Origin of the sequence: Pseudochelatococcus lubricantis, from assembly GCF_011762225.1 — a bacterium.
Taxonomy (GTDB): Bacteria; Pseudomonadota; Alphaproteobacteria; order Rhizobiales; family Beijerinckiaceae; genus Pseudochelatococcus; species Pseudochelatococcus lubricantis.
Genome location: NZ_JAASQI010000002.1, coordinates 57,672 through 115,342 on the forward strand (window position 1 = coordinate 57,672; position 57,671 = coordinate 115,342).

General features: G+C 66.6%; 48 protein-coding genes and 1 other RNA gene (2 of these 49 cut by a window edge). 24 read left to right on the forward strand and 25 right to left on the reverse strand.

Annotation, left to right across the window (positions count from 1 at the left end; genetic code table 11):
- The 4 genes from lptB to FHS82_RS04065 all read right to left on the reverse strand — a co-directional run.
- On the reverse strand, positions 1-504 hold the 5' portion of the coding sequence (lptB, locus tag FHS82_RS04050; RefSeq protein WP_208394116.1) for an LPS export ABC transporter ATP-binding protein. The gene continues 270 nt to the left of window position 1, outside the view; only the first 504 of its 774 coding nucleotides appear in the window; its start codon is at positions 502-504; its stop codon lies off the left edge, out of view.
- 93 nt (positions 505-597) lie between these two features.
- On the reverse strand, positions 598-1,242 hold the full coding sequence (locus FHS82_RS04055) for an LptA/OstA family protein (protein WP_166949094.1): 645 nt from the start codon (positions 1,240-1,242) through the stop codon (positions 598-600).
- Positions 1,243-1,335: 93 nt separating this feature from the next.
- Positions 1,336-2,001 (reverse strand): LPS export ABC transporter periplasmic protein LptC, encoded by a 666-nt coding sequence (gene lptC, locus FHS82_RS04060; RefSeq protein ID WP_166949096.1) that lies wholly within the window; start codon positions 1,999-2,001, stop codon positions 1,336-1,338.
- Positions 2,002-2,235: 234 nt separating this feature from the next.
- Positions 2,236-2,850 (reverse strand): ribonuclease D, encoded by a 615-nt coding sequence (locus FHS82_RS04065; protein WP_166949098.1) that lies wholly within the window; start codon positions 2,848-2,850, stop codon positions 2,236-2,238.
- Between the two features lie 717 nt (positions 2,851-3,567).
- Between FHS82_RS04065 and FHS82_RS04070 the strand changes: the two genes are divergently transcribed.
- From FHS82_RS04070 to recR, 7 genes are all read left to right on the forward strand, one after another.
- Entirely contained in the window at positions 3,568-5,124 is a 1,557-nt protein-coding gene (locus FHS82_RS04070) for a methyltransferase domain-containing protein (protein ID WP_166949100.1), read from the forward strand.
- Complete coding sequence (locus tag FHS82_RS04075) at positions 5,121-6,146, forward strand: glycosyltransferase family 4 protein (protein WP_166949102.1); 1,026 nt, start codon at positions 5,121-5,123, stop codon at positions 6,144-6,146. The genes FHS82_RS04070 and FHS82_RS04075 overlap by 4 nt, the downstream gene beginning before the upstream one ends.
- Before the next feature lie 42 nt (positions 6,147-6,188).
- Complete coding sequence (locus FHS82_RS04080; RefSeq protein WP_166949104.1) at positions 6,189-8,564, forward strand: glycosyltransferase family 4 protein; 2,376 nt, start codon at positions 6,189-6,191, stop codon at positions 8,562-8,564.
- A 70-nt stretch (positions 8,565-8,634) separates the two neighbouring features.
- Positions 8,635-8,731, forward strand: an RNA gene (gene ffs, locus FHS82_RS04085) — signal recognition particle sRNA small type.
- A 90-nt stretch (positions 8,732-8,821) separates the two neighbouring features.
- Positions 8,822-10,663, forward strand: a complete 1,842-nt coding sequence (locus FHS82_RS04090; RefSeq protein WP_343042499.1) for a DNA polymerase III subunit gamma/tau — start codon at positions 8,822-8,824, stop codon at positions 10,661-10,663.
- 30 nt (positions 10,664-10,693) lie between these two features.
- Positions 10,694-11,014: a YbaB/EbfC family nucleoid-associated protein gene (locus tag FHS82_RS04095; RefSeq protein WP_166949106.1), complete on the forward strand. Its 321-nt coding sequence runs from the start codon at positions 10,694-10,696 to the stop codon at positions 11,012-11,014.
- Between the two features lie 12 nt (positions 11,015-11,026).
- Positions 11,027-11,629: a recombination mediator RecR gene (gene recR / locus FHS82_RS04100; protein ID WP_166949108.1), complete on the forward strand. Its 603-nt coding sequence runs from the start codon at positions 11,027-11,029 to the stop codon at positions 11,627-11,629.
- A gap of 42 nt (positions 11,630-11,671) precedes the next feature.
- Here recR and FHS82_RS04105 read toward each other — a convergent pair whose 3' ends face one another.
- Entirely contained in the window at positions 11,672-13,198 is a 1,527-nt protein-coding gene (locus FHS82_RS04105; protein ID WP_166949110.1) for a CYTH and CHAD domain-containing protein, read from the reverse strand.
- A gap of 508 nt (positions 13,199-13,706) precedes the next feature.
- On the opposite strand from FHS82_RS04105, the gene FHS82_RS04110 reads away from it, so the two are divergent.
- On the forward strand, positions 13,707-13,934 hold the full coding sequence (locus FHS82_RS04110; RefSeq protein ID WP_166949112.1) for a hypothetical protein: 228 nt from the start codon (positions 13,707-13,709) through the stop codon (positions 13,932-13,934).
- Positions 13,935-14,109: 175 nt separating this feature from the next.
- A complete protein-coding gene (locus FHS82_RS04115) occupies positions 14,110-14,511 on the forward strand; it encodes a Ros/MucR family transcriptional regulator (RefSeq protein ID WP_166949114.1) in 402 nt (133 codons plus the stop codon).
- A 328-nt stretch (positions 14,512-14,839) separates the two neighbouring features.
- On the opposite strand, the gene rpmF is transcribed toward FHS82_RS04115, so the two are convergent.
- Positions 14,840-15,025: a 50S ribosomal protein L32 gene (rpmF, locus tag FHS82_RS04120; RefSeq protein ID WP_166949116.1), complete on the reverse strand. Its 186-nt coding sequence runs from the start codon at positions 15,023-15,025 to the stop codon at positions 14,840-14,842.
- A 298-nt stretch (positions 15,026-15,323) separates the two neighbouring features.
- Positions 15,324-16,061 carry a monofunctional biosynthetic peptidoglycan transglycosylase gene (gene mtgA, locus FHS82_RS04125; RefSeq protein WP_166949118.1) on the reverse strand — a complete coding sequence of 246 codons (738 nt, stop codon included), beginning with the start codon at positions 16,059-16,061 and terminating at the stop codon, positions 15,324-15,326.
- 320 nt (positions 16,062-16,381) lie between these two features.
- Here mtgA and FHS82_RS04130 point away from each other — a divergent pair, with 320 nt between their 5' ends.
- Complete coding sequence (locus FHS82_RS04130; protein ID WP_166949120.1) at positions 16,382-17,341, forward strand: polyprenyl synthetase family protein; 960 nt, start codon at positions 16,382-16,384, stop codon at positions 17,339-17,341.
- 24 nt (positions 17,342-17,365) lie between these two features.
- Here FHS82_RS04130 and trmB read toward each other — a convergent pair whose 3' ends face one another.
- The 9 genes from trmB to FHS82_RS04175 form a co-directional block, all read right to left on the reverse strand.
- Entirely contained in the window at positions 17,366-18,091 is a 726-nt protein-coding gene (gene trmB / locus FHS82_RS04135) for a tRNA (guanine(46)-N(7))-methyltransferase TrmB (protein ID WP_166949123.1), read from the reverse strand.
- Positions 18,092-18,100: 9 nt separating this feature from the next.
- Positions 18,101-19,273, reverse strand: coding sequence for a methionine adenosyltransferase (gene metK, locus FHS82_RS04140; RefSeq protein WP_166949125.1), 1,173 nt, complete (start codon positions 19,271-19,273; stop codon positions 18,101-18,103).
- A gap of 212 nt (positions 19,274-19,485) precedes the next feature.
- Positions 19,486-19,938, reverse strand: coding sequence for a helix-turn-helix domain-containing protein (locus FHS82_RS04145; protein ID WP_166949127.1), 453 nt, complete (start codon positions 19,936-19,938; stop codon positions 19,486-19,488).
- Between the two features lie 259 nt (positions 19,939-20,197).
- A complete protein-coding gene (gene lnt, locus FHS82_RS04150) occupies positions 20,198-21,871 on the reverse strand; it encodes an apolipoprotein N-acyltransferase (protein ID WP_246225069.1) in 1,674 nt (557 codons plus the stop codon).
- 2 nt (positions 21,872-21,873) lie between these two features.
- On the reverse strand, positions 21,874-23,019 hold the full coding sequence (locus FHS82_RS04155; RefSeq protein WP_166949129.1) for a CBS domain-containing protein: 1,146 nt from the start codon (positions 23,017-23,019) through the stop codon (positions 21,874-21,876).
- 70 nt (positions 23,020-23,089) lie between these two features.
- Positions 23,090-23,605 carry an rRNA maturation RNase YbeY gene (gene ybeY / locus FHS82_RS04160; protein WP_166949131.1) on the reverse strand — a complete coding sequence of 172 codons (516 nt, stop codon included), beginning with the start codon at positions 23,603-23,605 and terminating at the stop codon, positions 23,090-23,092.
- Complete coding sequence (locus FHS82_RS04165; protein WP_166949133.1) at positions 23,599-24,654, reverse strand: PhoH family protein; 1,056 nt, start codon at positions 24,652-24,654, stop codon at positions 23,599-23,601. The genes ybeY and FHS82_RS04165 overlap by 7 nt, the downstream gene beginning before the upstream one ends.
- A gap of 167 nt (positions 24,655-24,821) precedes the next feature.
- On the reverse strand, positions 24,822-26,216 hold the full coding sequence (gene miaB, locus FHS82_RS04170) for a tRNA (N6-isopentenyl adenosine(37)-C2)-methylthiotransferase MiaB (RefSeq protein ID WP_343042501.1): 1,395 nt from the start codon (positions 26,214-26,216) through the stop codon (positions 24,822-24,824).
- 163 nt (positions 26,217-26,379) lie between these two features.
- The gene (locus FHS82_RS04175) at positions 26,380-28,323 is read right to left on the reverse strand and encodes a potassium transporter Kup (RefSeq protein ID WP_166949138.1); all 1,944 of its coding nucleotides are present in this window, start codon (positions 28,321-28,323) and stop codon (positions 26,380-26,382) included.
- A gap of 494 nt (positions 28,324-28,817) precedes the next feature.
- Here FHS82_RS04175 and zapE point away from each other — a divergent pair, with 494 nt between their 5' ends.
- From zapE to lpdA, 8 genes are all read left to right on the forward strand, one after another.
- Positions 28,818-30,032: a cell division protein ZapE gene (gene zapE / locus FHS82_RS04180; RefSeq protein WP_166949140.1), complete on the forward strand. Its 1,215-nt coding sequence runs from the start codon at positions 28,818-28,820 to the stop codon at positions 30,030-30,032.
- Complete coding sequence (locus FHS82_RS04185) at positions 30,029-30,652, forward strand: TetR/AcrR family transcriptional regulator (protein WP_246225070.1); 624 nt, start codon at positions 30,029-30,031, stop codon at positions 30,650-30,652. Before zapE ends, FHS82_RS04185 begins: the two co-directional genes overlap by 4 nt.
- A 273-nt stretch (positions 30,653-30,925) precedes the next feature.
- The gene (gene mdh / locus FHS82_RS04190) at positions 30,926-31,891 is read left to right on the forward strand and encodes a malate dehydrogenase (protein ID WP_166949142.1); all 966 of its coding nucleotides are present in this window, start codon (positions 30,926-30,928) and stop codon (positions 31,889-31,891) included.
- Between the two features lie 203 nt (positions 31,892-32,094).
- Complete coding sequence (gene sucC / locus FHS82_RS04195) at positions 32,095-33,294, forward strand: ADP-forming succinate--CoA ligase subunit beta (RefSeq protein WP_166949145.1); 1,200 nt, start codon at positions 32,095-32,097, stop codon at positions 33,292-33,294.
- Positions 33,294-34,178 carry a succinate--CoA ligase subunit alpha gene (gene sucD, locus FHS82_RS04200; RefSeq protein ID WP_166949147.1) on the forward strand — a complete coding sequence of 295 codons (885 nt, stop codon included), beginning with the start codon at positions 33,294-33,296 and terminating at the stop codon, positions 34,176-34,178. The genes sucC and sucD overlap by 1 nt, the downstream gene beginning before the upstream one ends.
- 175 nt (positions 34,179-34,353) lie before the next feature.
- Positions 34,354-37,314, forward strand: coding sequence for a 2-oxoglutarate dehydrogenase E1 component (locus FHS82_RS04205; protein ID WP_166949149.1), 2,961 nt, complete (start codon positions 34,354-34,356; stop codon positions 37,312-37,314).
- 80 nt (positions 37,315-37,394) lie between these two features.
- On the forward strand, positions 37,395-38,621 hold the full coding sequence (gene odhB, locus FHS82_RS04210) for a 2-oxoglutarate dehydrogenase complex dihydrolipoyllysine-residue succinyltransferase (RefSeq protein ID WP_166949151.1): 1,227 nt from the start codon (positions 37,395-37,397) through the stop codon (positions 38,619-38,621).
- Between the two features lie 113 nt (positions 38,622-38,734).
- A complete protein-coding gene (lpdA, locus tag FHS82_RS04215) occupies positions 38,735-40,135 on the forward strand; it encodes a dihydrolipoyl dehydrogenase (protein ID WP_166949153.1) in 1,401 nt (466 codons plus the stop codon).
- Between the two features lie 168 nt (positions 40,136-40,303).
- Here lpdA and FHS82_RS04220 read toward each other — a convergent pair whose 3' ends face one another.
- On the reverse strand, positions 40,304-41,191 hold the full coding sequence (locus FHS82_RS04220; RefSeq protein ID WP_246225072.1) for an HpcH/HpaI aldolase/citrate lyase family protein: 888 nt from the start codon (positions 41,189-41,191) through the stop codon (positions 40,304-40,306).
- A complete protein-coding gene (locus tag FHS82_RS04225; protein WP_166949157.1) occupies positions 41,188-41,973 on the reverse strand; it encodes a 3-hydroxybutyrate dehydrogenase in 786 nt (261 codons plus the stop codon). Before FHS82_RS04225 ends, FHS82_RS04220 begins: the two co-directional genes overlap by 4 nt.
- A 411-nt stretch (positions 41,974-42,384) precedes the next feature.
- Between FHS82_RS04225 and FHS82_RS04230 the strand changes: the two genes are divergently transcribed.
- Both FHS82_RS04230 and ispG read left to right on the forward strand, forming a co-directional pair.
- Complete coding sequence (locus FHS82_RS04230) at positions 42,385-43,008, forward strand: transcriptional repressor (RefSeq protein ID WP_343042502.1); 624 nt, start codon at positions 42,385-42,387, stop codon at positions 43,006-43,008.
- Between the two features lie 55 nt (positions 43,009-43,063).
- Positions 43,064-44,326, forward strand: coding sequence for a flavodoxin-dependent (E)-4-hydroxy-3-methylbut-2-enyl-diphosphate synthase (gene ispG / locus FHS82_RS04235; RefSeq protein ID WP_166949159.1), 1,263 nt, complete (start codon positions 43,064-43,066; stop codon positions 44,324-44,326).
- A gap of 92 nt (positions 44,327-44,418) precedes the next feature.
- On the opposite strand, the gene FHS82_RS04240 is transcribed toward ispG, so the two are convergent.
- The 4 genes from FHS82_RS04240 to FHS82_RS04255 form a co-directional block, all read right to left on the reverse strand.
- Complete coding sequence (locus tag FHS82_RS04240; RefSeq protein WP_166949161.1) at positions 44,419-45,009, reverse strand: BA14K family protein; 591 nt, start codon at positions 45,007-45,009, stop codon at positions 44,419-44,421.
- Between the two features lie 211 nt (positions 45,010-45,220).
- Positions 45,221-46,471, reverse strand: a complete 1,251-nt coding sequence (locus FHS82_RS04245) for a glycosyltransferase family 4 protein (protein WP_166949163.1) — start codon at positions 46,469-46,471, stop codon at positions 45,221-45,223.
- 123 nt (positions 46,472-46,594) lie between these two features.
- Complete coding sequence (locus FHS82_RS21405) at positions 46,595-47,155, reverse strand: helix-turn-helix domain-containing protein (RefSeq protein WP_166949165.1); 561 nt, start codon at positions 47,153-47,155, stop codon at positions 46,595-46,597.
- A 172-nt stretch (positions 47,156-47,327) separates the two neighbouring features.
- On the reverse strand, positions 47,328-47,738 hold the full coding sequence (locus FHS82_RS04255; RefSeq protein ID WP_166949167.1) for a hypothetical protein: 411 nt from the start codon (positions 47,736-47,738) through the stop codon (positions 47,328-47,330).
- Between the two features lie 585 nt (positions 47,739-48,323).
- On the opposite strand from FHS82_RS04255, the gene FHS82_RS04260 reads away from it, so the two are divergent.
- The 3 genes from FHS82_RS04260 (at position 48,324) to hmuQ (ending at position 51,988) form a co-directional block, all read left to right on the forward strand.
- Positions 48,324-50,234, forward strand: coding sequence for a type I secretion system permease/ATPase (locus FHS82_RS04260; RefSeq protein WP_166949169.1), 1,911 nt, complete (start codon positions 48,324-48,326; stop codon positions 50,232-50,234).
- An 81-nt stretch (positions 50,235-50,315) separates the two neighbouring features.
- On the forward strand, positions 50,316-51,623 hold the full coding sequence (locus FHS82_RS04265; protein ID WP_166949171.1) for an HlyD family type I secretion periplasmic adaptor subunit: 1,308 nt from the start codon (positions 50,316-50,318) through the stop codon (positions 51,621-51,623).
- An 8-nt stretch (positions 51,624-51,631) separates the two neighbouring features.
- Entirely contained in the window at positions 51,632-51,988 is a 357-nt protein-coding gene (hmuQ, locus tag FHS82_RS04270) for a heme-degrading protein HmuQ (protein ID WP_166949173.1), read from the forward strand.
- Here hmuQ and FHS82_RS04275 read toward each other — a convergent pair.
- The 3 genes from FHS82_RS04275 to FHS82_RS04285 are packed head-to-tail and all read right to left on the reverse strand — an operon-like array spanning position 51,973 to position 55,721.
- A complete protein-coding gene (locus tag FHS82_RS04275) occupies positions 51,973-52,257 on the reverse strand; it encodes a sulfurtransferase TusA family protein (RefSeq protein ID WP_166949175.1) in 285 nt (94 codons plus the stop codon). The genes hmuQ and FHS82_RS04275 overlap by 16 nt on opposite strands.
- An 8-nt stretch (positions 52,258-52,265) precedes the next feature.
- Positions 52,266-53,765, reverse strand: coding sequence for an anthranilate synthase component I (gene trpE, locus FHS82_RS04280; RefSeq protein WP_166950195.1), 1,500 nt, complete (start codon positions 53,763-53,765; stop codon positions 52,266-52,268).
- 18 nt (positions 53,766-53,783) lie between these two features.
- Positions 53,784-55,721 carry a peptidylprolyl isomerase gene (locus FHS82_RS04285; protein ID WP_166949177.1) on the reverse strand — a complete coding sequence of 646 codons (1,938 nt, stop codon included), beginning with the start codon at positions 55,719-55,721 and terminating at the stop codon, positions 53,784-53,786.
- An 836-nt stretch (positions 55,722-56,557) separates the two neighbouring features.
- Here FHS82_RS04285 and FHS82_RS04290 point away from each other — a divergent pair.
- Positions 56,558-57,671, forward strand: the start of a protein-coding gene (locus tag FHS82_RS04290) for an autotransporter domain-containing protein (protein ID WP_166949179.1). It continues 6,929 nt past the right edge of the window; the window shows 1,114 of its 8,043 coding nt (coding positions 1-1,114); it begins with the start codon at positions 56,558-56,560; its stop codon lies off the right edge, out of view.

A 57,671-nucleotide genomic window follows, 5' to 3' on the forward strand; every position in this document is an offset into this window, starting at 1 on the left:
GAGAGCGCGCGCGATCTCGCAGCGCCGGCGCTCGCCGCCGGAGAGTGCGATGGAGGGCGACTTGCGCAGCCGCGCGATGTCGAATTCTTCGAGCAGCGCGTCGAGCTTCTTCTCCCGCGCCTTGCGGTCCCGCTCCACCACCTCGAGCACGGCACGCAGGTTGTCCTCGACGCTGAGGCCGCGGAAGATCGAGGCTTCCTGCGGCAGATAACCGATGCCGAGCCGCGCGCGCCGGTACATCGGCAGGCGGGTGATGTCGTGCCCCTCAAGCGTGATGGAGCCGAGATCGGCCGCCACGAGGCCGGTGATCATGTAGAAGATCGTCGTCTTGCCGGCGCCGTTGGGGCCGAGCAGGCCGACAGCTTCGCCCTTGCGCACGTGGAGCGAGGCGCTCTGCACCACCGTGCGGCCGCGATAGCTCTTCCGCAGCCCGTCGATGGCAAGGACACCGTCGTGCGTCAGCGGAACGGCGCGGAACCCGCCGCCCGCGTCGTCCGCCGGCAATGCATGGTCCGGGAAGGTGCCGGCGGGGCTGGCGGTGTCGGGCGAAAGCGTCACGAAGATATCCCGGTTCGATGTGGTTGCGAGGAAAGGCCGTTACTTCGGCGGATTGCCGCTGCCGGGGACGAACACGCCCTGCACGCGGCCGCCCGGTTTGGCGACGCAATTGGCGATACTGGTGTCGAGGTTGTAGACGATCCGGTCGCACTGCTGGACGTTCTTGCCCTGGCTCAGCGCCACCTTGCCGGTCAGCACGACGGTGTTGGAATCCCGGTCGAACACGGCGTGCTGCCCTGTCGCCGTCTGGTCCTTGGAGACGACGGTGACCGGCCCCTCGCAATCGAGCTTGCGGATGTTGTTGTTGCCGCCGGGGCCACCAGGGCCGCCGGACGCGGGTGCCGGTGCGGCGCCGGCGGCGTTGCCCGTCGCGCTCTGCTCATAGAAGACGTTCAGCGACGAGCAGCGCATGGTGGTTTCACCCTGCACCGCGACGACATTGCCGGTGAAGGTGGCGCGCTTTTCCTTGTCGAAGATGTCGAGCCGGTCGGCGTCGATCTTGATCGGATCCTTGCCGGAGCCCAGGCCGCCGAGCGGCTGGCTGCCGGGGCGCTGCGCCTGTGCCTGTGCGTCGGCCGCGGCGATCGATAGCATCGGCGCGAGAAGGGCCGCCATCAGCAGCGCGCCGCGCGAAATCCGCCCGTGTTTCCCGACGAGCGGCATGTCTGTTCCCTGCTGTTCCATCGTCCGTTCCATCCTGTCCCGCAGCGCGCCAGCGGTCGCCTCTCGCCCGGCCGCCCTCCGGCCGGTGCCCCGCCGCCGGCCGTTTTTAGCAGATTATTTCCCGCCATCCAGAATCGCGTGTACGCGACCTTCGAAAACGATATGCTTGCCATTGTCCGAAATGTCGAGCCTGTCGGCGGAAATCGTGCCTTCGGTGATCGTGACGGTCACCGGCTCGCTGGAGACGACGCGCCCGCCCTTGAAGTCGACGGCGGCGGAGGAGAGCTTCGCCTCGTAGCCGGTGTCGGTGCGCACGCGGACATCGCCCGCGAGGTTCAGGGATTCCTTCTGCGAATCGTAGATGCCGCTGCGGGCGTTGATCTCGGCCTTGCCGCCGCCGTCGAGGCTGATCTGCCCGGTGATCTGCTGCAGTTCGACGACGGATGGGTTCTTCACGTCCTGCGTGGCGGAGGCCGCCGTCATCTCGTAGGGCTGCGTGCCCGCGCGGAAGCCGGAGAGCCTGGGGGCGTCCATGGTAATTTTCGAGCCGGACAGCGAGACCGGCCCGAGGCTCAGGCCGCCGATGCTGCGGAGCGGGTCCAGAATGCCGATCATGGCCACCGCCGCCACCGCCGCCAGGGCGGCGATGGGGATGAGCCGTTTCATGGCCCGCACGCGCGCCGAATGCCGGAGCGCCGCCTTGTAGGCGGCAGGCGTGATCCCGGCGGGCGGCGGATCGACCGGGGCGCGGCGGGCGCGCGGGGAAGAAGCGTCAGTCAAAAGGCGTCCGTCTTCGGTTGTGGCGCCGCGCGGCGGGGTGCCGGGCGGACGGAATACCTGTCATCAGGCAACCTGCGGTCAGGATACCTGAATTCGGATGACCGTTATATAGTACAGAGGGCGCGTCCCTTCCAAGGGCGGCGACGCGGCCGGAATATCGTCCCGGCCGATCCGTTCGTCCGGCCTGTCCATCCGGCCGTGCCCGATCCTGTCCGCCTCGGACCCGCCGGGCCGTCACATATGGGCGAAGATATCCGTCTCCGGCCAGCCGGCGAGGTCGAGCCGGGCGCGTGTCGGCAGGAAGGCGAAGCAGGCGCGGGCGATGTCGGTCCGCTTCTCCCGCGCCAGCATGGCGTCGAGCTTTTCCTTGAGAGCGTGCAGGTGGAGAACGTCGGAGGCGGCGTAGGTAAGCTGCGCGTCGCTCAGTGTCTCCGCCGCCCAGTCCGACGATTGCTGCTGCTTGGAAATCTCTACGCCGAGCAATTCCCGCAGGTTGTCCTTCAGGCCGTGGCGGTCCGTGTAGGTGCGCACGAGTTTCGAGGCGATCTTGGTGCAGTAGACCGGCTGTGGCATCACGCCGAAGGTGTGGAAAAGTACCGCGAGATCGAAGCGGGCGAAGTGGAAGATCTTGAGGACGTTCTCGTCGGCCAGCAGCCGGATCAGGTTCTCGGGGCGCGGGCCGTCGCGCCGGATCTGCACCACGTCGGCCGATCCGTCTCCGGCCGAAAGCTGCACCACGCAAAGCCGGTCCCGATGGGGATTGAGGCCGAGCGTTTCCGTGTCGACGGCGACCGAATCACCGAAGTCGATTCCGGCGGGCAGATCGCCCGAGTGGAGCCTGATGGTCATGGCAGGACCTCTTGTCTCAAGACATGCGGCAAGCGCGACATGCGGCAGGCGCGGCAGCGGGCCGGAACCGGCGGAACGCCACGCCCGGCTGTCGCGAGCGTCCCATGATACCCAAGTTTCCGACGTACCCAAGCTTCCGGTGCGCCTGCGGGCTTTAACACCCGCATGCCCGATCGACAAGGCCCCTGTTCATGCGGTCTGTATCCACAAGACCCGCCTGTGCGGCGCGGCTCCGTGCCGGAGGTTTTTGCCGGAACCGATTGAACAGCCTGCGGGGCGATGCTATCGATCGGCGCGGAAGACAGCCGGGATCGCCTTCCCGGGCAGGCTGCAACGGAGCCGTTTCGCTTTTCGCCGAAGCGTCCGAACGGCTCGCGGTCATAGCTCTGTCGCGCTTTCGGGCCGGAGAGGCGGCCTCCGCCCCTCCCGAAAGCGTTGTGGCATGCGGAGCGACGATAGCCATGGGTTCGCGTATCGATGGGGTGTATGCCGATTGGCCGAAGGCGCCGGTTCATGCAAACCGGGGCGAAACGGCTGCAGCGCCGCTGCATCGACCTTTCAAGTCGATCCACCGAACGCTCAAGCTGACGTTTTCATTGCCGCTCGTATGTGCGAATGTAATATAAAACGGGCCGGTCACCTGTTTAACCGAAGATAGATACTGGTCAGCGCGGCGATTGATCGATCCTTGCCTGATCTGCAGCGTGTGTGGGGAACATGTCCGATCAACCGTCCATCGAACAACTGCTCACCCGAATCCGCAAGGAAGCGCACGGCTTCGCGATCCCTTCGCAGGGAAATCCGGCCCGCCGCGCGTCGCTGACGCTCGCCACCGCGCCCGTCGACCTCATCGATATCGATGCGAGGCTGGAGGCCATCGAGCGGCGGCTTGAGCGGGATGCGGCCTCGCTGCCCCCGACGATCGCGGAACTGCGAACGGGCCTGCAGGCGCAGGCTTCCGCCATCGCCGCGCAGCGGGACCGCATGGCGGCCATCGACAGGGCAGAGAACGAAATCCGCATCCTGCGCGAGCGGCTGCGGGTTCTCAGCCTTGCGCCATCGGACCGCGACGGGTCCGATGCCCCCGCCGCGCGGGCGACGGAGGGCGAAGGGGCCGAGAGCACATGGGCGGAGGGCCGTTCGCCGCTCGCACCGCGCGACCGGCTGGACCTCTGGCCGCAACTGCTGCTGGAGGAAGGTGACGTCTTCCTTAACAACGCCTACCGGGTGCTGCTCGACCGGGATATCGATCTGCCGGGGCTCGACGGCTACAGACACAAGCTCGCGGAGGGGCGCGGGCGCCTTGAAATCCTGTGCGACATCTCGTCCTCGCCCGAGTTCGTCGCGCGCGGCAAGGATGACCCGACGTTGCGCCGCCAGAGGCGAATCTTTTCCTGGGCGCGGTGGGTAGATCGCGCGCCCTTCCGCTTCCTGTCCCGGCCGCTTTACCGGTTCCTGCGCAGCAACGAGAACGGCATTCTGGCCGTGCAGGCGGCGCGCGTCGCGCTGGCGGCCCGCGGCACCGTCGCGGCGCTGGGCGAGCGGCTTAACGCGGGGAACGGCGGCGGGGACAACGCGGTGGCGACCGATCCGCGCCTCGACGCCTATTACCTGGCATTCGAGAACGCCATGCGCGGGCCGGAGGACGTGATCCGGGCGCGCCACGGCTACTATCTCGACACGCTGGCGGCGGTGAAGTCCGTCTGCGACGGCCCGATTCTCGATCTCGGCTCCGGGCGCGGCGAGTGGCTCGGGCTGCTGCGCGACTGCGGCTACGAGGCGCGCGGCATTGACCTCAGCCCGGCGATGGTCAGCGTCTGCCGCGACAAGGGCCTCGACGTCACCCACAACGACGCGCTGTCGGCGCTGCGCGCCGTGCCGGACAGCAGCCTCTCGGTGGTGAGCGGCTTCCACATCATCGAGCACCTGCCGTTTCCCGTGCTGTTCTCGCTGTTCGAGGAGGCGTTCCGCGTACTGCAGCCGGGCGGACTCGTGCTCTTCGAGACGCCCAATCCCGAGAACGTGTTCGTCGGCAGCTATTCCTTCTATCACGATCCGACGCACCGCCACCCGCTGACGCCCGTCACCATGGGCTTTCTGGCGCGCTACCACGGTTTCGAGACGGTCGACATCGCCCGCCTGCATCCGCACGATCCGGAAACGGCGGTGCGGGAGGAAGGTCCGGTGGCGGATCGTTTCAACGCGCTGTTCTATGGCCCGCAGGACTATGCCATCCTCGCACACAAGCCGCGCGAGGAGTATCCGTCCGTATGAGGTTGATCGTCACCGTCAATGCCACGCCGTTCCTGACCGGTGGGGCCACCTATCATTTCGCGGGACTGGTGGATGCGCTGCAGGCGCGCGGCCATGAGGTGGAGACGCTGCGGTTTCCCTTCACGTTCCATCCCGAGGCCAGCATCGAACGGCTGATGAACTGGTGCGAGACGCTGGACCTGACGGCCCCCAACGGCCAGCATGTCGACAAGGTCATCAGCCTCCAGTTCCCCGGCTATGGCGTGCGGCATCCCCACCACGTCGTCTGGGTGATGCACCAGCACCGCGCGGTGTACGATCTCTACGCGGGGGAGGATGCGTCGCCGGAGGTGCAACGCCTGCACGACCTTATCCACGACTACGACAAGCGTGTGCTGGCGCGCGCGGAGCGGATATTCGCCAACTCGCGCAATGTCAGCACGCGCCTCCTGCGCTACAACGGCATCGCCGCCGAGCCGCTCTACCATCCGCCGCCGCTGGCGGAATTCTACCGCTGCGACGAGGCGCTGGACTACGTCTTCCTGCCGAGCCGCATGGAGGCACTGAAGCGCCAGGATCTGGTGCTGGAGGCGGCGAAGCTTTGGCGTTCGCCCGTCATCTGCGTGCTGGCGGGCCGGGGCGGTCTGCTGGAGCAGAACAGGCAGTTCGTGGCCGAGAACGATTTGGGCGGCAAGGTCGTCATTCTGGAGGATTGTCCGGATGCCGAGAAGCTCGCCCTCTACGCCAATTGCCTCGGGGTGATCTACCCGCCGCGCGACGAGGATTACGGCTATGTCACGCTTGAGGCGCAACTTGCCGCCAAGCCCGTCATCACCTGCGCCGATTCGGGTGGCCCGCTCGAGTTCGTCGCGGACGGGGAGGAGGGCTTCATCGTCGAGCCGACCGCGCAGGGCATCGCCGACGCGGTCGACCGGCTGTGGAGCGACCGCGCCAAGGCGCGGGACATGGGCAGGCTGGGGCTCGCCCGCTATCTGGAACGGGACATTTCCTGGGACACGGTCGTCGGCCGCCTGACCGAGTGACCGCGCAACCCGCAAGGACGCGCAACCTACGACGGATCGAAGATGAAAATCGCGGTGATCGCTCCAAGTCCCGTGCCATTCGCCTTTGGCGGCGCGGAGCGCGTCTGGCTCGGGCTGACGCAGTACTACGCCTATGAGACGAAGCATGTCTGCGAACTGATCAAGGTGCCGACGCTGGAGCGGAACTTCCGCGAGATCGTGAACGGCTACCGCCAGTTCTCCTGTCTGGACCTGTCGCACTTCGACCTCGTCATCTCGGGCAAGTATCCGGCGTGGATGGTTTCGCACCGCAACCACGCGGTGTACATGCTGCACCGGCTGCGCGGCCTCTACGACACCTGGCCGGGCGATCTCGACACCGCGCTGCCCGACGACGCACTGCTCGGCCCGCTGCGGCCGTTGCTCGAAGGCCCGTCGACCTGCCGCAGCCAGCTCTCCGAGATTTTCGGCGAGATCGACCGGCTGTTGGCCGCCGATCCGCCCGCGCACTGGCTGGCGCTGCCCGGGCCGCTCATCCGCGCCGTCGTCCACAAGCTCGACGATATCGGCCTGTCGACCGGCAGCATCAGCCGGCACGTCGCCATATCGCATAACGTGTGCCGGCGGGCGGGCTATTTTCCGCAGGACGCGGAGCCCGAGGTGGCCTACGTGCCGTCCGACCTCGGGCTCGCCATCCTGAAGGAAGACGACGCCGGCACGATCACGGGGCCTGACGGCGCCGCGCCGACATTCTTCACCGCGAGCCGACTCGATCACGCCAAGCGGATTTCGCTCATCATCGATGCGTTTCGCCGGGTGGAGGGGCCCGCGCGCCTCGTCATCGCCGGCGACGGGCCGCAGCGACAGGAACTGACCCTGCGGGCCAAGGGCGACGGCCGCATCAGCTTCGCGGGGCGGCTCTCGGAGCAGGAACTCGCGCGCCACTACCGCACGGCGCTCGCCGTTCCCTTCGTGCCCTACGACGAGGACTACGGCCTCATCACGCTGGAGGCGCTGGCGGCGGGCCGACCGGTCGTCACCGTCAGGGATGCCGGCGGCGTGCTGGAATTCGTCGAGGACGGCGTGACCGGCCTCGTCACCGACACCGACCCGGCGGCGCTCGCCGCCGCTTTCGAGTCGCTGCTCGCCGATCCGGAGCGGGCGCTGCGGATGGGTGCCGCGGGGCGCGAGCGGGTGCGGCCGATTACCTGGCAGAACCTCGGCACGGCGCTCGTGATCCCGTCGCGCAAGCGCCCACGCCGTCGCATCGTCATCGCCAACTCCTACCTGCTGTGGCCCGTGGATACGGGCGGCAAGCGGCGACTGTGGTCGCTGGCGCGGGAGTTCGCGCGCACGGCGGACGTGACGGTTGTCTCCCTCGGCCGCGACGACACGCCGGCAGAGGAGTTTTTCTTTTCGCCGCATTTCCGCGAAGTCCGCATTCCGATCTCGCCGGAACATATCGACGCGGAATGGGCGCTGACGAAAAAACTGGACGAGACGTCAGTCTCCGACATCTCGGCTGCGCTCTACGGCCACCTCACGCCCGCGCTGTCGCGGGAGCTGCGCGGCCGCCTCGCAGGCGCGGACCTCGCCATCGCCTGCCATCCCTATCTCTACCGCTTCATCCGCGAGGCCTGGGAAGGGCCGATCTGGTACGACGCCCACAATGTCGAGACCCTGCTCAAGGACGCCATGCTGCCGAAGACGCCGGCCGGCCGGGCGGTCCTCGCCGAGGTCGCGCAGCTCGAACGCGAATGCGTGGAGGGGGCGGAGCGCATCCTCACCGTCAGCGAGGACGAGAGGGCCGCCTTCCGGGACATGTTCGGCAAGCCGGAAGACCGGATCGTGCTGGCGCCCAACGGCACCGACATTCCGGCGGACCCGCTGCTGGAGCGCGGGCGGCGCGAGGCGCTGAAGGAGAAACTCGGCGTGCACGGGCCGCTGGCGCTCTATGTCGGGAGCTGGCACGCGCCAAATGTCGAGGGCGCGGTCGCGCTCGCCGGCATCGCCCGCGAACGTCCGGAATGGACGTTCTGGTTCGTGGGCAAGATGTGCGCGGCCCCCGAGCTGCGCGCCCGCGACCTGCCGCCGAATGTCGCGCTGCTCGGCCTCGTCGGGGAGGATGTGCTGCAGACGGTTTTCGCCGCCGCCGATGTCGGCATCAATCCGGTGATCGTGGGCGCCGGCACCAACTTCAAGGTCATCGACTACGCCGCCCGCGGCGCGCTCGTGCTCACCACGTCCATCGGCATCCGCGGGCTCGACATGAAGGATGGGGAACACGTGATCGTGGCGGAGCGCGAGCGCATGGCGGAGGCGCTGGCGCACATCGCCGGCCGTGGCATGGGCGCCCATGAAGGCATGATCGCTAACGCTTTCGGCCACGTGCGCGACCACTTCACGTGGGAGACGATCCTGCGCGACGTCGTTGCCTGATTACCGGCGCCTGCTGGGGAAATCGCACCCCCCTCTTGCGTTGGCGGGCGGTTTCCCCGATATAGGGAGCGGGAGGTTGGCGTTGGACGTTCCACTCGCCAACCGGGTCAGGTCCGGAAGGAAGCAGCCCTAACGAGACCGGGCGGGTCTTCGTCCAGCCTCCCACCGCAATTCGCCCGCCGGCTCCTGACTGATTTCGGCGGCGTGCGGCCGGGCCACGCTATGATGCCTGCCGTATTCCTCGCCCGGATGGTGCCGTGACCGCTTCGCCCAACGCCCCCTACCGCGTTCTCGCGCGCAAGTACCGTCCCCGCAGTTTCGGCGACCTGATCGGGCAGGACGCCATGGTCAGAACGCTCTCCAACGCCTTCGAGGCCGGGCGCATTCCGCAGGCGTGGATGCTGACGGGCGTGCGCGGGGTGGGCAAGACGACCACTGCCCGCATCCTGGCGCGCGCGCTCAACTTCGTCCGCGCGGACGGATCGGGCGGGCCGACCGTGCATCTCGACGAATCAGGCGTGCACTGCGACGCCATCATGGAATCGCGCCACGTCGATGTGATGGAAATGGACGCCGCCTCCCACACCGGCATCGACGATGTGCGCCAGATCATCGACGGCATCCGCTATGCGCCGGTCAGCGCGCGCTACAAGGTCTATATCATCGACGAGGTCCACATGCTCTCCGAGAAGGCGTTCAACGCCTTCCTGAAGACGCTGGAGGAACCGCCGCCCCACGCCAAGTTCGTGTTCGCCACCACGGAAATCCGCAAGGTGCCGGTGACCATCCTGTCGCGCTGCCAGCGGTTCGACCTGCGCCGCGTGGAGGCGGCGACGCTGCGGGCGCATCTCGCGCGCATCTGCGCGGCGGAGGACGTCGCTGCCGACGAGGAGGCGCTGGCGCTCATCGCCCGCGCGGCGGAGGGCTCGGTGCGCGATTCGCTCTCGCTGCTGGACCAGGCCATCGCCCACGGCGCGGGCCGCATCGATCTCGCCGAGGTGAAGGCCATGCTGGGCCTCGCCGATCGCGGGCGGGTGATCGATCTGTTCAAGGCGCTGATGCACGGCGATATCGCCACGGCCCTCGCCGAACTCGCCAGCCAGTACGATGCGGGCGCCGATCCGGCCGTGGTGCTCGCCGACCTGGCCGGCTTCACCCATCTTGTCACCCGCCTCAAGCTCGTGCCGGAGGCGGCGAACGACGCCGCGCTGACCGATGTGGAGCGCGTGCGCGGCGCCGACCTCGCCGGCAGGCTTTCGGTGCGGGTACTGTCGCGGACATGGCAGATACTGGTCCGGGGGCTGCCGGAGGTGCAGGCCGCGCCGCAAGCGCTGGCGGCGGCCGAGATGGTACTGGTGCGCCTCGCCTATGCCGCCGACCTGCCCTCGCCGGAGGAGGCGTTGCGCCTGCTGCGCGACAATGGCGCGGGAACCGGAGCGGGTGAACGGCCCGGCGCGGTTTCCGGCGCGGGCAGGGAGGGGGCGCCGTCAGGCGGCGGCCAGCGTCTGGCGCTCGCGACCGTGCGCGCGGAGCCGGTTGCGCTTGCGCGTCCCCAGACGTCTGCCCTGGCTGAAATGGCCGCCCGGCCTGAGGTATCCGCCCGGCCCGGGGAGGCCGCGCGCGAGGAAATCAGGCTCGCCCGCTTCGAGGACGTGGTGGCGCTCGCCGGCGAACATCGCGACGTCGGTCTCAAGGCGGCGCTGGAGCGCGACGTGCGGCTGGTGCGCTACGAGCAGGGCGTGATCGAGGTGGCGCTCGTCCCCGGCGCGAATCCGTCCGTCATCGCCGATCTCGGCAAGCGTCTGCTCGACTGGACGGGGCGGCGCTGGGTGGTGGCGCTCTCGTCGGCTGAAGGCGCGCCCACGCTCGCGGAAGTGGCGCGCGCCCGCGCTCAGGAGCGGCGTGAGGATGCGCGCGCCCATCCGCTGGTGCAGGCGGTGCTTGCCCGCTTTCCGGGCGCGACAATCGTCGGCGTGCGCGACATCGTGCAGGAAGCGGAGACCGACACCCACGCCGACGCGGTCGGGGAGGCGAACGCCGGTCTCGATGACGATGCCGGCCTCGCACCGGATGCGCCCGCGCCCTATATCGACGACTGAGTGACTGACGGACAGGGGAGCACCGTAAACATGCGCGACATCATGGGATTGATGAAACAGGCCCAGGGCCTGCAGCAGAAGATGGCCGACGTGCAGGCCGAGTTCGACGCGATCGAGGTCGAGGGCACTTCCGGCGGCGGCTCGGTCAAAGTCGTCGCCACCGCCAAGGGGCTGGTCAAGACGGTGACCATCGACCCCTCGCTCCTCAACCCCGACGACAAGGAGATCGTCGAGGATCTCGTCGTCGCCGCCCTCAACGACGCGCGGGCCAAGGGCGAGCGGGTGGTGCAGGACCGTATCGCCGATCTGACGAAGGGATTGCCGATCCCGCCCGGCCTGAAGCTGTTCTGAGGTTCGCGGCCGATGGCCTCGCCCGCCGGTCCTGAAATCGAGCGGCTGATCCAGTTGCTGGCGCGCCTGCCGGGGCTCGGCCCCCGCTCCGCGCGCCGGGCCGCGCTGCAACTCGTCAAGCGGCGGGAAACGCTGCTCGCGCCGCTGGCGGAAGCCATGCAGCAGGTCAGCGAGCGGGTGAGGGTGTGCTCGGTCTGCGGCAACGTCGATACGTCCGACCCCTGCGCCATCTGCCGGGACGAGACGCGCGACCCCTCGCTGCTGGTGGTGGTCGCCGACGTTTCCGACCTGTGGGCGCTGGAACGCGCGGGCGCCGTCCGCGCGCGCTATCACGTGCTGGGCGGCGTGATTTCGGCGCTCGACGGCGTGCGCCCGGACGACCTCAACCTCGCCACCCTCCACCAGCGGGCCGCTGATCCTGCAGTGCGGGAAGTTCTGCTGGCGCTCAACGCGACAGTCGACGGCCAGACGACAGCCCACTACATCACCGCGATCCTGGCCGATCTGCCGGTGCGCGTCACGCGGCTCGCCCACGGCGTGCCGATCGGCGGGGAACTGGACTATCTCGACGACGGTACGCTGGCCGCCGCCATCAGGCAGCGCGGGGCGTTCTGACGTCCCGGCACCGGTTCCCGACCGGTGCCGGCGGGGCGGCTCCTACTGCCCGTCGTGCCAGAACGGGGGCGTGTCGACGAAAGCCCTGTAGGTTTTTTCCGCTCTGGCGAGCAGTTCGCTCTCATGCGCCGCATGTTCCTCGCGCAGTTCCTGCTCGGCGTCGGACAGCGCCGCGCGCTCGCGGCTGACGGCGATGTCATTGAGTTCGCCCAGCAGGTCCTGCAGCGTCGACATGGCGGACACTGCCGCCTTGTAGCGCTTGCGCGTTTCCGGCTCGTGGAACAGGCCGGCGAAGAATTCCGCCGCATAGCGCAGCTTCTTCAGCTCGATGCGCACCTCGTGCCGCTCGGGCGGCGTGAGCGTCGCGAGTTCGGCCCCGGCGGCGATGATTTTCCGGCGGCGGCGGTCGAGCTGCTTGCTGGCGAATTTCCACACCGGCTGCTCGCGCCGTTTCCGTGCGGCCTTGTCGGGGCTGCGGGTCCAGGCGCCCGCCTCGACCCACGCCAGGGCGGCGATCACGGCCCGGGTGCAGCGGCGCGAGGCGATGGCCCGTTGGGCACTGTCATAGGCGTGCTCGCGCTGCTTGCCGTAGTTCACGAGCAACTCGGCGAAGGCAGGGGCGCCCGCGTGTTCGGCTTTCGCGGGTTCGAGCACGTTCTCGATATAGACGTCGAGATCGCGCGCCGCGCCGAGGCGGTTGGCGATCCAGCGCAATTCACCGCTGATGAAGATGCGCTGGCCGTCGTCAGCGACCTTGCGGAACACCGAGATCGCCGCCCGCAGCCGCCGCAACGCCACGCGCGCCTGATGCACCGCGCCGGAGACGGGCGCGCGCCGCAGCACCTCCTCGTTGGCGAGGAACTGCTTCAGGCAGGAGCGGGCGATGATCCTGAACGCCTCGCCGGTTGGCGTATCCGGCGCAAGGTCCAGCGACGGCGCCTTGGTGACCGCCGGCTCGCGGCCGGTGATGAGATCGTAGCCGCGGTCGGACTTGGCGATGTAGCCCGGGCGCACGGAGACGATGGCGGCGATTTCCTGCGCCAGCGCGTAGAGATCGGTCGCGTCGCCCCGCTTCAGCTCCAGCTCCACCTCGGCGAAGCGGCGCGCCCTGCGGCCCACCGACACCCGGCCGTGATCGAGCGCGACCTCGATCCCGGACGCGCGATAGTCCAGGGGAACGACCTCGCGGTCGACGTTGATGGTGAAGATCGGCCGGATGGCGGTGCGGCAGCGGTCGTCCGCGATCAGCGTCGCGAGTGCGGTGTCCGCGATGCATGAGAAATCGGGCGCGGTACCGACGACGGGGTGTTCCCATTCATTGCGGTCCATGACCAGCAGGCCGAAATCGCGGGCGCTCTTGACAGTCTGGATGGTCTGTTCGCCGTCGGCGCGCAGGCGCAGCGAGACGCCGGCTCGGTGCAGGTCGTGCTCGGGCGTGTCGAAATAGGTCGACCGCAGACGCTTGTGCACGCCGCGCACCGATTGCAGCCGCAGGAACGCCGGGTGGGTCGACAGCCGCTGCAGCGACGCAGGGCTCAATGCCAGCTTGAGTTCAATTTCCTCGGCCATCGTTCTCCTACCCCCACGACAAGTTCGGCCCTGCCCCGGATGCCGCTTCAACCGAAGTTCCGCTCCGGCTGAAGTCGTCACGCCGGGATACGGCGCGGTGTCCGGACGATCCTGCACGAACATGAAACGAATACAACGGTTCAGATGTTCTGGGCGACGCTCATCCTGAGCAATTACCACGACAGTTTGGTGATCGTGCGATGGACAGGAGTTGTGGCAAAAATGTCGCTTGACAAGCGACAGAATTGACGCAAATAGTGAAGCGTGATGAAAGATATACGTATGACAGTATCATGACATCTGGTTGCGGTTATCCGTTGTTGTACGTAGCCGGTCGTTGCTGCGCGTGAGACAAGCATGAGGAAGGGTATCGTCAAGTACCTGGGTTAGCACATGGGTGCCGGCGCCCGTCTTCCGTATGCACGCCACGGATACAGGGAATATCGCACAGGGCAGGAAACGGTTTGAGCGATTTTTTACACGCAATCAACCGGAGGTATTTATCTTGATGGCTGAACATGACGCTCAAAAAGACAGTTATGTCGCGGAATGGTCTGCGTCCGCAACAATTCCGTCGGTCGCGATGCAGGCCATCTCCGACGCCGCGATCGATATCGCGGACGGGCGTGGGACGAGCCGCTCGACGATCGGCTGGAACAGGCAGCGGGCGCTGGCCGAGCGGATACTGTCAAGAATCTACCTCACCGGCTGGAACGACGCACTGCGCTCGTCCTGAGCAACGGGCCGCGCGCTTTCAACCGGGAGAAACGCCGCCTTTCCGGTCAGCGGCACAGGTCGTCTTTGAAGGGCGGGCGCCAGCGGGGCCCGGCATCCGTCCGCAAGTTCAGAAAATGGAAAGGTCGCTCCCGCCGTCGCGGGGCCGGCACAAATCTCGTGATGGAGTGTTTGACATGAATACGGTGGAAAGTGCCGACCCGACCATAGCGGAAATTACCCGCTCGGTCGTCAAGTCCTATGTTTCGTTCAACAAATTATCTGCCGACGATCTGATCGACGTGGTGCAGGCCGTGCATACCACGCTCGACAGGCTGAGCCAGGGCGCTCCCAAGCCCGAACCCCGCCCCGAGCCCGCGGTTCCCGTCGAGATATCCATCACCGACGACTACATCATCTGTCTGGAAGACGGCAAGAAGTACAAGTCCCTGAAGCGCCATCTGGCAGCACATTACAAGATGACGCCCCAGCAATACCGCGACAAGTGGGGTCTGCCCGCCAATTATCCGATGGTTGCCCCCAACTACTCCGCTACGCGGGCCATGCTCGCCCGCCGCGCAAGCGGCGTGATGGACTGAGTGCAACCATGTCTGCATAAAATATTATACGAACAGTCTGATTCCGTCAGAACGTCCGGCGCTGCAAGGCAAGACACGTGCCGTTAGCGGGAGGGCAATCCGCCTTCCCGAAAAGGCGCGCCGCAGCACTTGGCACGGTTCCGCGAACAGAGCGTCCGGAAGGCGGCCGTCAGGTGTCTTCAGCGACGAAAAAGCCCATTCCTGCAAAAAGCCCATTCCTGACTGTGCGAATCAGGAATGGGCTTTTTTGATATCGGGCGCTTTATGCTTCCGCCGCGCGCCTGGGCGAGCGGCGGAAGCGCGTGGCGGCGCCATGTTCGGGACCGGATCAGGCCTCGACGCGCGGCTTCAGGATCTGGCGACCGCGATAGATACCCGTTTTGAGATCCACGTGGTGCGGGCGGCGCAGCTCGCCCGAGTCCTTGTCCTCGACATAGGTAGGGTTAGCCAGCGCATCGGCGGAACGGCGGTGGCCGCGTTTTGCTGGCGAGGTTTTTCTTTTTGGAACGGCCATAACTCAACTCCGATCAATGGCGATGATCCGGCAATCCGGACACAACCCATCCATGTTCAGATTTCAATGGGATGCGGGCTTTTACAAGATTCCATCCCGTTTGGCCAGCGTTTTTTGACCGTCGCCGCCGCGATCCGTGACAGCCGGGCGGCGGCGGTGGCCGTGCGCCGTCCGTGCCTTATGGAGCGGGCGCTTCGGCTAAAGCGTTTTCAAGCAAAGTGGGTACCGGTTTGCATGAAGAAAGCGCGTAATATCAAAAATTTATAGCATTTCGGCGTTTCAATGAAATATCGAAATGCTATAGGCAGCCCGCATCCTCATTGGGCATGCGCGCGATCACGGCATTGGCGGCGCGGGCGTGGAAGCGGGCTGGGCGCGCGGGGTCGCGCTGGCGCGGATTGGGCAGGGCGGTGGCCAGCAGTGCCGCTTCGCGCCGGGTGAGGTTTCTGGCGCTCTTGCCGAAGTAACGCCGCGCCGCTGCCTCGGCGCCAAAGATGCCCACGCCCCATTCCGCTATGTTGAGATAGTTCTCCATCATCCGCCGCTTCGACCAGATCGCGTCCGCGTAGAGCGCGAGCGGCACTTCCAGCCCCTTGCGCACGTAGGAGCGACCCGGCCACAGCACGAGGTTCTTGACGGTTTGCATGGGAATGGTGGAGGCGCCGCGCGCCGGCCCGTCGTCGCCTGCATCGCCGATCACCTGCCGCAGCGCGCCCCAGTCGACGCCCCCGTGCAGGCAGAAGCGCGAATCTTCCGAGGCGATGACGGCCTGCGGCAGTGCCGGCGCGATGTCGGCGAGCGCGACCCATTCCCGCTCCGCCGGCTGCAGCGTGAGCCAGCGCCCCAGCATCAGCGTGGAGACGGGTGGGACGACGCCGTACAGGAGCAGCAGCAGAAGCGGCACGGCGGCGGTCGCCAGACCGGCGAGGACGAGCCAGCGCAGAACGCGCCGCAGCCTGCCGCCGGTCGCCGCCGGGCGCGTTTTCCGGCGTGGCGTCACTGTTTCCTTCCTCGTCGCGGTCTCCCCCCTTGCCATATCCCTTCCGAAGTCCCTCCTGATGACGGGTTTGCGGACCGTCGTATCGGAACAGGATGACGTTTCCCGGACCGGTCACGCTGTTCCATGCTTTTGTTCGTGCGTCGTCTTTTCCAGGAAGCGGCGCCAGAGACGCGGGAGCGTGCGGCAGACCGGATGTGGACAGGGACGGCCGAAGCTGAGACAAGGAGACGAGGCGGCAAGGAATCGATCCCCGAAGGGAGCCGGACGCCGCCCGGACGGGCGACGGCACCGATGCCCCCACGGGACCAATCATACGCACGCGGGTTGATGTTGTGAAGACAGTGGAAGGCGGGGCCATGGAACACGAAGCGACGCGAATCACGGGCACGGATCTCGATCCCGAGGCGGCCTTCCAGCGTCGGCTGGGCGCCGTTGTCCAGGCGGTCGAGGAGCGGATAGCGGCCCTGCTCGACGATGCGCCGCGCCGGGGCGAGATCGCACGCCCGGCCCGGCTCGTCGCTGCCATGCGCCACGCCATGCTGGGTGGCGGCAAGCGGCTGCGGCCCTTCCTCGTGATCGAGACGGCGGCGCTGTTCGGCGTTCCCTTCGCCCACGCGCTCAACGGTGCCTGCGCGCTGGAACTCGTGCACGGCTATTCGCTGGTGCACGACGACCTGCCTGCCATGGACGACGACGATCTTCGGCGCGGCCGCCCCACCGTCCACAAGGCCTTTGACGAGGCGACCGCCATTCTGGCCGGCGATGCACTTCTGACGCTGGCATTCGATGTCGCGGCCGACGAGAGCAGCCACACGGACCCGGCCGTCCGCGCCGCCTTCGTGCAGGGGCTGGCACGCGCGGCGGGCCTCGGCGGCATGGTCGGCGGGCAGATGATCGACCTCGCGGCGGAGGGTCGCTATGGCGATGTGCTGCTCGACGAGGCGCGCGTCAGGCGTCTGCAGGCTATGAAGACCGGCGCGCTGATCGCCTTCGCGGTCGATGCCGGGGCCCTGTTGGGGCGCGCGCCCCTCGGCGACAGGCAGGCGCTCGGTGCCTACGGGCGGGCGGTGGGGGCGGCGTTCCAGATCGCCGACGACATCCTCGACCGCGAATCGAGCGCGGCCGCCATGGGCAAGCGCACGGACAAGGATGCCGGGAAGGGCAAGGCGACGCTCGTCGGCGTGCTGGGGCTGGAACGCGCCAGGCGCGAGCGTGACACACTGGTGGAGGCCGCGATCGCCGCGCTGGCATCGTTTGGCGCGAAGGCCGATATCCTGCGCTCCGCCGCCCGCTTCACCGCCTCGCGTCAATCGTGAGGCGCCGCCGGGGCGCCCGGTCCGTTACCGCCGCACGGCGGTGATGTAGCTCGGCCTGCGGCCCTCGCGGAAAGCCTTCTGTTCGTAGCGTGTGCTGAGCCATCCCGGCCACGGCTCGCGCCAGTCGTCGGCGCGCTCCGCCTGCCAGATAAAATCAGGCGAGCGGTCCAGCCGCGCCAGCGTCCAGGCGGCATAATCGTCGATGTCGGTTGCGAATCGCAGCAGGCCGCCGGGGCGGATGATGCGCGCGAGCAGCGACAATGTCTCGTCGGAAATAATGCGCCGCTTGCGGTGCCGGCGCTTGGGCCACGGGTCGGGATACAGGATGAACGCCTGCCCGATACTGGCCGCGGGCAGGCGCGCCAGCACCGGGATCGCGTCCGCGTCGTGCAGGCGGACGTTGTCGATGCCCTCGTCCGCGACGCGCCCGAGCAGCTTCGCCATGCCGTTGATGAAGGGTTCGAAGCCGATGATGCCCTTGCCGCGATCCGCCAGCGCCCGGGCGATCAGGTGTTCACCGCCGCCGAAGCCGATTTCGATCCAGACGTCATCCACCGGCCGCCCGAAAAGGCCATTCGGCGTGAGCGGCCCGGCCTCGGGCAGACGCAGGCGCGGCAGCAGGTCGCTGATGAGATCGGCCTGTCGGTCGCGCAGGCGTTTGCCCTTGCGGCGCCCGAAGAAGGCGCCGCGCAGGGAATCGGCTGCCGCATCGGCATCCGCCGGTGCGGACGGCGTGTCCGGAACCGTCATCGCCTGCCGTCAGCCGAGGATCGAGCGCAGCGCGTCCACGAGATCGGTGCGCTCCCACGAGAAGCCGCCATCCGCCTCGGGTGGGCGGCCGAAGTGGCCGTAGGACGAGGTGCGGGCATAGATCGGACGGTTGAGCGACAGATGCTGGCGAATGCCGCGCGGCGACAGGTCGAGCACCTCAAGCAGCGCGCTTTCGAGCTTCGCCTCGTCCACCCGTGCCGTGCCGTGCAGGTCGACATAGAGTGCGAGCGGCTGCGCCACGCCGATGGCATAGGCGATCTGGATAGTGGCGCGGTCCGCCAGATCGGCCGCGACGACGTTCTTCGCCAGATAACGCGCCGCGTAGGCGGCCGAACGGTCGACCTTGGTCGGGTCCTTGCCGGAGAAGGCGCCGCCACCGTGCGGGGCCGCGCCGCCGTAGGTGTCCACGATGATCTTGCGGCCGGTCAGGCCCGCGTCGCCGTCCGGCCCGCCGATGACGAACTTGCCCGTCGGGTTGACGTGCCAGACGGTCTTCGCATCGATCCAGCCTTCGGGCAGCGCCTCGCGCACGTAGGGCTCGACAATGGCGCGCACGTCGTTCGAGTTCAGCGTCGGGTCGAGATGCTGGGTCGACACGACGATCTGCGTCACGCCGACCGGCTTGCCGTTTTCGTAGCGCACCGTCACCTGGCTCTTGGCGTCCGGGCCGAGCGTGCCCGATTCGCCGCTGCGGCGCGCTTCCGACAGGCGCTTCAGGATGCGGTGGGCATAATAGATGGGGGCTGGCATCAGCTCCGGCGTCTCGCGCACGGCGTAGCCGAACATGATCCCCTGGTCACCGGCGCCTTCGTCCTTGTTGCCGGCGGCGTCCACGCCCTGCGCGATATCGCCGGACTGCGCATGCAGCAGAACCTCGATATCCGCGTCGTGCCAGTGGAAGCCCTCCTGCTCGTAGCCGATGTCCTTGATGGCGAGGCGCGCGAGATGAGCGATGTAATCGGCGGTGATCGTCGCGGGGCCGCGCACCTCTCCCGCGATCACAACGCGGTTGGTGGTCGCCAGAGTCTCGCAGGCGACGCGCGCTTCCGGCTCGGCGGCGAGATAGGCATCGACGACGGTGTCGGAAATACGGTCGCACACCTTGTCGGGGTGACCCTCGGAAACCGATTCGCTGGTGAAGACGTAGTTCTGACGCGACACGATCCAATATCCCTGCTGTCAGCGGTTGGTGGACATGGGGCTACCATATCGGGCTACCGGAAGGCCGCGGAAACCGACACACGCGATCACCGGCCCAGGCTCCCTTAAAGACCCTGACTTTTGGCAGTATGTGACGGTTCGGTCAAGACGGGATATCGAACTCGTTCTCTAAAAAGAACGACAGGACACAAAAAAACCACCAGCCTCCTCGGCTAGCGGGGCAGGGTCGGCTGGCAGGCGATGGATTCCACGAGTTCGATGATTCGGCGGCGCACGTTCTGATCCGGTATGCGCAGGAAGGCGCGAATCAGTTGCAGCCCCTCCTCGGTCGAGATGACCTCCGGCATGTAGGGAGCTGTCGCCCGTTCGGTGAAGCCGGGAACCGTCGTCGCCAATTCCTGCAGGCCCTCGAAGAAGAATGCGGCCGGCACGCCTAGCACGGCGCCGATCTGCTGCAGGCGGCTTGCGCTGATGCGGTTCGTGCCTTTCTCGTATTTCTGGACCTGCTGGAAGGTTACCCCGAGCGCGTTGCCGAGCTTTTCCTGGCTGATACCCAGTTCCTGACGGCGTGCCTTGACCCGGCTTCCGACATGTTTGTCGATCTTGTTCGCGGTGGTTGTCACGTGTGCCTCTCGAGGGGGACGCGAAGCGGTACGGCTCGGCATCACCCGGGCCGCGTCCGATGTTGTCTGCCTGTGCCGGGCCTCCCCGGAGAACGCATTTCTGGAAGCGGCGTCGCCACGCGCGAATGCAGACGCCTGCTCGTCTCCCGATGCCGGATGAGATCTGCTATGTCGTATGTGTCGCAATGTACAGCCGTCCTGTTCGACAATTAACACAACACCTCGGCATGCGTCCCGGCCTGTTATGAAAAATGCACATTGTGTTGATAATCTTCCGGAACCCGAAGCGTCGGCGAAGCGGTCACCGCCCCTTTCCGGGCGAAAAACCGGCTATACAAAAGCATATAATGACGCCCCAATAAAGGCCAGCGCCCCATATAGCGTAGAATACGGTATATATCGTTATGTCCAGTGGTTGCGGGAGTTCGGCGTCGATGATGCCGGCAACGCCGAGGGGTAGTTGCGCAGTGGCGCGGCCATAGGGATCAATCACGGCCGAGATACCTGTGTTGGCCGCGCGCACCATGGGCAGGCCCTGCTCGATGGCGCGCAGGCGCGCCTGCGCGAAGTGCTGGTAGGGGCCCGGCGTCATGCCGAACCATGCATCGTTGGTGACGTTGAGCAAGAACCCTGCGCGGCCGGGCGCGGGCAAGGTCGCTTCCTCCGGAAAGATCGCCTCGTAGCAGATGAGCGGGGAAGCCGGCGGCAGGCCCGGCACATTCAGCGCGGCGCGTCCGTTTCCGGCCTCGAAACCGCCGGGGGTGTGCACGAATTGCCGTATACCCACGCGGCGCAGCAGATCGTCGAACGGGAGATACTCGCCGAACGGCACCAGATGCACCTTGTCGTAGGTGGCGAGCGAGCGACCGTCGCTGTCGAATACGCGGATCGAATTGAAGTAGCGGTAGCTCTGCTCGCCGGGCAGTGGCATGTCCGCGCGCGCCGCCCCCGTGATCAGGACGGTGCCGTCAGGCAGCATGCGGGTAATATCGTCGAGCGCCTCGGGTGTGTAGTCGATCAGGAACGGAAACGCCGATTCCGGCCAGATCAGGTGGGTGACGTCGGCGAGCCGCTCGCCGCCCGCGCCCTCCTGTCCGCTGATGGCGGCATAGCGGGCGATCGCGCCCGCGCGGAAAGCGGGGTCGGCGCGTTCCGCCTCGGCGATGTTGGGCTGCATGATGCGCAAGCGGATGTCCGCATGCACGGGCACCGGCCCGGCGGGGATGCGCCACCAGCCGAAGGCCGCCACCAGCGCCAGCACCGCCGCGCCTGCCGCCGGCATCGCGAACCGTGCGGCCTTGCTGCCGGCATCCGCGAGCGTCGCAGGTGCGGTGTGGATGAACAGCACCAGGGCCGTCAGCCAGTGCAGGCCGCCGAGCGCCGCTGCCTGTGCCAGCACGTCGCCCTGCCCGAAAGCCATGCCCCAGGCATTCCACGGAAAGCCGGTGAGAACCGTGGCGCGCAGCCACTCCGACAATGCGAGCGCCGCCGCGAAGAGCGGAACGCGCCGCCAGCCTGAACGCCAGAACCACCCTGCAAGGCCGAAGCCGAAAGCCGGAAACAGCGCAAGCCCCGCCGGCAGGCCGACGACGCCGAGAGGTAGCGCCCAAAGGAATTCGTCGGCATCGACGAGGAAGGCGGAACCGAGCCACCATAGGCCGGCCAGAAAGAAGCCGAAGCCGAACCACCAGCCGAGCGCTGCCGCCGCGCGGGCCCGCCGCCACGGCCCGCCGGCACGCTCCGCTGCCCCGTCCACCAGCCAGACCACGAGCGGGAAGGAGACGAACAGCACCGGCCACAGGCCGAACGGCGGCATGGCGAGCGCACCGAGCGCTCCGCCTGTGAAAGACAGCGCCGCGCGCCATCGTGTCGATACGCCGCGCACGCGGGCGGCAAGCCACGCCGGTCCGAATCCTGCCGGCCCGGACTTCGCCTGGTCCCGTGGCGGGGATCGGCGCGCTTCAGGGATGGTCAAGTTCAAGCATCCGGTGGCACGTCGGACCCGGCATGTCGCTGCTGGCCACCGTTGCCTTCCGGTGCGACGACAGGCGGCAGCTTGCCCTCGTGCCGGTCGCTGCGGGTAAGGTCGAAGACGGCGGCCGGCTCATGGTCCCGCCGCGCGGTAAGCGCCGCGTCGCCGTCCGCCGCGGTTCGGCCCTCGATCGACAGACGCAGGCGCTTGAGACGGCGGGAATCAGCGTCCAGAATATCGAACACGAGGCCGTAGGGGCCGGGGATGCGCTCGCCCACGTCCGGCACCCGCCCGGCCAGCGTCACGATGAGGCCGCCGATGGTGTCGACCTCCTCCGCCACCTCGATGGCGTCGAGGTCGATGCCGATGGCCCGCGACACCTCGTCCAGATCGGCGCGCGCGTCGATGATGAAGACGCCGGGGCCCGCTTCCGTGATCTCGGGGGCCTCCTCCTCGTCGTGCTCGTCCTCGATGTCGCCGACGATCATCTCCATGATGTCTTCCATCGAGACGAGCCCGTCTGTGCCGCCGTATTCGTCGATGACGAGCGCCATGTGGGTGCGGGTCGCCTGCATCTTCACCAGCAGGTCCATGACCGGCATGGAGGGCGGCACGTAGAGCACCGGCCGCAGGATGGCCGCGGCGGAAAGCGGCGCCGTCAGATCGACCACGAGCCTGTCCGGTGTCGCTTCCTCGCCGGCGGGCGCGGCGGCGCCGATGCCGATCTCGGCGATGTAGTCGAGGAAATCGCGAATGTGCACCATGCCGCGCGGATCGTCGAGCGATTCGCCGTAGACCGGGAGGCGTGAGTGTCCCGCGTCGCGGAACGCGCGGATGACTTCCGCGAGTGTGATGTCGGCCTGGATCGCGATGACGTCGGCGCGCGGCACCATGGCGTCGACGACACGCAATCCGCTGACATCGAGAACATTCTGCAGCAGGGAGCGTTCCTGCGGGGTGAAGTCGCTTGCCGCCGAGTCTTCCTCCAGCGCCTCCTCCAGCGTCTCACGCACGGAAGTGTCGTTGCGCAGGCCAAGGCCGGTCAGGAGCCGGTCGATCCAACTGTCGCCCTCGCGACCAGCTTCGCGACCCGGATCGCGATTTGGCCCCGGTTCCTCGGATCGTGACGGCGAACTTCGATCGTCGCTCATGGTATTTTCAGGTCTCCAGTTCCAGAGCGTCTTCCGATCGGATGGCTCCATCCGATCGATGAGGGTTCGCTCATAACAAATCAAGGTCGGCATAGGGATCGGCTATGCCAAGGTCCGCAAGCGCGGCGATCTCCAGCGCTTCCATTTCCTCCGCCTCCGCGTCGGTCTCGTGGTCGAAGCCGAGCAGGTGGAGCGTGCCGTGTATGATGAGATGCGTCGTATGGTCGGCGAGCGTCTTGTTGTCGTCTTGCGCCTCGCGCGCTACCGTCTCAAAGGCGAGCACGATGTCCCCTATATGGGGAGCGTCCGCCAGTTCATCGGGATCTGCGGCGGGAAAGGACAGCACATTCGTGGGCTTGTCGAGGCCGCGCCACTGCGCATTGAGCTGGCGCACCGCCTCGTCGTCGGCCAGGGCGACGCTCAATTCCGCCCCCTCGCGCAGGGGCACGCCGGCTCTCGCCAGCGCCGCGCCGACGGCGCGTTGCGCCAGCGCGGCCACCCGTTCCTTTGTCGGCGCCAGCACCGACCATGCCTTCGACTGCACCACCACGTCAACCGACACGGCGCCTGTCGTGCCACTCACCATGCTGAGGAGTCCCCGCGCTTGATCGCCTGCGTCCCGGCCAGGCGCGCACTTTCTTCATCATACGCATGCACGATACGTCTGACCAGCGGATGACGCACGACGTCCACGTCGCGGAACCGGACGTGGCCGATGCCCTCCACGCCCTCAAGCACCCGCACCGCCTCCACGAGGCCGGACTTCTGCCCCGGCGGCAGGTCGATCTGCGACGGGTCGCCGGTGATGATCATGCGCGATCCCTCGCCGAGGCGCGTCAGAAACATCTTCATCTGCATGGAAGTCGTGTTCTGCGCCTCGTCGAGCAGCACCACCGCGTTGGTGAGCGTGCGCCCGCGCATGAAGGCGAGCGGCGCGATCTCGATGACGCCGGTTGCGAGGCCGCGCTCCACGTGGCGGGCCTCCATGAAGTCGTAAAGCGCGTCGTAAACCGGGCGCAGGTAGGGATCGACCTTCTCCTTCACGTCGCCGGGCAGGAAGCCGAGCCGCTCGCCCGCCTCCACGGCCGGGCGCGACAGCACCAGCCGCTCCACGACGCCCTGTTCCATGAGCTGCACCGCGTGGCCAACCGCAAGCCAGGTCTTGCCGGTGCCGGCCGGTCCCTCCGCGAAGACCATCTCGTGGCGGCGCAGCACGCGCAGATAGGCGTCCTGCGTCACGTTGCGCGCCTTCACGGAGCCGCGCTTGCGGGTCGTGATCTGCTCGAAGGTGGCGCGGCCGGGCGCGGCGCGCTCGGCGGGCCGGAAATCGTCGCTCACGGGAAACAGCGAGCCCTGCAGTGTGCTTTCCTCGATGGCGCCGTCGACCTCGCCCGTGGTGATGGTCGTGCCCTCGCGCACCTGCTCGTAAAGGCTTTCCAGCACGTGGCGGGCCTGCTCGGCCACCGTGGGCGGCCCCTTGATGACGACATGGTTGCCGTTGGCGGTGATCTGCAGTCCGAGCTTGCGCTCGATATGGGCGAGATTCTGATCGTAGAGGCCGAATACGAGGCTCGCGAGACGGTTATCGTCGAAAGTCAGCGAGAGGTCGGTGTCCGGGGCTTGTTCTGCATTCATCAGCGATGATCGTATCTTTTCGGGAAATGGGGGCGGGAGAGTATGGCGTCCTCGTTGCGGGCGTTGCTGCAGTCCGTTGGCTCTCACGCGCATGTCTCCCTGGTGGTCAGGCTGGATCGCTCATGATGAAACACTCATGTCGGAACGCTCACTCAATTCCTCAACGCTCATGCGGCATTCGCGCCCACTGCGCGGACGGTGGTTCCGCTCGCGCCCGCTTGGCCGGCGCGGCGGCCGAACAGGCTGTTCGGGCCGGTCTCCGTGATCTCGACGGCCACGATATCGCCGATCGCAACCTCGCCGTCGTCGAACTGGACCGCCTGCAGATAAGGCGACTTGCCCGCCATCTGGCCCGCGTGGCGACCCTTGCGCTCCACCAGCACGTCGAACGTCCGGCCGACTGCCGCGCGGTTGAATTTCTGCCGGTCCTCCTCCAGCGCGTCCTGCAGGGCGGCGAGGCGCGCGCTTTTCACGTCCTCCGGCACCTGTTCGGCCATTTCGGCGGCCGGCGTGCCGGGGCGGGGGCTATACTTGAACGAGAAGGCGCTCGCGAAACCCGTTTCTCGCACCAGCCGCAACGTGTCCTCGAAATCCGCGTCCGTCTCGCCGGGGAAGCCGATAATGAAGTCCGACGAGAGGGCGATGTCGGGGCGCGCCGCGCGCGTGCGGTCGATGATGCGCCGGTAGTCGTCGCGCGTGTGCCTGCGGTTCATGCCGGCCAGGATGCGGTCGGAACCCGACTGCACCGGCAAGTGCAGGTAGGGCATCAGCGCCTGCAGGTCGCGGTGGGCGGCGATCAGGTCGTCGTCCATGTCGCGCGGGTGGCTCGTGGTGTAGCGCAGCCGCGCGATTCCCGGCACATCGGCGAGGCGGTGCAGGAGCCGCCCGAGCGACCACGTCCGCCCGTCCGGCCCCTCGCCGTGATAGGCGTTGACGTTCTGCCCGATGACCGTGAACTCGCGCACGCCCGCCGCGGCGAGCCGCTCCGCCTCCGCGAGGATCTTGGCGGCGGGGCGTGAGATTTCCGCGCCGCGCGTGTAGGGCACCACGCAGAAGGTGCAGAACTTGTCGCAGCCTTCCTGGATGGTCAGGAACGCCGAGACGCCGCGCGCGCGGATTTTCTGGGGCGAGGGCGCGGGCAGGTGGTCGAACTTGTCCTCGACCGGGAATTCCGTATCCACCACGCGCTCGCGCTTCGCCTTAGCCAGCAGCGCGGGCAGGTTGTGGTAGCTCTGCGGGCCGACGACGAGATCGACCGCGGGCGCACGACGAAGGATCTCGCCGCCCTCCGCCTGCGCCACGCAGCCGGCGACGACGATGGTGGGCGCGCGCCCCTCGGCCGCCGTCCGCTCGTCCTTCATGACGCGCAGGCGGCCGAGTTCGGAATAGACCTTCTCGGCAGCTTTCTCACGGATGTGGCATGTGTTGAGGACGATGAGGTCGGCGTCTTCGGCGCTGTTCGTCTCGATGAAGCCTTCGGGTGCGAGCACGTCCGCCATGCGTTCGGCATCGTACGCGTTCATCTGGCAGCCGTAGGATTTGACGTATACTTTTTTCTTCACGTTCCAGCTTTGCAATGCGTTTCGCGGATAACCGGCAGGCTGCACTGTACACGATGTTGTGTCATACGATAAGCATTCGTTTGCTCATTCTGCATGACAGCAAGGTGCGGGATCGGCGGGCGCTGCAGCTTTGCACAGCATTTTCCGCCCGCCGCCCGCCGTGTTACACCGTCACCTGCGTGCCGACCTCGACGACGCGGCCGGTCGGAATCTGGAAGAAGTCCGTGGCGTCGGAGGCATTGCGGGCGAGCGAGATGAACAGGTGATCCTGCCACAGCGGCATGCCGGATTTCGCCGCCGGCCGGATAGAGCGGCGCGACAGGAAGAACGACGTCGACATGATGTCGAACTTGAAGCCGAGCTTGCGCAGGATGGAAAGGCCCTTCGGGATGTTGGGCGATTCCATGTAGCCGAAACGCATGGTCACCTGCCAGAAGCTGTCGGCGAGCGGCTCCAGCGTCACCCGCTCGTTGTCGGAGAGGCGCGGCGTGTCGTCCGTGGTGATGGTGAGGATGACGTTCTTCTCGTGCAGCACCTTGTTGTGCTTCAGGTTGTGCAGAAGCGCCGAGGGCGCGGTCTCCGGGTCGCTCGTCAGGAACACCGCCATGCCGCGCACGCGGTGCGGCGGGTTGGTCCTGAGCATCTCGACGAGGTCGCGCAGCGGCACGTCCGTCTTGCGCGTCTTGGCGAACAGGATGCCGGTGCCCTTGCGCCACGTCGACATGATGACGACGAGGAAGATCGCCAGCACCACCGGCACCCAGCCGCCCGACACCAGCTTGCCGAGGTTGGCGGCAAGGAACGCCGCATCGATGACCACGAAGGGCAGCAGCAGCGCCAGCGCCGCCGCGAGCCCCCATTTCCAGCCCTTCCAGACCACGAGGATGGCGAGCAGCCCGTCCATCAGCATGGCGCCGAACACCGAGATGCCGTAGGCGTGGGAGAGGGCGCTCGACGTCTGGAACGCCACCACCAGCACGAGCACGCCCACGAGCAGCAGCCGGTTGACTTTCGGCATGTAGATCTGCCCCGCGTGCTCCGCCGAGGTGAAGCGAACCTCCATGCGCGGCAGCAGGCCGAGCTGGATGGCCTGGCGCGTGAGCGAAAAGGCGCCCGTGATGCCGGCCTGCGAGGCGACGATGGTCGCAAGCGTCGCCAGCACGATGTAGGGCAGCAGCGCCCATTCCGGCACCAGCCGGTAGAAGGGATTGTCGATCGCCTCCGGGTGCGCCAGCAGCATCGCCCCCTGCCCGAGGTAGTTGAGCGCCAGCGCGGGAAAGACGAAGTAGAGCCACGCGACGCTGATCGGCTTGCGGCCGAAATGGCCGAGATCGGCATAGAGCGCCTCCGCCCCCGTCGCCGCCAGGCAGACGCCGCCGAGCACCGCGACCGCGATGCCGGGATGCTGGTAGAGGAAGCGGACGCCGAAATAGGGGTTGAAGGCGGCGAACACCGCCGGATCGTCGAAGAGGTGCAGCAGTCCGACAAGGCCGATGGCGGAAAACCACAAGATCATCACCGGCCCGAACAGCGTCGCCACCCGCGCGGTGCCGTAGCGCTGCGAGATGAACAGGCCGAACAGGACCGCGATGGTGATCGGCACCACGTAGTCGTCGAGGGCGGGCGTCGCCAGCTTGACACCCTCCACGGCGGACAGCACCGACATGGCGGGGGAAATGATGGAGTCGCCGTAGAACAGCGCCGCCCCCAGCATGCCGATGAGCAGGATGGAGGGGCGCCCCTTGCCCAGCACGCGCTGTGCAAGCGCCACGAGCGTCAGCGTGCCGCCCTCGCCCTTGTTGTCGGCCCGCAGCAGGATGAGCACGTACTTGCAGGTCACGACGAGGATGAGCGTCCACAGGATCAGCGAGAGCACGCCCACGACCGAGGAGCGCAGCAGCGGCCCGCCGGCGGAAGCCGCGAGCACGGATTCGCGCAGCGCATAGAGCGGGCTGGTGCCGATGTCCCCGAACACGACGCCGATGGCGCCGATGACCAGCACATGCAGCTGCTGCGCCGACGGCGCGGCGTTTTCCGCCCGCTCCGTCTCGCTGTCGTTGCGGTCCTGTGCGGCTGCCGCCGGGGATACACCCTTGCCTTCCGTCATGAAATACTTTCTGTCGTGATGCCGGCGGCTCCGGTCTCCGACCAGCGCCGCTTGGGCTTCGCTCAAACGTCGTGCGGGTTTCACATTGGCCGGGAGTCAAGCTCGTCGGCCCTTCGTGTGGAACCCGGTTTGCCTGCGCGGCCAGGCCGCAGTCCACCCTGAATGGGCGGCACGCTCATATCATAGGGGCTTCTTCATGCCAAACGGATGTCTGGCAGCGGCGCATGCGGCATCGGTACTGCATCCGGCGCGCATCCGTCGCCGTCATGCAGCGGCATTCAATCCGTCACAATGCGATAAATGACGTCATTATATGCAGCCCGATAGAGCAGTATATCTCATGGCGATAGTTCATCTTTTTGACCGCCTGTAATCTGGTGGCGTGCGCCCGCGCATTGCGAATACTGCGGCGAAGGAGTAGAGCATGCGGGGCCGGCGGGATGGTTTCCGATGAAACAGGCCCGCCGGCGCAGACGTGAAGCAAGGATTTCCGCATGACAGCCCGCATTCCGGCGCCCGTTGCATCGTCCCCCGCCTCCGTGCATGCGCACTACGAGGCACTGGTGACGTCGGGAGCCATCGAGCGTGATCCGGCGCAGGAGCGGCTCGTGGCGCGGCTGGATGCGGTGATCGCGGCGCTCGTCGCCGCTCCCCCTCCCGTCAGGACCGGCCGTTTCGCCCGGTTCTTCGGCGGCGGGCGCGAGAACAGGCAGCCGGCCGTGCGCGGCCTCTACGTCTGGGGATCGGTGGGACGCGGCAAGACGATGCTGATGGACCTGTTCATGCAGGCGGCCCCGGTCGCGCGCAAGCGCCGCGCCCATTTTCACGACTTCCTTGCCGACGTCCACGAGCGCATCTTCCGCTTCCGCCAGCGCATCAAGGACGGGAAGGAGAAGGACACCGACCCCATTCCCCATGTCGGCGCGGAACTCGCAGCCGAGGCGACGCTGCTGTGCTTCGACGAGTTCACCGTCACCGACATCGCCGACGCCATGATCCTGGGGCGCCTGTTCGCGAGCCTGTTCGAGAACGGCGTCACCATCGTCGCCACCTCGAACGTGGTGCCGGACCGGCTCTACGAGGGCGGCCTCAACCGGGCGCTGTTCCTGCCGTTCATCGCGCTGCTGAAGGAGCGCATGGACGTGATCGAGCTGTCCTCGCGCACCGACTACCGGCTGGAAAAGCTCAGCGGGGCCGATGTCTACCACACGCCCAACGACGCCTCCGCGCGTGCCGCGCTGGACGACGCCTTCCGCCGCCTCGCCGGCACGGCGGAGGCCGGGCCGCTCGTGCTCAGCGTCAAGGGGCATGCGCTGAAAGTGCCCGTCGCGGCGGGCGGCGTGGCGCGCTTTTCCTTCGCCGACCTCTGCGCGACGGCGCTCGGCGCATCGGACTACATCTATCTCGCCCGGCATTTCCATTCCATCGTGCTCGACGACATCCCGGTGATGACCGCGGAGCGGCGCAACGAGGCGAAGCGCTTCATCACGCTGATCGACGCGCTCTACGACCGGCACGTGAAGCTCGTCGCTTCCGCCGAGGCGGAGGCGGACAAGCTCTATGTCGCGGAGGAGGGGCGGGAGGCGTTCGAGTTCGACCGCACGGTCTCGCGCCTCATCGAGATGCGTTCGGAGGATTATCTGGCGCTGCCGCACGGGCGCGGCGATTCGCTGGCGTCGGGCGAGAGCACGGGCCTCGTCGAGACATGAGTCCGCTGCGCCGGATGCAGGAGCCGGTGCCCGAGCGGGTCGACGTGCGTCTGGTGGCCATCGCCGCGGAACACGTACGGCAGGTGGGCGCGCGCCGCGTGACGGTGGTCGGCATCGCCGAGGAAGCCGGCATGACGCACGCCAACGTCTATCGCTATTTCCCCTCGAAGGAGGCGCTGATCGATGCCGTGGTGGCGGATGCGCTGAAGCCCGTCGAACTGATGATGGCGGACATTGCCGGCGCGCCGGATCCGGCCGATGACAAACTCGAACGTTTGACACTGGCGCTCGCGCACGCCTACCGCGACCTCGCCGCGAACGACCGGGCGATCTTCGAGCTTTACGCGGACATCGCCAACGCCAACCGTTCCGTGGCGCGGCGGCACCGGGGGCGGGTGTTCATGTTCGTGGAGCGGGTGGTGGACGAAGGTGCGGCCATCGGCGTGTTCCACTTGCGCGACCGCGAGACGGCGCTGTCGTTCCTGACCGACATGCTGTTCCGCTTCTCGCACCCTTCGGCCATCCTGCTCGATGCCGGGCGGCCGAAGGAAGTGATGGAGAGGCGCTTCTCGGTGCTGATTGGCGTGGCGCTGCGGGCTCTTGTCGGCGGCTTCGTATGAGCCTATGGGTATGATGCTGCGAGAAAGTTACAGAATTCCGGATCTGAAACACGATGGTTTTCACCGAAACCGGTTGTGACGGCTCCGTCATGATCTTCCTCAACGTATTGAAGGTGCAGGAAGATTATCCATGCCCCCGCGGCCGGCGCGCGCATCGGCGCGCGCGGCGGCTGCCTCCACCCCCCGGCATGCGGCTTGAAGGCTTGCACGCTTTGAGTCAAGTAGACGGCGCAAACGGGGTTTTTCATCCCTCCAGTTCAAGGATCGGTTTCCATGGCCCGCAAGAAGATCGCTTTGATCGGCTCCGGACAGATCGGCGGCACGCTCGCTCATCTCGCCGGTTTGAAGGAACTCGGTGACGTCGTTCTGTTCGACATCGCCGAAGGCATCCCCCAGGGCAAGGCCCTCGACATCGCCGAATCGGCCCCGGTCGACGGCTTTGACGCGGCCTTCAAGGGCGCCAATTCCTATGCGGATATCGCGGGCGCCGATGTCATCATCGTCACCGCCGGGGTGCCGCGCAAGCCTGGCATGAGCCGCGACGACCTGCTCGGCATCAACCTCAAGGTGATGGAGTCGGTGGGGCAGGGCATCCGCGAGAACGCGCCGGACGCCTTCGTGATCTGCATCACGAACCCGCTGGACGCCGCCGTGTGGGCGCTGCAGAAGGCCTCGGGCCTTCCGGCCAACAAGATCGTCGGCATGGCCGGCGTGCTCGACTCCGCCCGCTTCCGCCACTTCCTCGCCGACGAGTTCAAGGTGTCGGTGAAGGACGTCACGGCCTTCGTGCTCGGTGGCCACGGCGACGACATGGTGCCGCTGACGCGCTATTCCACCGTCGCGGGCGTCCCGCTGCCGGACCTCGTCAACATCGGCTGGACCACGCAGGAGCGGCTTGACGCCATCGTCGAGCGTACCCGCAAGGGCGGCGGCGAGATCGTCAACCTGCTCAAGACCGGTTCTGCTTTCTATGCGCCGGCCGCGTCCGCCATCGCCATGGCCGAGAGCTACCTCAAGGACCAGAAGCGCGTGCTGCCCGCCGCGGCTTATCTCTCCGGCCAGTACGGCGAGAATGGCCTGTTCGTCGGCGTGCCGGTGGTGATCGGTGAGAACGGCGTCGAGCGCATCATCGAGATCGCCCTGTCGGCGGACGAGAAGGCTGCGTTCGACAAGTCGGTGCAGTCTGTCAAGGGGCTGATCGAGGCGTCGAAGACCATCAACCCGGCGCTTGCTGGCTGATCATCGGACGGCGGCTCGGGGAGGGCCGCCGTTTCGCCATCCCGGCGTCTTCGGATCGTGCCATGTTTCATGGTGCGATCGCGCGGGACGACACGGCGGCAAGAAGACACGGCAGGTTGCAGGCGTCAGCAGGCACCCGGGCCACCAGCTATCCGAGCCATGAAGATCCAAGCCACAAGATCTTAGCCACCTGGGACGACGATATGAACATTCACGAATATCAGGCCAAGGCCGTCTTGAAGGAATTCGGGGTGCCGGTTTCGCGCGGAAAGGCGATCTTTTCCGCGGACGAGGCCGCTGCCGCAGCGCGGGAACTCGGCGGACCCCTGTGGGTCGTCAAGTCCCAGATCCACGCCGGCGGCCGTGGCAAGGGCAAGTTCAAGGAGCCCGCGGCCGGCGAGAAGGGCGGCGTGCGCCTTGCCCGTTCCGTCGAGGAGGTGGAGGAATTCGCCCGCCAGATCCTCGGCCACACGCTGGTGACGGAGCAGACGGGCCCCGCCGGCAAGCAGGTAAACCGCCTCTACATCGAGGACGGCTCCGACATCGCCAAGGAATTCTATCTCTCCGCGCTGGTGGACCGCGCCACGAGCCGCATCGCCTTCGTCGTGTCGACGGAAGGCGGCGTGAACATCGAGGAAGTGGCGCACAACACGCCCGACAAGATCATCACCTTCTCCATCGACCCCGCCACCGGCGTGCAGCCGTTCCATGGCCGCAAGGTCGCCAAGGCACTCGGCCTTTCGGCTGAGCTCGCCAAGCAGGCGGGCAAGCTGGTCGAGAGCCTCTATGACGCTTTCGTCGACAAGGACATCAGCCTGCTGGAGATCAACCCGCTGATCGTCACGAAGGATGATCGGCTCGTTGCGCTCGACGCCAAGGTGTCGTTCGATTCGAATGCTCTCTACCGGCATGCAGACATCGTCGAGCTGCGCGACACCACGGAAGAGGACGCCAAGGAGATCGAGGCGTCGAAGTACGACCTCGCCTACATCGCGCTCGATGGCAACATCGGCTGCATGGTCAACGGCGCGGGCCTCGCCATGGCGACGCTCGACATCATCAAGCTCTACGGCGAGGAGCCGGCGAACTTCCTCGACGTCGGCGGCGGCGCCTCGAAGGAAAAGGTGACGGCAGCGTTCAAGATCATCACCTCCGATCCGAACGTGAAGGGCATCCTGGTCAACATCTTCGGCGGCATCATGAAGTGCGACGTCATCGCGGAAGGCGTCATCGCCGCCGTGAAGGAAGTCGGCCTGTCCGTTCCGCTCGTCGTGCGCCTCGAAGGCACGAACGTCGAACTCGGCAAGCAGATCATCAGAGAATCGGGCCTGAACGTCGTCCCCGCCGACGACCTCGATGACGCAGCCCAGAAAATCGTCAATGCCGTCAAGGGAGCAGCCTGATGTCCGTTCTGATCGACAAGTCGACGAAAATCATTACCCAGGGTTTCACGGGCAAGAACGGCACGTTCCACTCCGAACAGGCGCTCGCCTACGGCGCGCAGGTCGTCGGCGGCACGTCGCCGGGCAAGGGCGGCTCCAAGCATCTCGGCCTTCCGGTGTTCGACACGGTCGCCGAGGCGCGCGAGGCGACGGGTGCCGACGCTTCCGTCATCTATGTCCCGCCGGCAGGCGCGGCCGACGCCATCCTTGAGGCGATCGACGCCGAAATCCCGCTCATCGTCGCCATCACCGAGGGCATTCCGGTGCTCGACATGGTGAAGGTGAGGCGCGCGCTCGACGGCTCCAAGTCGCGCCTCATCGGCCCCAACTGCCCCGGCGTGGTGACTGCGGGCGAATCGAAGATCGGCATCATGCCGGCTAATATCTTCTCGGTGGGGTCGGTCGGCATCGTGTCGCGTTCCGGCACGCTGACCTACGAGGCGGTGTTCCAGACGACGCAGGAAGGCCTTGGCCAGACGACGGCGGTCGGCATCGGCGGCGACCCGGTGAAGGGCACCGAGTTCATCGACGTGCTGGAGCTGTTCCTTGCGGACGACAAGACCGAGTCGATCATCCTGATCGGTGAGATCGGCGGCTCGGCCGAGGAAGAGGCGGCGCAGTTCCTGAAGGACGAGGCGAAGCGCGGACGCAAGAAGCCGACCGTCGGCTTCATCGCCGGCCGCACGGCGCCTCCCGGCCGCCGCATGGGCCACGCAGGCGCGATCATCTCCGGCGGCAAGGGCGGCGCGGAAGACAAGATCGCGGCGCTGGAAGAGGCGGGCATCCGCGTCTCGCCGTCGCCGGCGCGTCTCGGCAAGACGCTGGTCGAGGTGCTCAAGGGCTGATGGCGCGGCGGACCGGCGCCTGCCGCCGATCCGCCACCTTCCGGTCGTATTCGGATGGCAAGGACAGCCGTCCCCAGAACAATCATCCCGTCACCGCCTCCGGACGGTGATGGGTTTCGGGCCGCAAGGCCCGCTCGCCCGGACGGGTCCGGGTTCCGGCAGGATGATAAGGGTCATGGCACGGCAGGATGTGAACGACGCATTTGCTCAAACCTCATTTCTCTACGGCGGAAACGGCGCCTATCTCGATGAGCTGTACGCCCGCTACGAGCAGGACCCTAAGTCGGTGGATGCCGGCTGGCAGGCGTTCTTCGCCGGCTTGAGCGAGGACAAGGCGCTCGTCGAGAAGAATGCGCAGGGCGCGTCGTGGCAGCGGCCCAACTGGCCGGTTCCCGCCAACGGCGAACTCGTCTCGGCGCTGGACAGCGACTGGTCCGGCATCGAGAAGGCCGTGGGCGACAAGATCAAGCAGAAAGCCCAGAAGGGCGGCGTCGAGCTGTCGCCGGAGGCCGTGCAGCAGGCGGCGCGCGACAGCGTGCGCGCCATCATGATGATTCGCGCCTACCGCATGCGCGGCCACCTGCACGCCGATCTCGACCCGCTGCACCTCAGCCCGCCGCGCGATCACGAGGAACTGCACCCGTCGAGCTATGGCTTTGGGCCGGGCGACCTCGACCGCAAGATTTTCATCGACCACGTGCTCGGGCTTGAGTTCGCCACCGTCAACGAGATGCTGGCGATCCTGAAGCGCACCTATTGCCGGACGCTCGGCGTCGAGTTCATGCACATCTCCGATCCGGCGGAGAAGGCGTGGATTCAGGAGCGCATCGAGGGCCCGCACAAGGAAATCACCTTCACGCCGGAGGGCAAGCGCGCCATCCTCAACAAGCTGATCGAGGCCGAGGGCTTCGAGAAGTTTCTGGACCTGAGGTACACGGGCACGAAGCGCTTCGGTCTCGACGGCGGCGAGTCGCTTATTCCCGCGCTGGAGCAGATCATCAAGCGCGGCGGCAACCTGGGCGTGAAGGAAATCGTGCTCGGCATGGCCCACCGCGGCCGCCTCAACGTGCTGACGCAGGTGCTGGCCAAGCCGCACAGGGCGCTGTTCCACGAGTTCAAGGGCGGTTCCTTCGCGCCCGACGACGTGGAAGGCTCCGGCGACGTCAAGTATCACCTCGGCGCATCGAGCGATCGCGAGTTCGACGGCAACAAGGTCCATCTGTCGCTCGTCGCCAACCCGTCGCATCTGGAGATCGTCAATCCGGTGGTGCTCGGCAAGGCGCGCGCCAAGCAGGACCAGCTCGGCGACCGCGAGACGCGCACTTCCGTGATTCCGCTGCTGCTGCACGGCGACGCGGCCTTCGCCGGCCAGGGCGTCGTGGCGGAGTGCCTTGGCCTGTCCGGGCTCAAGGGGCATCGCACCGGCGGTTCCGTGCATGTCATCATCAACAACCAGATCGGCTTCACCACCAACCCGCGCAACTCGCGCTCCTCGCCCTATCCGTCGGATGTGGCGAAGATGGTGGAAGCGCCGGTGTTCCACGTCAACGGCGACGATCCGGAGGCGGTGGTGTTCGCCGCCAAGATCGCGACGGAGTTCCGCCAGCAGTTCCACAAGCCGGTCGTCGTGGATATGTTCTGCTATCGCCGCTTCGGCCACAACGAGGGCGACGAGCCGGCGTTCACGCAGCCGCTGATGTATCAGGCGATCCGCAACCACCCGAGCGTGCTCGAAATCTACACGAGCAAGCTGGTGGCGGAGGGCGTGGTGACGCAGGCGGAGGTCGAGGAGCGCCGCGCCGCCTGGCGCACCCACCTCGAAACCGAGCTTGAGGCCGGGCAGACCTACAAGCCCAACAAGGCGGACTGGCTGGACGGCAAGTGGGCGGGCCTGAAGGCGGTGCGCGAGGACGCGGACGATCCGCGGCGCGGGGCTACCGGCCTTCCGGAAGCCGAGCTGAAGCTGCTGGGCGAGAAGCTCACGTCGGTGCCGGCCGATTTCAACGTCCACCGCACCATCCAGCGCTTCCTCGACAACCGCCGCAAGGCAATCGAGACGGGCGAGGGCATCGACTGGGCGACCGGCGAGGCGCTGGCGTTCGCCTCGCTGCTGAAGGAAGGCAAGCCCGTGCGCCTGTCGGGGCAGGATGTCGAGCGCGGTACGTTCTCGCAGCGCCACTCCGTGCTGGTCGACCAGAAGGACGAACACCGCTACATCCCGCTCAACGCCATCTCGGAGAGCCAGGCCAAATTCGAGGTCATCAACTCGATGCTCTCGGAAGAGGCGGTGCTCGGCTTCGAATACGGCTATTCGCTGACGGAGCCGAACGCGCTTACCCTGTGGGAAGCGCAGTTCGGCGACTTCGCCAACGGCGCGCAGGTGGTGTTCGACCAGTTCATTTCGTCGGCGGAGCGCAAGTGGCTGCGCATGTCGGGCCTCGCGGTGCTGCTGCCGCACGGCTACGAGGGGCAGGGGCCGGAGCACTCGTCCGCGCGTCTGGAGCGCTATCTGCAGATGTGCGCCGAGGACAACATGCAGGTGGCCAACGTCACCACGCCGGCCAACTACTTCCACATTCTGCGCCGTCAGTTGCGGCGGGACTTCCGCAAGCCCCTCATCCTGATGACGCCGAAGTCGCTGCTGCGCCACAAGCGCGCGGTTTCCCGGCTGGAGGAGTTCACGGAGACCAGCTCGTTCCACCGTCTCATCCGCGACGACGCCGAGCGGCTCTCGAAGGAGAAGATCAAGCTGGTGAAGGACGACAAGATCCGCCGCGTCGTGCTCACCGCCGGCAAGGTCTACTACGATCTCTATGAGGAGCGCGAGAAGCGGGGCATCGACGACGTCTACCTGCTGCGTGTCGAACAGCTCTATCCGTTCCCGGTGAAGTCGTTGATCAATGAGCTGTCGCGCTTCCGCAACGCCGATCTCGTATGGTGCCAGGAAGAGCCCAAGAACATGGGGTCGTGGACCTTCGTCGAACCCTATCTGGAGTGGGCGCTGGGGCATTCGAGCATCAAGGCGAAGCGTCCGCGCTACGTGGGGCGTGCCGCCTCAGCCGCGACGGCGACCGGCATCATGTCGAAGCATCTCGCGCAGTTGCAGGCGTTCCTCGACGACGCCTTTTCCGTCTGATTTTCGATCCGGCCGGCGTCCGCCGGCCGGGCCTTCATCCTGTCAAATAACCGGCCGCAGGCCACAATGGACACAAGATCATGGCGACCGAAATCCGCGTGCCCACGCTGGGCGAATCCGTCACCGAAGCCACTGTCGGCCAATGGTTCAAGAAGGTGGGGGAGGCGGTCAAGGCTGACGAGCCTCTGGTTGAACTCGAAACGGACAAGGTGACGTTGGAGGTCAACGCGCCGGCGGACGGCGTCCTGACGGAAATCACCGTCAAGGAAGGCGAGACCGTGGGCGTCGGCGCCCTGCTCGGCACGTTCAACGAAGGCGGCGCGGGTTCAGCCGCCGCTCCGCGGCCCGCCGCGGCACCTGCTCCCGCACCGGTTGCTCCGGCGCCCGCCCCCGCTGCGCCTGCCGCTGCCGGCCTGGAGAACGGCCCGGCCGTCCAGCGCATCGCGGCGGAAACCGGCATCAGCCCGGCCGGCGTGCCCGGCACCGGCAAGGACGGCCGCGTAACCAAGGGCGATATCCTCGCCTTTGCGGCGGCGCCCGCCCAGGCTCCTGCGGCCGTGCCCGCACCGGTCGCGACGCCCCGCGCCCCTGCGGCGCCCGGCGACGAGGCGCGCGAGGAGCGCGTGCGCATGACCAAGCTGCGCCAGACCATCGCGCGCCGCCTCAAGGAAGCGCAGTCGAACGCGGCGATGCTGACCACGTTCAACGACGTGGACATGACCAACGTCATCGAGCTGCGCAACCAGTACAAGGATGCGTTCGAGAAGAAGCACGGCGTCAAGCTCGGCTTCATGGGCTTTTTCGTCAAGGCCGCGGTGCAGGCGCTCAAGGAGCTGCCGGCCGTCAACGCCGAACTCGACGGCACTGACCTGATCTACAAGAACTACTATCACATCGGCGTGGCGGTCGGCACCGACAAGGGCCTCGTCGTGCCGGTGGTGCGCGACGCCGACCAGTTGTCGGTGGCGGGTATCGAGCAGCAGATCGGCGATTTCGGCCGCCGCGCCCGTGATGGCCAGCTCAAGATCGAGGAGATGCAGGGCGGTACCTTCACCATCTCGAACGGTGGCGTGTACGGCTCACTGCTGTCGACGCCGATCCTGAACGCGCCCCAGTCGGCCATCCTCGGCATGCACCGCATCGATCAGCGCCCGGTCGTCTACAAGGGCCAGATCGTGGCGCGGCCGATCATGTTCCTCGCCCTGTCCTACGATCACCGCGTGATCGACGGCAAGGAGGCGGTGACCTTCCTCGTCCGCATCAAGGAAAACCTGCAGGATCCGGCGCGCCTCGTGCTCGACCTGTGATTTCGCACCGGCCTCCCGGCTGCGGCCGGGAGGCGCCTCCCGTTTCATGATTTGACATTGCCGGTTGCTCTCGTCCGCAAACGCGAACCGGCGCTCGACAGGCAGGAAGTCCCATGTCTTATGATCTCGTGGTTATCGGCACCGGCCCCGGCGGATATGTCGCCGCCATTCGCGCCGCGCAGCTCGGGCTGAAAACGGCGGTTGTCGAAAAGCGCAAGACGCACGGCGGCACCTGCCTCAATATCGGCTGCATTCCCTCCAAGGCGTTGCTGTTCGCTTCCGAGAAGTTCGAGGAAGCCGCGCATGCCTTCGGCGATTTCGGCATCAAGGTGAGCGCGCCCGAGATCGATGTCGCCAAGCTGCTGGCCTTCAAGCAGGAGGGCGTCGACGCCAACGTCAAGGGCATCGACTTCCTGTTCAAGAAGAACAAGATCGATACGTTCCACGGCACCGGCCGCATCCTGGCCGCCGGAAAGGTCGAGGTAACGGCGGAAGACGGCACGGTGCAGGTGGTCGAGGCCAAGACCATCCTGATCGCCACGGGCTCGGACGTCGCGCGACTGCCGGGCATCGAGATCGACGAGAAGGTCGTTGTCTCGTCCACCGGCGCGCTCGCGCTCGACAAGGTGCCGGGCCGGCTCGTCGTCGTGGGTGCAGGCGTGATCGGGCTGGAACTCGGCTCCGTCTGGCGCCGGCTCGGCGCGGAGGTAACCGTGGTCGAGTTCCTCGACCGCATCATTCCGGGCAACGACGGCGAGGTGGCCAAGCAGTTCCAGCGCATCCTGGCCAAGCAGGGCTTCATCTTCAAGCTCGCGACCAAGGTGACGGGTGTCGAGAACACCGGCCTGGGCGCGAAGGTGACCGTGGAGCCGGTTGCGGGCGGCGAGGCTGAGGTGATCGAGGCCGATGTCGTGCTGGTGGCGACGGGCCGCGTGCCCTATACCACGGGTCTGGGGCTTGCCGAGATCGGCGTCGCGCTCGATGAGCGCGGTCGCGTTGTGGTGGACGATCACTACCGCACCAACGTGGCGGGCATTCTCGCCATCGGCGACGTCATCGCCGGGCCGATGCTGGCGCACAAGGCCGAGGAAGAGGGCATTGCCGCCGTCGAGCTGCTCGCCGGCAAGGCGGGCCACGTCAACTACGGCGTGATCCCGGCCGTGATCTACACGACGCCGGAAGTGGCGTCCGTCGGCAAGACGGAGGAAGAGCTGAAGGCCGCTGGCATCGCCTACAACATCGGCAAGTTCCCCTTCACGGCTAATGCGCGCGCCAAGGTCAACCACCAGTCGGAAGGCTTCGTGAAGATTCTGGCCGACGCCACCACCGACCGCGTGCTGGGCGTCCACATCATCGGGCCGGAAGCCGGCGAGCTGATCCACGAGGCGACCGTGCTGATGGAGTTCGGCGGCTCTGCCGAAGATCTCGCCCGCACCACTCACGCCCACCCGACCCGCTCGGAAGCGGTGAAGGAGGCGGCGCTCGCCGTGGACAAGCGCGCCATCCACTTCTGATCCGCCTGGAGTGTTTCTGTCAAAGACAGAAACACTCCAGAATCTGTCCTGTTTATGTTGAAACAGGACAGATTCTAGGTTCCTTATTTTGAGCGAATTCCGATCGGAGCGCGCTCCAGGTTTTCGGGCTGTATGGAAGCGCCAGCGCTGTCCGCCCCGGCGCTTCTTTCATGGGTGATGCAGGGCAGCGATGGCATCGGCGAGCGCGAGCGTGCGCCGGGCGATGGCAACGTGCAGATCCTCGATCATTCGCCCCTCGAAGCTCACGGCGCCCTTGCCGGCGTTTTCGGGCGCGGTGAAGGCTGCGATGAGCGCGCGGGCTTCCGCGATGTCGTCGGCGCCGGGGCCGAAGGCGGCGTTCGCGGCGGCGATCTGCGCCGGATGGATCAGCGATTTGCCGTCGAAGCCGAGGTCGCGCCCCTGCGCGCATTCGGCCGCGAAGCCGGCGGTATCGCTGAAATCGTTGTAGACCGAGTCGATCGCCGCAAGTCCACTCGCACGCGCGGCAAGCAGCACCTGCTGCAGCCACGGCAGCAGGGCGGCGCGGCCCGCCCGCACGCGCACGCCGGTCTCGCGGGCAAGATCGTTCGCGCCGATGACGAAGAGAGCGAGACGGCTTGCGGGCTCCAACGCCGTGCGGGCCATGGCGTCGGCGTCGAGCACGGCGCGCGCCGTCTCGATCATCGCCCACACCTGCACCCGCGCCGGCGCGCCGAGCGCGTCGAGGCGCCGGCCGATATCGCGCACGGCCTCGGCCGAGGCGGCCTTGGGGACAAGGACGGCATCGGGCGCGACGCTTGCGGCGAGCGCCAGGTCGTCGGCGCCCCACGGCGTGTCTGCACCGTTGACGCGCAGCGCCACCTCGCGGCCGCCGAGGCCCTGTGCAATCGCGGCCCGTGCCTGCTCGCGCGCCGCCTCCTTGGCGGCGGGGGCGACGGCGTCCTCCAGGTCGATGATGACGGCGTCGGAAGGAAGGCCGCGCGCCTTTTCAAGCGCGCGGACATTCGAGGCCGGAACGAACAGCAGGCTCCGGCGTGGCCGTATCGTGGCCGTCAATGCGCCGTCCATCCGCCGTCGACGGGGATGATCGCGCCGGTGATGGAGCGGGCAGCGTCCGTGGCGAGGAACACGGCAAGCGCCGCGATTTCGTCCACCGTGACGAACTCCTTCGTCGGCTGGGCGGCGAGCAGGACGTCGTTCTTCACCTGCTCCTCGGTGATGCCGCGCGCCTTGGCCGTGTCGGGAATCTGCTTCTCGACGAGCGGCGTCCAGACGTAGCCGGGGCAGATGGCGTTCGCGGTGATGCCGAAAGTGGCCGTCTCCAGCGCCACCGTCTTGGTGAAGCCGGCGATGCCGTGCTTGGCCGAGACATAGGCGGACTTGAAGGGCGAGGCGATGAGCGCGTGCGCGGAAGCCGTGTTGATGATGCGGCCGAACTTGCGCTCCTTCATGCCGGGGATGGCGGCGCGCGTGGTGTGGAAGGCGGCGGAGAGGTTCAGGGCGATGATCAGGTCCCACTTCTCGACCGGGAACTCCTCCACCGGGGCCACGAACTGGATGCCGGCGTTGTTGACGAGGATGTCGACCGAGCCGAAAGCCTTCTCGGCCTCCACCACGAGGTTGAACGCCTCGTCCGCCTTCGAAAGGTCGGCGCCGGAGTAGAAGGCCTTCACGCCGAATTCGTCCTCGATGCCGAGGCGCTCTTTTTCGATGGCCGCCGCATCGCCGAAGCCGTTGATGACGACGTTGGCGCCCTCGCGCGCGAAGGCGCGGGCAATGGCGAGGCCGATTCCGCTCGTGGAGCCGGTGACGACAGCGGTACGCGATTTCAGAGACATGGGCAAAAGCCTCCCTGGCTTCCCGTGGAGAAGATGAACATGCGCAAAATCGTTGAACAGCCGGGCGCCGGGGAGGCTGCCCGTGTTTCAACCTGACGACCGGACACGACCTTGTCCGGGAACGGGACGGCCCTTTCGAGCCGCTTGCCTTTCCGGGGCCGTGATCCGCGCTGCAAAGAGCATCGACGCGCCCGCGCGCCTTTCGGTACGCACGGAATGCGGCATGCCGCAAAATGCAACCATATCATAGGCGCATATCCCTTGTCACAATATGACGCGCGCGGCGTCATGCCGGCTTTTTGCCGTGCGATGTGTAACAATCGAGGAATATGTTATAATGTTCAATCAGTGATGGAAGAAACCGGCATCGGCATGCGTGGCGGCGCCGGGCGTGACGCGAAGGAGAACGGCGTGAATGCTCGTCCTGTGCATGGCGGTTCCTACAGGCATACGCACGACGCCTTGCCCGGCGGCGCGACGGGCCGCTTCCACGCGCAGCCCCACGCGCATGGCGGGGAGGCGTGCGATCACGCGACGCACCGGGCTGCGCTCGCGCCCGGCGCCCTGCAACACGCAGCCGACCTGTGCCGTGCGCGCGGTGTGCGCATGACGCCGATCCGGCATGACGTGCTTTCGGCCCTCTACACGACGCACCGGCCGCTTGGCGCCTATGACATCGCAGAGATCATGGGCCGCGAGGCGCAAAGGCGCGTTGCGCCGATCACCATCTACCGGGCGCTGGAATTCCTGCTGGAACAGGGTTTCATTCACAAGCTCGAGACCCGCAACGCCTTCATCGCCTGTCCGCACGTTCATTCGCCCGGCGAACTGGTCGTCTTTCTGATCTGCGAGCAGTGCGGGGGGGTGGACGAGGCATCCTCGCCCGTGTTCAGCGGCGCGCTGGCGAAGATGCTCGGCGAGGCTGGTTTTACCCCGCGCAACGAGGTGGTCGAGATCGCCGGCATCTGCGCCCATTGCGGCGGCAAGGGGCAGGGGGAGGTCGCGCCCAAGGATTCGGTTGCCGAACCGGCCTGAATGGGCGATATAGGCGGCAGCCGACGTTTGCCGCTTTCCCCGGATCCTGTTTCAGATGAACGTTGCCCCCGCTTCCCTTGTCGACGCGGCTCTTGCTGCCGAGGCTCGCCCGGCTGCCCGTCATCACACTGTCGCTGTGGATGTCGGCGGCGTCGTGGTCGGCGGCGGCGCGCCGGTCGTCGTGCAGTCGATGACCAACACCGACACGGCCGACGTCGCCGCGACCGTGACGCAGGTGGCCGCGCTGGCGCGCACCGGGTCGGAGCTGGTGCGCATCACCGTGGATCGGGACGAGGCGGCGCGCGCCGTGCCCTACATCCGCGACGCGCTGATGGTGAAGGGCATCGAGGTGCCGCTCGTCGGCGACTTCCACTACATCGGCCACAAGCTGCTGACGGAACACCCGGCTTGCGCCGAGGCGCTGGCGAAATATCGCATCAACCCCGGCAATGTCGGCTTCAGGCAAAAGCGTGACAAGCAGTTCTCGACCATCGTCGAAATCGCCGCGCGCAACGGCAAGCCGGTGCGGATCGGCGCCAACTGGGGCTCGCTGGACCAGGAACTGCTGACGCGGTTGATGGATGCGAACTCGAACAGCGATACGCCGCTCGACGCGCGCGCCGTTACCCGCGAGGCGCTGGTGCAGTCGGCGTTGCTGTCTGCGGCGCGGGCGGAGGAGATCGGCCTGCCGCGCGACCGCATCATCCTCTCCGCGAAGGTCTCGGCGGTGCAGGATCTGATCGCCGTCTATCGCGATCTGGCGCGCCGCTCCGACTATGCGCTGCATCTGGGGCTCACCGAGGCCGGCATGGGCTCCAAGGGCCTGGTCGCGTCCTCCGCGGCTCTCGGCATCCTGCTGCAGGAAGGCATCGGCGACACCATCCGCTATTCGCTGACGCCTGAGCCCGGCGGCGACCGCTCGCTTGAGGTTCGCGCCGCGCAGGAGTTGCTGCAGACGATGGGCTTCCGCACCTTCGTGCCACTCGTCGCCGCCTGCCCCGGTTGCGGGCGCACCACCTCCACCGTGTTTCAGGAACTGGCGCGCGACATCCAGAGCTGGATCACGACATCCATGCCCGAGTGGAAGACGCGCTATCCGGGTGTCGAGAATCTCAATGTCGCGGTGATGGGCTGTATCGTCAACGGGCCCGGAGAGTCGAAACATGCCGACATCGGCATTTCGCTGCCCGGCACCGGCGAAACGCCTTCCGCCCCCGTGTTCATCGATGGCGAGAAGGCGATGACCCTGAAAGGGGCGGGAATCGCCGATGAGTTCAAGAACCTCGTCAACGACTATATCGAGCGCCGGTTCGGCTGATGTCCGCCGGGCTGCAGGAGCGGCCCGGCTTGCACTGCCCGCCGAACCGTTCCGTCTTCCCGCTTTCGGGCGCCGGGAATGGCCGGGCGCGGCTACTTGCAGAAATAGCGCTTGCCGTCATAGGCGACGTACGTTCCCGAGTCGGGATCGAACGACCGGTATTTGCTGGCACAATAGCTGAGCCATGTGGCGTCCGAGCGCGGCGGCGGGTCGTCCTGCGCGGTGAGCGCTCCGCCCAAGGCGGCGCCGGCCGCAAGGCCCAGCACGCCGGCGGCGACCGCTGCTCCCGGATTGTAAAAGTCCGGGCCGTGGCTGCGGTAATAATAAGGCGGCGGTGGAGGCGGCGGCGGCCGGTACCAGTGGGGCGGCGGCGGCCGGCGCGGATAGCGATAGCCATGTCGCCAGCGCGGCGGACCGTAGTAGTCGCGCGGCGGCCCGTAATACCGGCGCGGCGGGCCGTCGTAGTAATAGTCGGGAGGTGGCGGCCCGTAGCGATACTGCACGTCGACGATCGGCAGGCCCTCTGCCTCGCCACGTCCGGAATCCGTCAGCGTGACCGCGGCAGCCGGCGGCACCGTGATGGCTGCCGCCGACAGGATGGTGAGCGCGGCGAGCAGCACGCCGGCAACGCGCCGGGCTGGTTTCGACCGCCATTCGGTCTGCTGAAGAGCATCCTTTTGCATCACAAAGTTACTCCCTGCGTATTCGCTCCCCGAGGGGCGAATGGTCGAGAGCGTTTACCGATCGCACCGGATCGGCAACGGCTCTCTATTTCTCTCGGCAGGGAAAATTCCTGTCAGCCAGATGGCTTCATTCGACGTCCGGGCGCCCCTGCTTGAATAGGATTCGAACAGGCCGCCGTGTCGGTATTAAGGCCGCATTTTGTCGTCACGCTTACGATTTCGTGGCGTGCGGCCACTCCCGGATGGCGGCGACTATGGGCGCGTGCGCGTTGCGGAAATAGGTCTCAATTCCCTGCCGCGCCCGCTGGCCGAGCGCCTCGCGTTCCGCGGGATCGTCGTGGAGACGGCGCAGGAACGCGGCTGCCTGTCCGATGTCGGGATCGGCCCAATGGAGATCGGGCGCGACATAGAGTTCGCTGGGGTCTTCGACCGGAATCTGGCGGTACGGCACCAGACAGGCGGTTTCTTCGGACATGAAGTCGAGATTGCCGGACCAGCCGGTGGCCACCACCGGCCGCCCGGCGAGCATCGCCTGTGCGGGCACCAGGCCGAAACCCTCCGCCCGGTGAAGGGAGACGACGGCGTCGGAGGAGGCGAGAAGCGTCCACATGTCGTCGTTGTCGAGCGTGTCGAGAAGCAGGCGGATGCGCGGATCGTCGCCGATGGCGGCGCGCACTGTCGCGAGCGCCTCCGCCTCCAGGTGCGAATCGCCGAGCTTGAGCACGAGCAGCGCGTTCTCCCCGCCGGGAAAAGCGCGCCTGAAGGCATCGACGGCGGCGAGCGGATTCTTGCGCGCGAGGCTCGACCGCAGGCTCGCCACGACGGTGGCGACAAAGGCATCTTCCGGCCAGCCGAACCGCGCCCGGTCCCTCGCGAGGCCGGCGGGGGCGCTCATGATGTGGGGAACGACGCGGATCGGCAGCTTGACCCCGGCATTCTCGAAGGCCTGGCGCACGAAATGCGTCGGCACCCAGAGCTCATCGACGAGCGTGAGGGGCGTCAGCCAGTCGTCCGGGATGCGTTCCAGTTCCCAGACGCAATAGCCGATGATGTACTTATCGCGAAGGATGTCGTCCGGCAGGAATTGCAGCGCGTAGCCGAACTGCCCCGGATTGAAGTTGAAGATCACGGTCGCCGGCCCGGAGGCATCGGGAAGCACGGCGTCCCTTTCACCGGTGGCGAAGGCATGGCCGATGTCAAAATCGCGGATCGGCACGCCGGCCTCCTCCACGAGGCCGCGCGTGAGGCGCGCGCTCCAGCCGAGGCCGAGCGGACTTGCGAGGAAGCCGCACATCATGACCGGCGCCTGGGGCGCGGCAAGCCGGCGGCCGGCCCGTTTCGGCAGGGGGATGAGCCTTGCCACGATGCGCCGGCGCAGCGGGCGGGGCACAAGCCGCCACAGGCGAACGAGGCCGAACTTGAACCACAGTTGCGGGATCAGGCTCAGAACCTTGTTTGCCATCGGGAAACCATGAGGTGAGAATCGCGGGAAAGGTCGGCCGCTCGGCCCGGGCGAAAAGACGCGCGGACATTACAGACAATCGCAGGACGACGATAGCCCCCTGTCGTTGTGGCCGAACGGGTCTCAATCCCCGGCCGCGTTCCCTCCAGCGGAGGGCGCTGCGGTAGCGGGTTCCGGATCGCCCTGCCGCGCGCCGGCCCGCCCCCCGCGCCGCCTGCCCCTGCCGCCCTCTGCGGCGTCGCCGGGAGCGGGGGAGGCGAGCGACAGGCGGTCCCGCGCCTGTTCCAGCTCCATGGTCTTCTTGCCGAGCAGGCGGTGCAACTCCCGCACCTGCTCCCGCAACTGCCGGTTCTCCGTCGACAATGCACTGCCTGCCATCCCGGTACTGGCAGACGCATCGCCGAAAAGAATGGCGAAGGTGACGGGATCGTAATAGCGCAGAATCTCGCGAACGAAATCGGACAGAGACAGACCTATGGCGTTCGCCCAGGTCTCGTAACGGTCGGGCGGGATGCGACCATGTCCCGTCTCGATCTGTGAAATGAACGTGTAATATTCGACCCCGAGGATTTCCGCCAGTTGCCGCTGCGAGAGGCCGGCGCTTTCGCGTCGTTCCTTCAGCCAGCGGCCGCCGATGCGGCGCAGTTCTTTCGTGTCCTGCGTCTGTCGTTGATTTGTATACATTCGCGCCCCATAATAAATAAAAAAGATGAAACAGAATTCATGTCTCAAAATTGAATGTGTATGCCTCTTTATGTATGCAAACGGCCGACAATAACGACTCTATATGGAATGAAGTATCGCTTCCATAATCCTTAAGATTAGCGATCATAGATTTTATCTTCAACGTACTACTTCATTTTTTCTGGCGGTACAAGTCCGCACCCGATGTTTGCGCGGGTCGCGAATCCGCATGCGCGGCGCCATTTCCGGCGCGGGCCGCCGGGGGCGTGGGCAGGCATTCCAGACGTGCAACCGCTTCCGCGACCAGCATGCGGAGTTCCCCGGCATGGAGAGCCTTGCCGAGCGCAGGCGCGATGGCCGTATAGGTCCTGCCCGTGCGAATGACATGGAGAATCGGCTCGCCCGTGAACTCCTCGCAGATGGCGAACCATGCGTCGCCCTCATCCGAGAGGCCCCAGCCCACGTCGGTGTCGGCGCCAGTATTTTCCAGCGCCTCGCAGGCGTGACGAAGTGCCGCGAACTCGTCGGCGGTCCAGCCGGTCCATCCACGGAACAATTGCGGCAAGGTCGTTTCAACGCTCATGTTATCTCACACCTATAGCTGTATTCAGGGTAGCACAACAAGCAGGACGATTTGAATGACGGCGCAATTGTGTTATTCTGCTTTACAATCTTGAAAAATTAAAGCTTGAGACTGCGATTTCAATAGTCAATGAAAAATAAATCATATTTCAGCCTCGAATTGAAATCAAAAACACGCATATTACCGTTATATTTTTTATAAAAACTCACATACGTATAAATATATAAATATAATTTTCCCATTAAAATATAGAATATATAATTATTGATGAGTATTTATTCATCATTTATTTTCATAAATATTTTATTTTTACATAAATATAGCCCCCCAAGTTTCATGATTGTATTCTTATATCGGTTAGGTTGCGGAGACAATGTTGTTTTAGTCGCAATATGTGCACTGGATTGCGGCTATTGCGTTGATGGCGTATCATTCTGTATGTAATGCATATCGTGTGGCGGCTCTTGGCCGGCGGCAGGCGTCCGGGCGTGGATGCTGCCGCTGTATTCATGTGTCCGCCGCGGCGTAGGGGTTTCCGATGCGCGGTCGGGAGCCGGCAGTCTGGACAGCAGGAACCGTTCCAATATGGCAGTCGATATCGCGAAATTCCGGGAACACGCCGGGCGTTGGATCGCTGGTACGGGGGATGCCGTGGCCTCCTTCTTCTCCGGTTCTCCCAAGGGAGGCGCCTCCGGGGGCGGGGCCCTCGTTGCCGGTGGCCGCGCCGCGCCGCTGCGTCCGGGAGAAAACGCTCTCGACGCCGCCTTTCGCGCCGCGCGTCCGGCGATCATGTCGGCGATCTTCTTCAGCCTGTTCATCAACGTGCTGGGGCTCGTCGGGCCGCTCTACATGATGCAGGTCTACGACCGCGTGCTGTCGAGCCGTAATGTCACGACGCTGCTCCTGCTGACGCTGATCGTCGCCATCCTCTACGTCACGGCCGCCATTCTGGAGACGGTCAGGACGCGGCTTCTGGTGCGCGGCGGCGTCGCCTTCGACGGCGAGGTGAAAACGGAGGCGTTCGACTCCGTCCAGCGCGCCACGATCCAGCAGCCGTCGCAGGGACATACCCAGGTTCTGCGCGACGTTGACACGGTGCGGGAGTTCTTCACCGGTGCCGGCATCATCGCCGGCTGCGACCTGCCGTGGGTGCCGGTCTACGTGGTCGTCGCCTTCCTGCTGCATCCGTGGTACGGCCTGTTCGCCATCATCACCTGCATCATCTCCGCCATTCTCGCCATTGCCAACGACCGCGCCACCCGCCCGGTGCTCGACAAGGCCACCAAGGCCTCGATTGCGGCGTCCGGCAAGGCCTCCGCCACGTTCCGCAACGCGGAGGTGCTGCAGGCCATGGGCATGATCTCGCGGCTGCGCCACCGGTGGGAGGAAAGCCGCTCGGCGGCGCTCGGCTGGCAGGCGCAGGCCTCCGATCGCGCGGGCTATCTGATGGCCGCGAGCCGCTTCAACCGTATGTTCTCGCAGAGCCTCATCCTGGGCCTTGGCGCCTATCTCGCCATCAACCGCGAGATATCGCCCGGCATGATGATCGCCGCCTCGATCATCGTCGGACGCTGCACGCAGCCTATCGAGGCCGCGATCGGCAACTGGAAGGGCTTCGTCGGCATGCGCGGCGCGCTGAAGCGCGTGCGGGCGCTGCTGAAGGCGGTGCCGCCCGGCCCGCCGCGCATGCGGCTTCCCGACGCCAAGGGGCAGCTCGTGGTCGAAAACCTCGTCGTCCGCGCGCCGGGCCGCGAGGGACCCGTGCTCAAGGGCGTGTCATTCGGCGTGCGCGAAGGCACCATCCTCGGCGTCATCGGCCCGAGCGCGGCTGGCAAATCCAGCCTGGCGCGGGCCATCGTCGGCGTGTGGCCGGCGGTTGCGGGCGCGGTGCGTCTCGACGGGTCCGACCTCAAGCACTGGGATCCGGAGCAGCTCGGCCAGTCGCTCGGCTATCTGCCGCAGGACGTCGAACTCTTCGCCGGCACCATTGCTGAAAACGTCGCCCGCTTCGATGCGCCCGATGAGGCGAAGGTCGTGCAGGCGGCGCAGATGGCCGGCGTCCACGAAATGATCCAGCATCTGCCGCAGGGCTACAACACGCAGATCGGCGAAGGTGGGCACGCGCTTTCCGGTGGCCAGCGCCAGCGCATCGGCCTGGCGCGGGCGATCTACGGCCTGCCGGCGCTCATTGTGCTCGACGAGCCGAACGCGAATCTCGATGCTGCCGGCGAACAGGCGCTGATGAACACGATTCGTGCGCTGAAACAGGCGAAGCGGACCGTTGTATTGGTCACCCACAAGACAAATATACTGACGTTGTGCGACGCGATCCTGATGATCGCCGACGGCACGGTGCAGGCGTTCGGCGAGCGCGACGAGGTGCTGGCCCGCGTCATGGGGCCGCGCGTCGTCACCCAGCCGGCCCCCGCTGTGCAGCAGGGCGGCGGGCAGGGCAAGCCGCCGGCGGTGCCGGGGCAGGCGGCGGCGCAGGCGTGAAGGCGGGCATGACGCCCGCCGCCGCGCGGCAGGTGCCGGACCGGCACGGACGTTATTCGAGCATGGCAGGGTATCAGGATCATGAGTGAAGAAGCCCCCAAGATCTCCGGCGATTACCGGCCGGTTGCCCGCTTCGGTTACGCCGTCGTGGTGCTGACGTTCGGGCTGCTCGGCGGCTGGGCCGCGCTGGCGCACATCGACAGTGCCGTCATCGCCTCGGGTCTCGTCTCGGTGGAGGGCAAGCGCAAGGCCGTCCAGCATCTCGAAGGCGGCATCGTGCGTGAGATCAATGTCACCAGCGGCAGCCGCGTGGAGCAGGGGCAGGTGCTGTTCCGGCTGGATGCCACGAGTTCCGACGCCAACTACGTCGCGACCCGTCGCCAGCTCGACTCCATGCTGGCGCTGGAGGCGCGCCTCGTGGCGGAGCGGGACATGAAGGAAACGATCGCCTTCCCCGCCGAGCTGACCGGGCGCGGGGACGAGCCCGAGGTCGCCCGCACCATCGCTGACCAGGAGACGCAGTTCCGCGAACGCCGCGCCTCGCTCAACGGCCAGATCGATGTCATGAAGACCCGCATCACGCAGTACCAGTCCGAGATTGGCGGCCTCGACCGCGAGCGCCAGTCCGCCCAGCAGCAGCTTTACTTCATCGACGACGAGCTGGTCGGCGTGAAGGCGCTGGCGAAGAAGGGCCTCGTCTCGAAGACGCGCGAATCGTCGCTGGAACGCGAGAAGGCGCGCCTCGACGGCATCATCGGCCGCAACCAGGCCGACAGCGCCAAGGCCCACAACGCCATCGGCGAGATGCAGATCCAGATTCGGCAGGCCGAGCAGGAGTTTCAGGAGAAGGTCGGCCAGAGCCTCGCCGACACGCGGCTGAAGCTCGGCGAGCTGCAGGAGCGCATCCGTATCGCCGAGGACGTGCTGAAGCGCATCGACGTCGTCGCACCGCGCTCGGGTATCGTTCACAACCTGAAGGTGTTCACCCTCGGCGGCGTCATCCGCCCCGGCGACACGCTGCTCGAAATCGTGCCCGAGGACGACGACCTCGTCGTCGAGGTGCATGTCGAGGTCACGGATATCGACCGCGTCCACACCGGCCTGCCGGCGGAGGTGCGCTTCCCCGCCTTCCATTCCCGCACGACGCCGCTCATCATGGGCACGCTGGACGACATCTCGCGCGACCGCCTGACCGACGAGACCACGCGCATGCCGTATTATCTGGCGCAGGTTTCGGTGCGCAATACGGACCTGCCGGAAAACCTGAAGACGCGGCTGCGGCCGGGCATGCCCGCGGAGGTCATCTTCCCCACGGGCGAGCGGTCGGTGCTTGACTATCTGACGCGCCCGCTTACAGAAGCGATCACGACTTCCTTCCGCGAAAAGTGAGACGAGTCATGTCGCAGTATATCGCCATGAACCGCTTCAGGGTCCTGAAGGGTTCCGAGGCCGAGTTCGAGCAGGTCTGGTTGTCGCGCGAGGTGCACCTGCACGAGCTGCCGGGCTTCGTCGAGTTCCACCTGCTGCGCGGGCCGGAGACGGACGAACACACGCTCTATGCATCCCACACCGTTTGGCGTTCGAAGGCCGATTTCGAGGCCTGGACGCGCTCGGAGGCATTCCGCGCCGCTCATCGCAACGCGGGCGACCGCAAGCCGCTCTACGCGGGTCCGCCGCAGTTCGAGGGCTTCGAGGTGCTCCAGACCGTGCTCGGCGACGGCACGCGCGTGAACGCGAATCAGGCCGCTGGCTGATTCGCCACCACCCGGATCGTGAATATGCGTGCGCCGCCTTCGGGCGGCGCATCCGTTTCCGGCGCATTTCCTTCCAGGATATGGCCCGTTTCCCGCACGAGATGGGGAATGTCGATGCCGGCCAGCGGGTCCGTGCAGGCCACGACGAGCAGGGTGCCCGGCGCCGCCCGCGCCAAAGCCTTGCGCGTGCGCAGCGCCGGCAGCGGGCATTTCAGCCCGCGCAGGTCGAGATGCACCGTCTCGCCTCGTCCCGCTCCCGCCGCGTCCATGGCAGCTGCTATTGCCCCCGCCGGGCGGTCGCGGCGAATCGCACGGCCTCCTCGGCGGCGCGGAACTGGGCGCGCGCCTTGTTGATGCACTCCTGCAGCTCGGCCTCCGGGTCGGAATCGTGCACGATGCCCGCGCCCGCCTGCACGGACATGCGCCCGTCCCTGACGATGGCAGTGCGGAGCACGATGCAGGTATCCATCTCGCCGCCGGCGCCGAAATAGCCGATACAGCCGGCATAGGGGCCGCGCTTGTGCTTCTCCAGCTCGTCGATGATCTCCATCGCCCGCACCTTGGGCGCGCCGGAGACCGTTCCCGCCGGAAAGCCTGCGGCGAGTGCGTCGATCACGTCGTGCTGCGGCGCCAGCCGGCCCACGACATTCGAGACGATGTGCATCACCTGGCTGTAATATTCGAGGTAGAAGCTGTCCGTCACCTTCACCGTGCCGGTGGCCGAAACCCGGCCTACATCGTTGCGGCCGAGGTCGAGCAGCATCAGATGCTCCGCCCGCTCCTTGGGGTCGGCGAGCAGCTCGGCCGCCAGCGCCGCGTCGGCGGAGGGCGTCTCGCCCCGGCGGCGTGTGCCGGCGATGGGGCGCACGGTGACGTTCCCGTCCGCCACCTTCACCAGAATTTCCGGGCTGGAGCAGACCACCTGGAAGTCGTTGAAGTCGAGGAAGGCGAGATACGGCGAGGGGTTGGAGCGCCGCAACGCCCGGTAGAGCGACAGCGGCGGCAGCGAAAACGGCGCGTCGAACCGCTGCGACAGCACCACCTGGAAGATGTCGCCGGCCTTGATGTACTCCTTCGCCCGCGCCACCATCTGCCGGAACTCCTCCGGCGCGGTGTTGGAGACGGGTTCCGGCGCGGCCAGCGCGGCCACGTCGATAGGCTGCTCATGCGGCAGGCGCGCGTCGAGCGCCGCCACCGCTTCCTCGATTCGCGCCACGGCGGCCTCGTGCGCCTGCCGCGCGCTCACCCCGGCGGCGGGCCGCACGGGTGTCACCAGCGACAGCGCGTCGGTGACCGAATCGAACACCGCGATCAGCGTCGGGCGCACCATCACCGCGTCCGGCAGGCCCAGCACGTCGGGCGGCGGGGAGGGCAGGCGCTCCATCAGCCGCACCATGTCATAGCCGAGATAGCCGAACACGCCGGCCGCCATGGCCGGCAGGCCGCGCGGCAGTTCGAGCCGGCTTTCCGCCAGCAGCGCGCGCAGGCTGTCGAGCGGCGGGCGCGAATCGCTCTCCGGCGCTCCGTTCCCGCGCGTTACCGTGACGGCGCCCTCCTGGCAGCGCCAGATCACGTCCGGGTTGAGGCCGATGATGGAATAGCGCCCGCGCGCGGCTCCGCCTTCCACTGATTCGAGCAGGAAGGAAGGCCCGCGCGTAATGGCGCGCAGCTTCAGAAAGGCGGCGACGGGCGTTTCAAGGTCGGCGACGAGCGTGGTGCTGACCACGCCGGGCGTGCCCGCCTCGTAGGCGGCCTGGAAGGCGTCGGTAAGGAGCATGTCGGACATCGCGATACCTCAAAGTCCGCCGGAGGGGCCGGCGCCGATGGCCGCCCGCAGCGCCTGCTCGTTGAAGGTGGGCCGCAGTTCCGCCTGCCGCTTGCCGATGTATTCGGCCAGCAGGTCGTCGGCGAGGGCGGTGCGCAGCTGCTGCGCCACCGCTGCGACCTGCGGGGAGCCGGCGGCGAGCGGCGGCGTTGCCGCTTCCGTCACCTGGAACACGACGCGCCCCTCCGGCAGGGCGGCGGAGCCGGCCTTGCCCTTGTGGGTGGCGAATATCTGCTGCACGGCGGCGGGCGGCAGGCCGCCCCCCTGGCTGTTGCGGGCGATGTCCGTCACCGTCCGGGCGGGTCCGGCGAAAGTGCCGGCGGGGAAGGAGGCCACGATGTCGTCGAGGCTCTCGCCCTTGTCCAGCCGCGCCACGATGTCGCCTGCGGTGGCGGAAAGCTTGTCCGCGACGGCCTCGTCCCGCCAGCGCTTCAGCGCCTCGTCGCGCGCCTCCGCGAAGGTACGGTCGCGCTCGGGCGCGACATCCGTGACGTCGAACCACACGTAGCCCGCACCCGTGCTCGTCTGGCGGCGCAGCGGCGCGTTGTCGGCCCCCACGTCGGAGGCGAAGGCGGCCTTCAGCAGGTCCGCGCCACCCGGCAGGTCGGGAATGGTTTTGCCCGCGCGGTCGCGCCCGGCGCTGTCCACGGCGCTGATGGTCTGCAGCGGAAGCCCGTTCGCGGTCGCGATCTCGGCCAGCGGCGTGGCGGCGGCGCGCGCGTCCTCGATGCGGTCATGCAGGGCGTTGACGGCCGCGCGCGCGTCATCGATGGCGATGGCGAGGCGCACCGCCTGCTCCACCTCGCCGAACGACTGCACGGAAGGCGGCGTGATCGACACCACACGTACGATCACGGTGCCGAATCGCCCCTGCACGGGCGCGCTGATTCCCGGCTCCGTCAGCGTGAAGGCGGCCTCGGCCACGGCGGGGTCGAACACGGCGTCGCGCGCCACGAGGCCAAGGTCGTAGTCCGCCTCCGCCACCTTGCGCTCGGCGGCGATGGCCGTGAAATCCGCCCCGTCGGCGAGTCGCTGCCGGGCGACGGCGGCCTCGTCCGCGTTCTGGAAAACGAGCTGCTGCACGTGCCGCGTTTCCGGCGTGCCGTAGCGGCTTTCCTTGTCGGCCTCATAGCGGGCGACGGCCGCCTCGCGCGTCACCTTCTCCGGCTTCGCCAGCGTTTCGGGGTCGATGGAGAGCACGGCGATGGAGCGGAATTCCTGTAGCCGGAACATAGGCTTGCGCTCATTGAACCACGCCTCCAGCGTGGCGTTGTCCGCGTCGGCGACGGTGCCCGCCGCCTGCGGCGCGAGCGTGATCTGCCGCGCCTCGCGCCGTTCCGCCACGAAGCGGTGGAAGGCTTCCTGCATGGGCGCCGTCGGCGCAATGTCGCCCGTGAGACTTTCGGCGATCTGGCGGCGCGGCAGCACGGCGCGCTGCTCGTCGACGAATGCCTTTTCGGTGATGCCGGCGTTTTGCAGGGCGGCGTCGAAGGCGGCGCGGTTGAAGTTGCCCTGTGAATCGCGGAACTGCGGCTCGCGCATCACGATGTCGACGATGGTGGCGTCCGGCACGGCGAGCTTCAGGTCGTCGGCGCTGGTGTCGAGCACGGCCTGCCCCACGAGTTGCCCCAGCACCTGCTGTTCCAGGCCCAGCGCCCGCGCCTGTTCGGGCGAGATGGGCGTGCGGAGCTGCCGTTGCAGCGCCTGCAGCTGGGCCAGATAGGCGTCGCGCGCCGCCTGCGCGGAGATGGTGCGCTCCCCCACCGTGGCGACGGTGTTGCCGCTCGGCCTCGCGATCCAGTCCGCCACGCCCCAGATGCCGAAGGAGAGGATGAGCAGCCCGAACAGGACTGTCGTGATGGCCTTGCCGAACCAATGGCGGCCGGCGTTGCGGAAGATCTGGAGCATGGGTCTGGCGATATCCGGAACGGGAATGGTGTTGAACGCGAACGGCGAACCGCGCGCTCCCTAGCGATAAAGCGGAAACGCCGGGGCCGCAATGCCCGTGCCGCCACCGGGCCCCGATTGTGCCGCCCGCGCCGCCCGCGCCGCCCGCGCCGAAATCGCACCTCATTCGCCAGAGACAGTGTCTAATATGGCACATAATGACTCAAACGAGGCATTTTTGCGCCGTATATACCTATACTTCGTGAACAGAAACGGCATATTAATGACATATCTGTCAGGGCGTGTGCGCGAACCGTGAGATGCGCGTGCGGGCCGGACGTCAGTGGAAGAGGCAACACGCAATGGTTGAATACAGGCACTCATCAGGCGCTCGCGGGAACGTGTCCGATGGAATGGGAAATGTTCCCGCGCGCCACCTCGGGCTGACGAAGGGCGAATCGTGCCCCTCGACGGCCGGCCATTTCGCAAGGCTCGCGCTGACTGCGGCCCTGCTATCCTCCACCGCCCTCGTGGCAGCCAGCGGCGCCTGGGCGCAAGTGGTGAATTGGACGGGGGCGCAAGACGGGGCCTGGGCTACAGGCGCCAACTGGGATGGCGGCGTCGTCCCTGGATCTGAGAGTGAGGTTGTCGTCGACGCCGCTGTAACCGTCCAGCCAATTTATAACGGTGGCACAACTACTATAAAGTCGCTGGATCTGATGTTTACCAATGGCGATCCGGCGAATGCTATGCTCTCTATGTATAAAGGCGAGATTATTGCCCTTGTAAGTGCCCGGGTGGGCGGTGGAAGTGCCGCTTTCGGGGGGCGGCTTGTAGTGGCCGGCACGGGAACAGATATGCCGTCCTTTGTCTCGCGGGGCTCTCTAACAATGGCGGGGATGCAAAGTTATATTCAGGTAACTCAAGGTTCAGTTACCGTCGATGGATCGGCCAGCGTCCGTCAAGCAAGTTCTATTAAAATTTCTTCGGATAATTCTGCTAATCCAGGATCATTTACAACTGGGAGTGGTCTAAATATCGATAATGGTTCAGTCTCGATAAAAGGTTCTGCCGCATCTTTGGTTGTTGGCGTTGCCCGCAATGGAGGTGAGCTGCGTATCGCGTACGGCAACGTCACCGTGGATGGTGGTCGTGCAACTATCTATGGTAAAGCAAACATCGGTGGCACATCCGGTGCATTCCTTGATGTCAAGTCCGTTGGTGCCCTGGTTGACGTGCAAGGCGATATGTCCGTCGCGAATTATGGCAGCATCTCCATCTCCGGCGGTAAGGTCGCGGTCGCCGGCGGGTTGACGGTTACCAACCCCACCGGCACTCTTGCGGTTTCAGGGGGCGAGATGGCGGTGGCGGGTGATGCCGCGATCCAGAGCCGCACATTCGTGGTTGGCGGTGCCGGCGCCTTCACGGTCACGTCGGGCGGCCTCTCCCTCAAAGGGGGGGGCGGCCTCACCAATCGGGACACTGCTGTCACCACCGTCGCCGGCATGATCACGTTGGGCAACCTCCTGTCGGGTTCCAAGTCGGTGGGCACCCTCACCGTCGGCGGCGGCACCGTCAACGCTGACGGTGGCCTGAATGTTGGCAACGGCGGCGCCCTCTCTGTCGAGGGCGGCGACCTCACCGTCGGCAAGACCGACGATATCAAGGACCTCGTCGTCAACGACGGCGGCGCTGTCGTCATCAACGGTCTTGACAAATCGCTTTCGGTCACCGGCGGCCTGAGCGTCTCCGGCGCCACGGGTGACTTCAGCATCAAGCAGGGCGCGCTGGACGTCGCCGGGGCGGCGGCGAATAACGGCCGAACCATCACGGTTGATAATGGCGGCACGTTCAACATCGGGCAAACGCTCACCGTTGCGGGCGGTTCTGCCGCCATCCTGCTTAATAGCGGCACCGTGACGGTAACGGGCGCGACGACCGTCGGCGCGGAAAACGCAACGGCTGCGGATG

Bases quoted from the DNA above. Each gene is read 5' to 3' on its own strand.
- FHS82_RS04055 (WP_166949094.1), bottom strand. From the start codon at position 1,242: ATGGAACAGCAGGGAACAGACATGCCGCTCGTCGGGAAACACGGGCGG.
- FHS82_RS04065 (WP_166949098.1), bottom strand. From the start codon at position 2,850: ATGACCATCAGGCTCCACTCGGGCGATCTGCCCGCCGGAATCGACTTC.
- FHS82_RS04070 (WP_166949100.1), top strand. From the start codon at position 3,568: ATGTCCGATCAACCGTCCATCGAACAACTGCTCACCCGAATCCGCAAG.
- FHS82_RS04075 (WP_166949102.1), top strand. From the start codon at position 5,121: ATGAGGTTGATCGTCACCGTCAATGCCACGCCGTTCCTGACCGGTGGG.
- FHS82_RS04080 (WP_166949104.1), top strand. From the start codon at position 6,189: ATGAAAATCGCGGTGATCGCTCCAAGTCCCGTGCCATTCGCCTTTGGC.
- FHS82_RS04095 (WP_166949106.1), top strand. From the start codon at position 10,694: ATGCGCGACATCATGGGATTGATGAAACAGGCCCAGGGCCTGCAGCAG.
- recR (WP_166949108.1), top strand. From the start codon at position 11,027: ATGGCCTCGCCCGCCGGTCCTGAAATCGAGCGGCTGATCCAGTTGCTG.
- FHS82_RS04105 (WP_166949110.1), bottom strand. From the start codon at position 13,198: ATGGCCGAGGAAATTGAACTCAAGCTGGCATTGAGCCCTGCGTCGCTG.
- FHS82_RS04110 (WP_166949112.1), top strand. From the start codon at position 13,707: ATGGCTGAACATGACGCTCAAAAAGACAGTTATGTCGCGGAATGGTCT.
- FHS82_RS04115 (WP_166949114.1), top strand. From the start codon at position 14,110: ATGAATACGGTGGAAAGTGCCGACCCGACCATAGCGGAAATTACCCGC.
- rpmF (WP_166949116.1), bottom strand. From the start codon at position 15,025: ATGGCCGTTCCAAAAAGAAAAACCTCGCCAGCAAAACGCGGCCACCGC.
- mtgA (WP_166949118.1), bottom strand. From the start codon at position 16,061: ATGGCAAGGGGGGAGACCGCGACGAGGAAGGAAACAGTGACGCCACGC.
- FHS82_RS04130 (WP_166949120.1), top strand. From the start codon at position 16,382: ATGGAACACGAAGCGACGCGAATCACGGGCACGGATCTCGATCCCGAG.
- trmB (WP_166949123.1), bottom strand. From the start codon at position 18,091: ATGACGGTTCCGGACACGCCGTCCGCACCGGCGGATGCCGATGCGGCA.
- FHS82_RS04145 (WP_166949127.1), bottom strand. From the start codon at position 19,938: ATGCCGAGCCGTACCGCTTCGCGTCCCCCTCGAGAGGCACACGTGACA.
- FHS82_RS04155 (WP_166949129.1), bottom strand. From the start codon at position 23,019: ATGAGCGACGATCGAAGTTCGCCGTCACGATCCGAGGAACCGGGGCCA.
- ybeY (WP_166949131.1), bottom strand. From the start codon at position 23,605: ATGGTGAGTGGCACGACAGGCGCCGTGTCGGTTGACGTGGTGGTGCAG.
- FHS82_RS04165 (WP_166949133.1), bottom strand. From the start codon at position 24,654: ATGAATGCAGAACAAGCCCCGGACACCGACCTCTCGCTGACTTTCGAC.
- FHS82_RS04175 (WP_166949138.1), bottom strand. From the start codon at position 28,323: ATGACGGAAGGCAAGGGTGTATCCCCGGCGGCAGCCGCACAGGACCGC.
- zapE (WP_166949140.1), top strand. From the start codon at position 28,818: ATGACAGCCCGCATTCCGGCGCCCGTTGCATCGTCCCCCGCCTCCGTG.
- FHS82_RS04185 (WP_246225070.1), top strand. From the start codon at position 30,029: ATGAGTCCGCTGCGCCGGATGCAGGAGCCGGTGCCCGAGCGGGTCGAC.
- mdh (WP_166949142.1), top strand. From the start codon at position 30,926: ATGGCCCGCAAGAAGATCGCTTTGATCGGCTCCGGACAGATCGGCGGC.
- sucC (WP_166949145.1), top strand. From the start codon at position 32,095: ATGAACATTCACGAATATCAGGCCAAGGCCGTCTTGAAGGAATTCGGG.
- sucD (WP_166949147.1), top strand. From the start codon at position 33,294: ATGTCCGTTCTGATCGACAAGTCGACGAAAATCATTACCCAGGGTTTC.
- FHS82_RS04205 (WP_166949149.1), top strand. From the start codon at position 34,354: ATGGCACGGCAGGATGTGAACGACGCATTTGCTCAAACCTCATTTCTC.
- odhB (WP_166949151.1), top strand. From the start codon at position 37,395: ATGGCGACCGAAATCCGCGTGCCCACGCTGGGCGAATCCGTCACCGAA.
- lpdA (WP_166949153.1), top strand. From the start codon at position 38,735: ATGTCTTATGATCTCGTGGTTATCGGCACCGGCCCCGGCGGATATGTC.
- FHS82_RS04225 (WP_166949157.1), bottom strand. From the start codon at position 41,973: ATGTCTCTGAAATCGCGTACCGCTGTCGTCACCGGCTCCACGAGCGGA.
- ispG (WP_166949159.1), top strand. From the start codon at position 43,064: ATGAACGTTGCCCCCGCTTCCCTTGTCGACGCGGCTCTTGCTGCCGAG.
- FHS82_RS04240 (WP_166949161.1), bottom strand. From the start codon at position 45,009: ATGCAAAAGGATGCTCTTCAGCAGACCGAATGGCGGTCGAAACCAGCC.
- FHS82_RS04245 (WP_166949163.1), bottom strand. From the start codon at position 46,471: ATGGCAAACAAGGTTCTGAGCCTGATCCCGCAACTGTGGTTCAAGTTC.
- FHS82_RS21405 (WP_166949165.1), bottom strand. From the start codon at position 47,155: ATGTATACAAATCAACGACAGACGCAGGACACGAAAGAACTGCGCCGC.
- FHS82_RS04255 (WP_166949167.1), bottom strand. From the start codon at position 47,738: ATGAGCGTTGAAACGACCTTGCCGCAATTGTTCCGTGGATGGACCGGC.
- FHS82_RS04260 (WP_166949169.1), top strand. From the start codon at position 48,324: ATGGCAGTCGATATCGCGAAATTCCGGGAACACGCCGGGCGTTGGATC.
- FHS82_RS04265 (WP_166949171.1), top strand. From the start codon at position 50,316: ATGAGTGAAGAAGCCCCCAAGATCTCCGGCGATTACCGGCCGGTTGCC.
- hmuQ (WP_166949173.1), top strand. From the start codon at position 51,632: ATGTCGCAGTATATCGCCATGAACCGCTTCAGGGTCCTGAAGGGTTCC.
- FHS82_RS04275 (WP_166949175.1), bottom strand. From the start codon at position 52,257: ATGGACGCGGCGGGAGCGGGACGAGGCGAGACGGTGCATCTCGACCTG.
- trpE (WP_166950195.1), bottom strand. From the start codon at position 53,765: ATGCTCCTTACCGACGCCTTCCAGGCCGCCTACGAGGCGGGCACGCCC.
- FHS82_RS04285 (WP_166949177.1), bottom strand. From the start codon at position 55,721: ATGCTCCAGATCTTCCGCAACGCCGGCCGCCATTGGTTCGGCAAGGCC.